Source organism: Allobosea sp. NPDC055332, from assembly GCF_053645455.1.
The window spans coordinates 162,604-217,582 of record NZ_JBSHMO010000005.1 but is presented as its reverse complement, the minus strand read 5'-3'; the positions used below and the strand labels follow the sequence as shown (position 1 = coordinate 217,582).

Here is a 54,979-nt window from a genome sequence, read left to right as displayed (position 1 = left end):
GGGCAGGCTGAAGCCGCCCATGGTGATCATCGATTCGATACGGCTGAGGCATTCGCGCGGCGTATTGGCGTGCAGCGTACCCATCGAACCGTCATGGCCGGTGTTCATTGCCTGGAGCAGGTCGAAAGCCTCTGGTCCGCGCACCTCGCCGACGATGATGCGCTCGGGACGCATGCGCAGGCAGTTCTTGACCAGATCGCGCATCGTCACCGCGCCCGACCCTTCGAGATTGGGCGGTCGGGTTTCGAGGCGCACCACATGCGGCTGCTGCAGCTGCAGCTCGGCCGCGTCCTCGCAGGTGATCACGCGCTCGTCATGCTCGATGTAGTTGGTCAGGCAGTTGAGCAGCGTGGTCTTGCCGGAGCCGGTGCCGCCGGAGATCACGATATTGCAGCGGACCCTGCCGATGATCTTCAGAATCTCGGCGCCAGGCGGCGAGATCGCGCCGAAGCGCACGATCTGATCGAGCGTCAGCTTGTCCTTCTTGAACTTGCGGATGGTGAGGGCCGGCCCGTCGATGGCGAGCGGGGGCGCAATGACGTTGACGCGCGAGCCGTCGGCAAGGCGTGCGTCGCAGATCGGCGAGGCTTCGTCGACGCGGCGCCCGACCTGGCTGACGATGCGCTGGCAGATGTTCATCAGCTGCGCATTGTCGCGGAAGCGGATGCTGGTGAGCTGGATCTTGCCACCGGTCTCGATGAAGGTCCGGCCAGCGCCGTTGACCATGATGTCGGCGATGTCGTCGCGCGCCAGCAGCGGTTCCAGCGGCCCGTAGCCGAGGACGTCGTTACAGATGTCGTCGAGCAGCTCCTCCTGCTCCGAGATCGAGAGCACGACGTTCTTCAGCGAGATGATCTCGTTGATGATGTCGCGGATCTCCTCGCGGGCGGATTCGCCGTCAAGCTTGGCCAGTTGGGAGAGATCGATCGCTTCGATGAGAGCACCGAAGATCATACTCTTCATCTGGTAGTATTCGTCGGATTTCGGCGCCTCGGTCGGAGCCGCCGGCGGCGGCGGACGGCGCGCCTCCACGGCCGCGGGACGAAGCTCCGTCGGGCGCTGCGCCGGAGGCGGCGCTGCGCTCGGCGCGCTCGCCGGGGCCGGGGCGGTCGCCTGTCGCTTGCCGAACATGATCAGGCCTTCCGACGCATCAGCTTGGCGACCAGCGGCTCGAACAGGCTGCGCTTGCCGCGCTTTTGCTCGCCGCGCCCGGTCAGGGCCGTCGCGATCTGGGCGAAAGCCTCGGCCGCTTTGCCGCCGGACTGGATTTCAGCGATCATCTGGCCGTTGTTTGCTGCGGTCCCGAAGAGCTGAGCATCGAAGGGGATGGAGCTCAGGACCTCGATGCCGAGGGCCTTGGCGAACTCGGCGGCCTCGATCTCCGGCCGCTTGGGCAGGCCGACCTGGTTCAGGATCAGACGTGGGATCGAATCGTTCGGGCGCGCCGCCCGCAACAGATCGACCAGGTTCTTGGCGTTGCGCAACGAGGCGAGCTCGGGCGCGGCGACGATCGCCACCTCGTCGGCCCCGATCAGCGCACGCTTCGCCCAGCCAGTCCACAGATGTGGCACGTCGAGTACGATGCAGGGCACGCTACCGCGCAGAAGGTCGAGCAGAAGGTCGAACGCGTCCTCGCCGAGATCGACGGTCCGGTCCAGCATCGCCGGAGCCGCGAGCAGAGCGAGGTTCTCGCTGCAGCGCGACAGGAGCCGATCGAGCATGTTGGCGTCGAGCCGCTCCGGGGCGAACACGGCGTCGGCGATGCCCTGCGGCGGATCCTGGTTGAAATCCAGCCCGGCCGTGCCGAAAGCAATGTCGAGATCGGCGATCACCGTCGAGGCGCCGAGATTGCGCGCGATCGCCCAGGCGACATTGTGCGCAACGGTGGAAGCGCCGACACCGCCCTTTGCACCGACGATCGCCATCGTGCGCCCGAGCGCGCCGGACCCTACCCCGGCGTAGAGCTCGGACAGGGTGCGCAACAGGTCTAGGACACCGAACGGAGCGACCAGATAATCACTGACGCCGCGCCGGATCAGCTCGCGATAGAGCTGGATGTCGTTGACGTGGCCGATAACCACGACCTTGGTACCGGGGTCGCAACTCTCGGCGAGCGCATCGAGATTGGCGATCAGCGACGGCGGCTCGCTGACCGTCTCCAAGACGATCACGTTCGGCGTAGGCGCTCCCCGGAAGACCTCGACCGCCGCGGCAGGCCCCCCCATCTGGATGCGGGCCTGAACCTTGTCCATGCGCCGGTCGGCCGCGACCGCCTGCATGGCGCCAGCCACGTCCTGCGTTTCGCAGAAGGCCTGCAAGGTGATGCGCGGCAGCGGGGCGATGATCTCCTCGCTGCCGACCTCCGCGTCGAATCCGGGTGCGCCCGCCATTACTTGCCTCCGACCGCCGAACTGATCGAGGACTGCTCCTGGCGATATTGTGTCGACGGATCCTTGCCCTCGCGCAGCTTCTTGATCGCCTCCATGCGCTTCTGGGTGTCAAGCCGGCCTTCACTGCGCGCGCGCACCAGGTCGAGTGGGTCGGCGATCTGCGCGGCGAGATTGGCCTGGGTGGCGCAACCGAGATTCCAGTAGGGCTCGTTCGTCGCGTCCGTCTTGTAGCTGGAGACACCAAGATCGGTCGGCCATTGGCCGCAGGAATGCGGCAGCCCGGCCTGGAGCGAGGCATAGGTGAGGCGGATCGGCGAAGCGAGGCCGGGATCGGCGACGCGATAGGTCGAGACCGAGAGCGCCCCCGACGAAACGCCGGCGCGGGCGAGCGAACGACGGATGCCCTCGAGGGTGTCGTGGGCAGCAAGGTCTCGTCCGGTTCCGGTCGGCACCTCCGCGACGAGTCCGCCTTTGCCGCTTCGGCGATAATCCTCGCCGAAGCGGGCGACATCGTCGGCCTGGCGCGGATCGAGACCCCCGCCAACCCGGTTGACGAAGACGTCGAGCGAGCGCGGCGCATCACGCAGCACGATCGGATGGCGCTCGCGGGTATCGGTGGGGATGCCGGAGGTCGAGATGTCGCCCTTGGCGCAGGCGCCCAGCAGAAGGGTGCTGGACAATCCGAGCAGCAACGCCGCGCGGCGCGCGTGGGGCAGGTGCGGCTTCCTGGTCACGATCACGATCGTCATCCTTTTCGCAGCCCTGTCTTCAATCGGCGATGAAGCCGACCCGGCCCTTATAGGCCTGCGGAATCGGTCCACCGCTCGTCGAGCCGTACATCTTGTTCAAGCGCCCCATCAGGATGGTCTGGGCATCGTGCGCCTCGACAAAGCCGTCGTCCGGGCGCTGCAGCCCATTCGGGCCGACCGGCTTCACGATATAGGGGGTGACCGAGATCATCAGCTCGGTCTCCTCGCGCTGGTAGTCGCGCGAGCGGAACAGCGTGCCGATGATCGGAATGTTCATCAGCGCCGGCAAGCCGTTGATTGCCTGGCGTGAGACGCGCTGGATCAGACCAGCAGTGGCCAGCGTGCCGCCCGACGGCAATTCGACAGTGGTGTCCGACTTGCGGACGCGGAAGCCGGGCGCGTTGACGGCCGTGGCCTCGGTCGGGTTGAGGCGCAGCTGGTTCTCGAAATCGAGCTCGGTGACCTCGGTCGCGATCCGCATGGAGATCTTACCCTCGGACATCACGATCGGCGTGAAGTTCAGGGAGACGCCTACCGGCTTGTACTCGATGTTGAGAACGCAGCGGTTCGAGGTGTCGCAGGAATAGCCTTTCGGAATCGGAATCTCGCCGCCGGCCGTGAACTTGGCGCTTTCTCCGGAGATCGCGGTCACTGTCGGCTCGGCCAGCACGCGAGACAGCCCGGCCCGCTCGAGCGCGCGCATGGTCACATTGGTCGAGTTGCCGATGCCCGCGCCGATCGCCGTGGCGGCCAGCTGCTGCGGCTGCAGCGAGAACGGCGTGTCGATCGTCGGCGTGATGCTGAACTTGCCGAGCTTCCACTCGCCGGTCGAGTTGATGCCAAGCTGCTTGATCGCTTTGCGAGCGACCTCGGAGACCGTGACCTTGACCATGACCTGGTCACGGCCGCGGATGGTCAGCGAGTTGATGACCGCGCCCTTGGTCGTCGTCTGGACGAGGCCCTGCGTGCTCGACGAGCCCACAAAGGCATTGGCGATGTCGACGGCCTGCGTCGCCTCGGACGCGTTGGCGACCGTCCCGACCAGCAGGATCGAATCACCGGCCGGTTTGACCTGGATGTCGACGCCCGGCATCGCCGCGCGCAGCGTCTGACGCAGCACATTGAGGTCGCGGCCGACCTCGATCTCCAGCGCCGTGATCTGCCTGCCTTCGGCGTCCATCACGAACATCGACGTCGCGCCATCGGCCATGCCGATGACGAACAGCTTGCGGGCCGACCGCACCACCGCATTCGCCACCTTTGGATTGGCGACGAAGACCTCCTTGGCATCGCGCGGCAGCTCGACGATCAGCGAGCGGCCGATCGACAGATCGAGGCGGCGGGAGACCGCGTGCTCGCTGGCACCGACGTTCAAGACCGGCGCTGCACCTTTGCTTTGCGCCAGTGCCGGAGCTGCGGCGAGCGTCGCGACAAAGGGCAGGACCGCCAGGGACAGTGCCAGGGCACGGCTCATGCGGGGCGACGGCAAACAGGATTTCGGCATCGGGGTCATGGCTTCACTGCCTTGGAGACGACGCCGAAGCGCACGAGGGTGAGGCCACCCTCCGCACTTGGCGGGCTCTTGTCGCCGGCATCCTGGAGGCTGCGTAGCGCCAGCGAGAGGCTGCCGGTCTTCTGGGCCAGCGTCACGGCTTCGGCCTGCCTCGGGTCGAGCTCGAGCGTCGCGGTCTCGCCGACGACGACCTTCTCGCCGTTCTTCTCCTGGATGCTCTGGCCGATCGCCAGCACCCGGACATTGGCGATCAGGGTTTCGCTGACCGGCGGCGAGCCGTCCTTGGAGTTGCTGTCATCCCGAGTCGTGCGGATCACATCGACACGGTCGTTTGGCAGGATGAAGCCGCCGGCAGTGTTCGCACCGCGGTTGTCGGTGGTGATGGCAATGGCACGCTTGCCGGGCGGCAGGACCGCGGAGAGGAAACCCGACTCGGCCTTGAGCAATTTTTCGGGGCGGATCGGCTCGGATCCGAACAATGGCGCGCGGGCGATCTGCCCGACGAACTCGCCCTCGCCGGCCGGCAGGTCCTGGCGCCGGATGACGCCGGTGGGCAGGCTCGCCAGCGGCCAGGCCAGCCACTTCAGATCGCCAGCCGCCAGCTTGTTGCCGAGCGGGATATCGGTCGCCGCCACAAGCACCTCGACCGTCGGCGCCGGCTCATAGGTCGTCACCGACGGCGCCGTGACTTTCGGCGGCCGGCCGATCAGCAAGGCGGCACCGAGACCGGCGACGACCGCTACGGCGAGAATAATGATGCGGGCGGGACTCATGGCGCACGATCCTTGGCCGGCATGCGCCGACCCTCAGCCGGATCGTGGCCCGGGATTCGTCAACTTATGGTTAATCGGAGGTATCTTTTTGTGCGGATCGACCGTTCCGACGCAGGATCGGAGCGCTCAGACACCGACCGCGGCACGCCAGATCGCGGTGTCCGGCAAGATCACGAGAGCGCCCGCGGCGAGCGCGATGCCGTAGGGAATCCCCTTTTCCACACCATGCAGGCGCTGCGCCCACGGCCATGCCTTGGCGAGGGCCGGTAATGGCGCCGACCGCAGCTTCATGATCACGACCGTCAGGACACCGCCCGCAAGCGAGGCGACGAACAGATACGGCAGCAGCTGATCGAAACCGAGCCAGAGGGCGGTCGCCGCCGCCAGTTTCGCATCGCCGCCACCGATCCAGCCGGCGGCGAACAGCCCAAAGCAGAGAACGAGCACCGCCAGCCCGGCTACAACATGCCAGCCCGACGCCGCCCAGCCAAAACCCGCCGCGGCGGCACACAGCCCGAATGTCGCGACCAGCACCAGGCAGAGCCAGTTCGGGATCGTCATGGTGACGAGATCGCTGGCGGCAGCATAGGCCATGGCAGCGGGGAAGACGACAAGGACGGCGATCATCGGCAGCGACATGGCGTTCATCCGGAACGGCGGGCCGGCGAATCATCGGACAAAGCTCTCACCAGAGCCTTACCGCCCGCGACAACAAGTTACGTACGCGACAAGAAAAGAGCGCCCCGGAGTGATCCGGAGCGCTCGCGGCAGCATGTTGGCTGTGCTGCGATCCGCAGATCTTACTGCAGGCCGGCGAGGACCGACGCGAACTTGGCATCGAGCGCCGGGCCGATGGCGCGCCAGGTGCCGATGCAGACCACGGCGATCAGGGCGGCGATCAGACCATACTCGATAGCGGTCGCGCCGGACTCGTCCTTGGCGAAACGCGCAAGCAGATTCTTCATGGCAGCCTCCTCTACTCCACGTTTGACTGCTGCCTCAGCTCTAGATGGCTGCGATCAGCGACGGGCTCGACACTACCGAGCCCGTCTTATCGATCCGTGGAGTGCCCCAACCCAAAGCGATCTTACTGCAGGCCGGCGAGGACCGACGCGAACTTGGCGTTCAGCGCCGGGCCGATGGCGCGCCAGGTGCCGATGCAGACCACGGCGATCAGGGCGGCGATCAGGCCATACTCGATAGCGGTCGCGCCGGACTCGTCCTTGGCGAAGCGCGCAAACAGGTTCTTCATGGTAGTCTCCTTTGCACCACGTTTGACTGCTGCCTTCGCTCTAGATGGCTTCGGTCAGCGACAGGAGGGACACTACAGAGCCCGCCTTGCCGATCGGTTAAAGAGACCGAATAATTCGCCGAATTTTATAGGTCTTCCTTCGATGGTTAACATGCTTTTAGCGAGAAACCTCAGTTAACGACTGGTATAAGACTTCGTAACTTGTAAATCTACTCCACCATCGAAAGCCGCAACGTCAAATATTACGCTGCGTCATTCCGAGCGTGAGATGTGGCCACACCCACTTTTCACGCCACGCGACAGGGCTTCCATGACCAGCGGGCAAGCCCTATCGCACGCGAACATCGTCACATTAGGAATTGGTTCATCATTTTCGGCTTTGCTCGCCCTGTTCGAAACCTTGAGGCGCGGCCATGTCCATTGCGATGCCGGGATGGCGGCTCTCCCAATGCTTCCCGGCGCTCATCGCCGCCGCATTGGCGGGAGCGGGCGGGCTCGGCATGACGACTGGCTCTGCGCAAGCGCAAGCAAGGCTCATCCCCGCGCCGCCCCCGGAACACAGCGATATCGGCGGCGAAGCGAAGGGTGAGGCCGTGACGGTGACGGTCGACCACGCCAAGGTGCTGCGCCTGCCCGAGAAAGCGCAAACGGTGATCGTCGGCAATCCGGCCATCGCCGACGTGACGGTCCAGCGCAACGGCGTGATGATCGTGACCGGCAAGAGCTACGGCGTCACCAACCTGATCGCGCTCGACGCGACCGGTGCCCTGCTGGCGGAATCCTCGGTGCGCGTCGGCGCGGCGAGCGATTCGATCCTGACCGTCCAGCGCGGTCTGGAGCGCGAGAGCTATTCCTGCACGCCGGCCTGCCAACCGAGTGCCCAGCTCGGCGATTCCAAGACCTTCTTCGACAGCACCACCGGCCAGAGCGGCGCCCGTAACGCCGCTGCGACGGGCGCGGAGAGGCGGTAGCTCTCTCCGCGCCGCAGAGCAGTCCGTCAGATCGTCTGGTTGTAGGCGCCGACTTCCGGGTTCTCGCGCAGCACGCCGTCGATCGCCTTGAACATCTCGCGCATGCGCGCTTCCGAGACCGGGCTCTCGCAGACCACGACCAGCTCCGGCTTGTTCGAGGACGCCCGGATCAGGCCCCAGGTGCCGTCCTCGTTGACGACCCGAACGCCATTGACGGTGATGACGTCACGGATGGCCTGCCCGGCGATCTTGTCGCCCGCCGCCTGCATCGCCTGGATTCGCTGAGTGATCTTGTCGCTGACGCCGTACTTGATCTCATCGGCGCATTTGGCCGCCATGGTCGGCGTGCCCCAGGTCTTCGGCACCGCGGCATAGAGCTCGGCCATCGACTTGCCGGGGTTGCGGTCGAGCATGTCGATCACGGCGATGGCGGTGACGACGCCGTCGTCATAGCCGCGGCCGACCGGCGCGTTGAAGAAGAAATGGCCCGACTTCTCGAAGCCGGCGAGGGCATTGAGGTCGCGGACGCGGCGCTTGATGTAGGAGTGGCCAGTCTTCCAGTAGTCGGTCTTGACGCCGAGCTTCTGCAGTTCCGGATCGGTCGAGAACAGGCCGGTCGACTTGACGTCGACGACGAACTGCGCGCCCGGATTGAGCTTGCCGAGGTCACGCGCCAGCATCACGCCGATCTTGTCGGCGAAGATCTCCTCGCCATGATTGTCGACGACGCCGCAGCGGTCGCCATCCCCGTCGAAGCCGAGCGCGACGTCGGCGCCGTGCTGCTTCACGGCATCGGCCATGGCGTGCAGCATCTTCATGTCTTCGGGATTGGGGTTGTAGCGCGGGAAGGTGTGGTCGAGCTCGGCATCCATCGGGATGACCTCGCAGCCGAGCGCCTCCAGGATCTGCGGCGCAAAGGCGCCGGCCGTGCCGTTGCCGCAGGCAGCGATGACCTTGAGCTTGCGCGTGATCTTCGGGCGGTTGGTCAGGTCGGCGATGTAGCGTGCCGGGAAATCGGGCACGAACTGATAGGAGCCGCCACCGGGGAGGTCGAAATCGCCGGCGAGGACGATATCGCGCAGCTGCCCCATCTCGTCGGGGCCGAAGGTGACCGGACGCTGCGCGCCCATCTTGATGCCGGTCCAGCCATTGTCGTTATGCGAGGCGGTGACCATGGCGACGCAGGGCACGTCCAGCTCGAACTGGGCGAAATAGGCCATTGGTGACATGGCGAGGCCGATGTCGTGGACCTTGCAGCCGGCCGCCATCAGGCCGGTAACCAGCGCCATCTTGATCGAGGAGGAATAGCTGCGGAAATCATGGGCGGTGACGATCTCGGGCTTGACGCCCATGCGCCTGATCAGCGTGCCCAGCCCCATGCCGACGGCCTGGACGCCCATCAGGTTGAGCTCTTTCCCGAAGAACCAGCGCGCATCGTATTCGCGGAAGCCGGTCGGCTTCACCATCGGCAGCGATTCGTAGTCGAAGGTGTTCGGGAAGAGCTCGGGCAGGGGCTTCGGAAACATCGGGCCATCCATCTTCGAGGAGCGCCGGCCATGAGGCCGGCGCGGAAACCATGCAGCTGACGCGTGCGGTACGGACAGGCCACAGGCTACATGAATGCAGCCTGAGCATGACAGAGCAAGGACGCAAGGCGGGCATAGCTCATCGGTATGAGCTTGGAAATAAACGGCCCTCTCGTCAGCCGCGCAGGACCATGCGGCCACCCTGAACTTCATAGCCGCGCAGGCGGCGCAGAAAGGAGGTGCCGAGCAGGCTGACCGACAGGGCGCCAGCGGGCAGCACGATCGCTTCGACATCGCGCACCGAGATATCGCCGAGCCGCACTTCGCGCAGCATCGTCCTGGCGCCGCGAACCACGCCGTTGGCGGTGCCGAGTCCGACCGAATAGGCGGCGCGATCCGGCCTGATCCCGAGCGCGCGGGCATCGGCATCAGTCAGAGCGACCAGGCTCGCGCCGGTATCGACCATCATCTTCACCCGATAATTGTCGATCGACGGGTGGACGAGGTAGTGGCCGCGATAATCGGCATGCACGGTCAGGACACGGTCAGCATTGGCAGGCGCCCGCTCGTTCATGCCGGCACTGGCGAGGGCCGGCGCCTTGGTCGTCATCCGATCGAGGGTGCCGGCAGAGCCGAGCGCGAACAGCGCGGCAAGTCCGCCAAAGCCCAAGAACAAGACCGCTGGCCGTGCCATGATCGGCTTCCCTTTCGCACGCTGCCGGCAAGGCTGCAGGCGAAGTTGCTGACCAAGCGTAAATCGGCAGGCAGAAACGGCTGACACGAGCGAGGTTCCAGCCTCTGGAGCGATCCCAGGCTTAACCGTCGGTCAACCGGACCGATCGTGTTCTACAGGAAGCTCTTGCCGGCCAGCGCCTCGATCGCCTCGCGCCGCGGCACGCTCGGCTGGGCGCCCGCGACGGTGCAGGCGAGGGAACCGGCGGCGAGCCCGCGCTGAAGCGCGCCGGAGAAGCCGAAACCGGCCTGCAGCGCCGCGGCGAAAGCCCCGACGAAACTGTCACCGGCCGCGACGGTATCGACCGCCTCGACCGCCGGCGCCTCGAGCCGGCGCCGGACACCGCCATGCCAGCCGACCGCTCCCGCCGCACCCAGCGTGACGATGCAGGCGATGCCGCGCTCGCCATCGATGCGCTGCGCGATCGCATCGGGCCCGGTCTCGGCCCAGCCGAGGGAACCGGCGAGAATCAGCGCCTCGTGCTCGTTGACGATCAAAATGTCGGTCAGCGCCAGCAACTCCGACATCGGCTCCCCCGCCGGCGCGAGATTGAGGATCACGCGGCCGCCGCCGGCACGCACCACTTGCGCGGCGCGCAAGCATTCGTTCTCTGGCACCTCGCGCTGGAGCAGCAGCAGGTCGCCTTCGCCAGGATTCAGAATTTCCACTGCATCGGCCCTGGCCAGCGCATTGGCGCCGGCCGCGACGACGATCTGGTTGCGGCCGGCAGCATCCACGGCGATGAAGGCGGCGCCGGTCGGCGCCTCGACGCGGGCGATATGGGAAAGATCGACACCATCCTCGGCCAGCAGGCCGAGCGCGATCTCGGCGAAGCCGTCGCGGCCGACCGCTCCGACCATTGTCACCTCAGCGCCGGCACGACGGGCCGCCAGCGCCTGGTTGGCGCCCTTGCCGCCGGGATGCAGCGCATATCTCGGGCCGAGTACGGTTTCTCCCGTGCCGGGAAGGCGTTCGACCTGCGTCACCAGATCGACATTGAGCGAGCCGAAGACGGTGATCATGCCTGATTGCCCCGGGCGAGCCGCGTCACGCCGGCGACGAAGGCGTCCTCGGGCGTGGTCAGGCCATGGTCGAGCCCGGCGGCGGCGAGCGCCCGGCCATAGCTGCCAGCCAGCACGCCATCCGCTACGAGATGCAGATTGTCGAGACCGCCGAACAGGGCACGGGCGCCTTCAATCTCCTGCGCCACCAGGAGCGCGGAGAGATAGGGCCCCACCGCACCGCCCTGCATGCGCCCGCCCAGAATCTCGCTGCGGGCGTGGAAGGCCACGTTGAGCAGGCCGCCCGGCCGCTGCGCCGCGGCAAGCCCGCGCCGCATGCCCTCGGCCGCATCGCCATCCTTCGGCTCGCTCGCCAGGCGCGACAGGATCGAATGCTCGCGCAAGAGGCCGTAGATCTCGCCGGTCATGAAGCTGGCGAAGCGGGTAATGCGGCCGCCCTCCACCTGTGCCCATTTCGAATGGGTGCCGGGCAGGCAGGCGATGCCGTCGGTGAGCCCGAGGCCGACGATCAGCGTCTCCTCGCCACGCATGACGTCGAAGGCGCCCTCGTCGCAGGAGAGGCCGGGCAGGATGGTGGCGCGCGTGCTGTCGTCGAGCGTCACGGCAAGGCCGGCGGCCGCGATCTCTTCCGGCGCCGCAGGGCAGGCGACATAGGGCGCCTCGACCCAGCCATTGCGGCTGCCGACCATGCCGGCCAGCAGCACGGCGGCATCAGGATGCGCCTGGCGGAACTCGCCGGCGATCTCGGCGAAGGCGGCTGGGAAGCCACCTGACGGCACCGACTGGATGCCGCGATCGGCGCTGCGCTTGGCCAGCACCGTGCCGTCCTCGCCGATGAGGAAGGCGCGGGCGCGCGTCGTGCCCCAGTCGAGCGCGATCAGGGGTGTGGGCATGGCAGGCTCCGGCAGAATACCTGCCCCGACGTTCGTTCCAGTCGAGGCACGCGAAAGGGCCGGGAATCTCCCTAGCCGGCGCGGTCCGGTCAAGCCCGAAGCAAGGGGTCAGATGTCGAAAAAGACGGTCTCGCCTTCGCCCTGCAGGCGGATATCGAAACGGAAGACGCCGTCCGTGTCGCGCCTGGCGATCAATGTGCCGCGGCGCTCCGCCGGCACCAGCGCCAAAACCGGGTCCTGCGCATTGGCGGCCTCATCGTCGAAATAGACCCGCGTCGCCAGCCGGATCAGCAGGCCGCGGGCGAAGACCGAGACGGTCAGGTGCGGCGCCTGCTTCGTCCCGTTCGGCCCTGGCAAGGCGCCCGGCCGGATCGTCTCGATGAAGAAGGCCCCGTCTGCGGTCGTCTCAGCGCGGCCGAAGCCGGTGAAGCCGGCATTGCCGGCGGCGTGAAATCGCCCCTCGGCATCGGCCTGCCAGGTCTCGATCATCGCATCGCCGACCAACGCACCGTCGCCGTCGAAGACCGTGCCCTCGATACGGATCCGCTCGCCGGCGACGCCCTCGCCGGCGACCTGCTCGGTGGCGAGCTCCGGCCCGCCATAGGCGCGCGGCGTCAGCGCATAGGCGAAGAACGGTCCGATGGTCTGGGACGGGGTGAGACCATCGGGCTTGTCAGTGCTCATGCGGTTCCTCCGTCGGCGTCGCCTCGCGGCCGCGCAACACGATGTCGAACTGATAGCCGAGCGCCCATTCCGGCTCGGTGGTGTCGATGTCGAAGCGCGAGATCAACCGGTTGCGGGCCCGCTCATCGGTGATCGACTGGAAGATCGGGTCAAAACGGAAGAGCGGATCGCCGGGAAAATACATCTGGGTGATCACGCGCGAGAGGAAGCTCGGCCCGAACAGCGAGAAATGGATATGCGCCGGCCGCCAGGCATTGTGATGGTTGCGCCAGGGATAGGCGCCGGGCTTGATCGTGACGAAGCGATAGCGCCCTTCCGCATCGGTGACGGCGCGCCCCGCCCCGGTGAAATTGGGATCGAGCGGGGCCGGATGCTGGTCGCGGACATGGACATAGCGGCCGGCGGCATTGGCCTGCCAGATCTCGATCAGCGTGTTCGGCACCGGCCGGCCATCCTCATCGAGGACGCGGCCGGTGACGATGATGCGCTCGCCGAGCGGTTCGCCGGCATGGCGCCGCGTCAGGTCGCTATCGATGTCCGAGACCGCGATATGGCCGAAGACCGGACCGGTGGTCTCGGACAAGGTGTGCGGCAAGAGGATCAACGGCTGGGACGGCGCCCGCTTCAGGGTGCTGCGATAATCCGGCGAGTTGTTGAGCGGATGGGCTTTCAGCCCGTTGCGCGGGTAGATGAGACTCATGCCGCCACTCCTAGGGTGTTGCAGGTGCAGGCGCGGAGGACGGCGAGCCCCTCCACGGATGGTCCGGGAGTTTCCGCCAGGGCCGTGACGAAGCGCAAGGGTCGCCTGCGTAGAGTGCGCGGCGCGCCGAGCGATCGAAAGCTTCCACCATCCGGAAAGACAGAGCTCGTCACCTTGACGCATTTCCTTCAGTTGTGCGATTATCGCACATAGTTCTGTTTTTCGAACTTTTTATAGAAGCGAACCGTGCAGGGCGCAAGCATCCCAGCCACCACTCCCTCGCCCGACCATATGGCCGCGCTCGAGAAGGGTCTGGCCGTGATCGAGTGCTTCGACGCAGGCCATGACAAGCTCACTATCGCCGAGGTCGCCCGCGCCACCGACCTTTCGCGCGCTGCGGCACGCCGCTGCCTGCTGACGCTGACGCGGACCGGCTATGCCGAGTTCGACGGGAAGTTCTTCCGGTTGACGCCGCGTGTCCTGCGTCTCGGCTACGCCTGGCTGTCTTCGACCGCCCTGCCGCAGCTCGTGCAACCCTTCCTGGAGCGCCTATCGGAGGAGACGGACGAATCCTCCTCCGCCTCGCTGCTCGACGGGCATGAGATCGTCTACATCGCCCGTTCGGCACAGAAGCGGATCATGTCGGTCGGTCTCTCGGTCGGCTCGCGCCTGCCGGCCTTCTGCACCTCCATGGGGCGCGTCCTGCTGGCGGCGCGCGACCCTGGCGATGCGCGGGCGCGCATCGTCGCCGGCGCTCCCCGGGCGCTGACTCCGCAGACAGTGACCGATCCCGAGGCGCTGATGGGCCTTCTCGCCGAGGTCCGCAGCCAAGGCTATGCCATCGTCGACCGGGAGCTCGAACTCGGGCTGATCTCGGTCGCGATGCCGCTGCGCAACAGCCGCGGCGAGACCGTCGCCGCCTTCAACCTCTCGGCCCAGGTCCAGCATGCCGGTCGGGCCGAGATCGAGACGAATTTCCTGCCGCGGATGCGCGCCATGCAGAACCTGCTGCAGCCCCTGATCGCCTGAGGACCACTGGAATGCTCACGCTCTCGTCTGGCCGCTACACGGCCCGCATCGCGCCCGAGGCCGGCGGGATGATCGCTGCGCTGGACTGGCAGGGGCCGGACGGCAAGACGCATCCGCTGCTGCACGCGCCCGCCGGGCTCACACCGCAGACGCAAGCGCCCAACAAGTTCGGCGCCTGGGCGATGCTACCCTTCGCCAACCGTGCCTTCGACAGCCTGGTCGATGACGGCCATACCCGCTTCACCGTGCCGGCCAACGACCCGTCCGGCACGATCCACGGCTTCGGCTGGCAGTCCGCCTGGCAGGTGGAGCAACAGAGCGCCGGTCATACCGTGATGGTACACCGGCGGACCGCTGGACCGGACCCGTATCGCTATCTGGCGAAGCAGGAGATCCGCGTCGACGAGACTGGTATGACCGTCATGCTGTCGCTGACCAACGAGGCCGACCAGGCCCTACCGTTCGGCATGGGCCTGCACCCCTGGTTTCCCTGCGCCGCCGACACGCGCCTCGCCATGACGGCGTCCGGCGCGCTGATCTTCGGCGACAAGTTCCGCGCCACCGGCACACAAGCCTTTGCCGATGGCGGCCCCTATGCCGATGGCCCGGTCTTCGCCACCGGCGTCGAGAGCGCCTGGAGCTTTCTGGGCTGGGACGGCACGGCCCGGATCGAGACGCCCTCGACCGGCCTCGCCATCACGCTGAGCGCGAGCGAGAGCTTACGCTATCCGGTGGCCTGGGCTCCGGCCGGCGCCGACTTCCTCTGCGTCGAGCCGCAGAGCCATGCCGCCGGCGCGCCGAGCGAAAAGATTGTGCGCGAAGCCTCGCCGCTCGCCCGGCTTCAGCCGGGCGAAGCGCTGGAAGGCTGGATGCGGATCGCCGCCGAGGCGATCTAGGTCATTGTTCTAGCGTCAGATTTCTTCGAAAAGCGGATTCCACTTTTCGTCTGATGCTCTATCGCCAGCCCGGTCCCGACATCGGCTGGAAGCCGATCGCGCCGGCAGGCATGGCCGGCCTGAGCAGGATTTGCTCGCGCGCCTCGCCCCAAGCCGGGACCTGACGCTGCTGCTTGGCGGTCAGCACGGCCTTCTGACCCTTGATCTTGGCCTTGGCGATCTTGTGCTTCGAGCCGGTGGAGGCTTTGGCGAAGCGCGAGAGATTGTCGGTCGCGGCGCCGTTCAGCGCGATGCGGGTGCCGCCGGCGCCATGCTTCTTGACCAGCGCGAACAGCTTGGCGGCATTGGCAGGATGCAGGCGGATGCAGCCATGCGAGGCCGGGCGGCCGAGCGCGCCGACGGCAGTGGTGCCGTGGATGGCGTAGCCGCCGCGGAAGAACACGGCATAGGGCATCGCTCCGCCATATTTGCGCGAGTACCAGCTGCGCTCCAGCCGCGTCGGGCGATAGACGCCGTTGGGCGAGCGGAAACCCTTGCGGCCGGACGAGATCGCCCAGTTGTGGATCTCGCCGTCGCTGGTGGTGACGCTCATGCGCTGGGCGGCGATGTCGACACGGACATCGACCTTGGCCTGCGCCGAGGCGAGGCCGGCGAGCGACGCGCATAGAAAGGCCAGAATGCCGAGAAGGCGGGACATGACGCGACTCCTGAACGACGCAACCTGAGGAAAGTGGCTCTTTGGTTGCCGTCGCTCGGGCGCATGCGCCATGCGAAGTCAGCCCCGGCCTTGCCGTAAAGGAATCCCGAGGGACTGATGCTTGTAAAGCTGAAACCGCTCAAATGGTTTCCAATCGGCGCTTTGCGAAAGCCAGGGCTAGATGTCACAAGGGCCACCTTGCCCGGGGGCCTTCCACGATGCCGTCGACCTTGCTGCCCGACGGGCTTTCACCCACGATCGCGCTCCTGCTCGTTGCAGTGAGCTTTCTGACCTCGGCGATCACCGCCGCTTTCGGCATCGGCGGTGGCGTCGCGATGCTGGGTGCCCTCGCCGGCACAGTGCCACCCGGCGTGATCATCGCCGTGCACGGCCTCGTCCAGGTCGGCTCCAATCTCGGACGCACCATCGTCCAGCGTGCGCATGCTCTGTGGCCGTTGGTCGGCCGTTTCGCCGTCGGCTCGCTGGTCGGCGTGATGATCGGCGCATATATCGTCGTCGCCTTGCCCGAACGCATCCTGCTCGGCCTGCTCGGCATCTTCATCCTGGTGATGACCTATGTGCCGAAGCCGCGCATCCCCGGCCTGGCTTCCACCGGGATCGTCATCGGCGGTGGGCTCGCCAGCATCGTCACCATGTTCGTCGGCGCGACAGGCCCTTTCGTCCAAGCCTTGCTGCTGCCACTTGGGTTGGACAAGCGCCAGTTGGTGGCGACGCACGCCGCCTGCCAGACAGTGCAGCACCTGCTCAAGATCGTCGCCTTCACGACGCTGGGCTTCGCCTTCTCCGACTGGCTGCCGCTCATTGCGGCGATGATCGCGTCGGGCTTCCTCGGCACACTCGTGGGCACCAAGCTACTCGAGAGGCTGCCCGAGCGCTGGTTCCTGCTGGCGGTCAAAGCGCTGTTGACCCTGATCGCGCTGGACCTCTTGCGCCGCGCGGCGGGCTATTAATCGAAGAACACGATCCAGGCGAGCAGCGCCGCGATCAGCCAGAGCGCCCAGTTGCCCCAGCGATTGCGCGCCGCTTCCGCCCGGCCGATCGCCTGGATGCTGGCCTCGTCGAGCGAAAAGCCGTGGCGCGAGGAATCCTCGAGCTGACCGAGCACCCGCTCGGCCCGGCCGACCGTCTCCGGCAGGTTGGCGAGGCTGCCGACAAGGGTCCTGACGCTGCGTCCGGCGTCCTCGATGCGCCCGATCGGCCCGAGATTGCGCGTCAGCCAGTCGCGCACCACCGGCTCGGCCGTAGTCCACATGTCGAGATGGGGATCGAGCTTGCGGGCGACGCCCTCGACCACCACCATGGTCTTCTGCAGCATGACGAGCTCGGTGCGCGTCGCCATGTCGAACAGGCCGGTGATCTCGAACAGCAGCGTCAGCACCTTCGCCATTGAGATCTCGTCGGCGCGCTTGTCGTGGATCGGCTCGCCGACAGCACGGATCGCTTGGGCGAAATCGTCGACCGAATGGTGCGGCGGCACATAGCCGGCCTCGAAATGCACCTCGGCGACGCGGCGATAATCGCGGGTGATGAAGCCGAACAGGATCTCGGCAAGGAAGCGCCGCTCCTTGTGGCCAAGCCGGCCCATAATGCCGCCATCGACCGCGACGAGCCGGCCTTCAGCATCGACGAACAGGTTTCCGGGATGCATGTCGGCATGGAAGAAGCCGTCGCGGATCGCGTGCTTCAGGAAGGACTGGATGACGTTGCGGCCGAGCGCCGGCAGATCATGGCCGGCAGCACGCAGCGCCTCGACATCGGAGAGGCGGATGCCGTCGATCCATTCGTCGATCAGGATTTCGCGCGCGGTGAGCTGCCAATCTGGCACCGGCACGCGGAAGTCCTTGTCCTCCCTGGTATTCTCGGCGAATTCGGAGAGGGCTGCAGCCTCCAGGCGCAGGTCCATCTCCATGGCAACAGAGCGCGCCAGCGTCTCGACGATGGCGACGAAGCGCAGGCGCCGCGCTTCGGGCGAGCGGCGCTCGGCGAGCTCGGCGCCAAAGCGCATCGCGGCGAGGTCGCGGTGGAAGCGGTCGCGGATGCCGGGCCTGAGGATCTTGACCGCGACCTCGCTACCGTCTTTGCGGCGGGCGCGGTGGACCTGGGCGATCGAGGCGGCCGCGACCGGCTCGCCGAATTCGTCGAAGATCGCCTCGACCGGCTCGCCATGCGCGGCTTCGATCGCAGCGCGCGCCTGCGCCATCGGGAAAGGCGCCATCCGGTCCTGCAGCGCCGAGAGATCCTCGGCGATCTTCATGCCGACGACATCGGGCCGCGTCGCCAGGAACTGGCCGAATTTGACATAGGACGGGCCGAGCCGCGTCAGGGCCGCGGCGAGGCGGGTGGCCGAGGAGCCAGCGCCGCGCCGCTCGATCAGGCGGCCGAGCGCGATCAGGCCCCGCGCCGCCGGCGGCAGCACGGAAGGGTCGACCAGCGCGAGCGCGCCCTCGCGCGCCAGCACGAAGCCGACCCGTGCCGAGCGGGCGAGATGGGCAAGCGCAGAGATCATGCGGCAGAAGCGTCCGTCACAGCTTCCAGCCAGAATGCAGCGCCACCACCCCGCCGGTCATCGGCGTGAAGCTGGCGCGGCGGAAGCCAGCATCCGCGATCATGTTGGCGAAGATCTGCGGGCGCGGGAACTTGCGGATCGACTCGACGAGATACTGGTAGGGCTCGGCCTCGCCCGTCACCATCCGGCCCATCGGCGGGATGACGTTGAAGGAATAGGCCTCGTAGACCTTGTCGAGCAGCGGCACGTCGACATGGCTGAATTCGAGGCAAAGGAAACGCCCGCCGCGCTTCAGCACGCGATAGGCCTCGGCCAGCGCCTTCTCGATGCGCGGCACGTTCCTTATGCCGAAGGCGATGGTGTAGGCGTCGAAGCTGTTGTCCGACAGCGCCAGCTCCTCGGCATTGCCCTGGACGAAGCGGATGCGCTCATCGTCGGGAAAGCGCTTCTGGGCGCGCTCGCGGCCGACAGCGAGCATCTCGGCATTGATGTCGAGCACAGTGACCTCGGTCTGCGGTCCGCCCTCTTCCAAGACCTTGAAGGCGACGTCGCCGGTGCCGCCGGCAACGTCGAGATAGTGGAAGGCCCGGTCGCGCGGCGGCTTCAGCGCGGTCAGCAGCGCTTCCTTCCAAGCGCGGTGCAGCCCGGCCGACATCAGGTCGTTCATCAGGTCGTAGCGGCCGGCGACCTTGTGGAAGACGTCGTCGACCTTGGCCTGCTTCTCGCCGAGCGGCACGTTCTCGAAGCCGAAATGGGTGGTGTCGGAGGCTGCTGTCACGGTTGGGCCGCTCTTGTGTTCGGGTGAGGCGATGAATAGCGAAAGCATCGGGCCTTGTCGCGGGCCCTCTCGACGCATGCTGAAGAGCCGATGCCATGCCTGAACTTCCCGAGGTCGAAACCGTCCGGCGTGGCTTGGAGCCCGCCATGCTCGGCGAGCGCTTCGCGCGCGTCGAGCAGAACCGCCCCGATCTGCGCTTCCCCCTGCCCGAACGCTTCGCCGAGCGCCTGACCGGCCGGCGTATCGAGGCGCTGTCGCGACGGGCCAAGTACCTGATCGCCGATCTCGACGACGGGCAGGCGCTGGTCATGCATCTCGGCATGAGCGGGCGCTTCATCGTCGAGGCCCCCGGCACGAAGCCGACCGAGCCCGGCGCCTATTACAACGAGATCGGCCGGCACCTCGTGCACGACCATGTCGTCTTCCACCTCGGCTCCGGCGCGCGGGTCACCTATAACGACGTCCGCCGCTTCGGCTTCATGGACCTGCTGCCGCGCACCGGGCTGGAAACATCGAAGCATTTCGCCGGAATGGGCATCGAGCCGCTCGGCAACGAGCTCTCCGGCGAGTTGCTGGCGAAGCTGTTCTCCGGGAAGATCGCGCCCCTCAAGGCAGCGCTGCTCGACCAGCGCCTGATCGCCGGGCTCGGCAATATCTATGTCTGCGAGGCGCTGTTCCGTGCCGGCCTGCATCCGGAGGCCGAGGCCGGCTCGCTGGCGACGCCGACCGGCAAGCCGCGCGAGAAGGCGCACCTGCTGGCGCAAATCATCCGGGACGTGCTGGAGGAGGCGATTACTGCCGGCGGCTCGACCTTGCGCGATTTCGCCCATGCCGACGGCTCGCTCGGCTATTTCCAGCACCGCTTCAAGGTCTATGACCGCGAAAACGAGCCCTGCGTCACCCCCGGCTGCGGCCATCTGGTCAAGCGGCTGGTGCAGTCCGGACGCTCGACCTTCTATTGCGAGAGCTGCCAGAAGCGGGCGTGAGGACCATGACGCCCGACGCTCTTCGCCCGCCCGGCAAGATCATCCTGCTCAACGGCGCCTCCAGCAGCGGCAAATCCTCGCTTGCGCGCGCCGTGCAGGCCCGGATCGAGGAACCGTTCTGGCATATCTCGATCGACCATCTGCGCGATTCCGGCGTGCTGCCGACTGCGCGCATCCGCAGTGGCGAGTTCCAGTGGGCCGCGATGCGCGATGCCTTCTTCGAGGGCTTCGAGCAGTCGCTGCTCGCCTATGTCCGTTGCGGCAACAATCTGATCGTCGAGCACATCATGGAGAGCCGCGACTGGCTGCTGCGACTGGTCAAGCTGCTCGAAGGGCAGGACGTCTTCTTCGTCGGCCTGCATTGCGACCTCGCCGAGCTGGAGCGGCGCGAGGCCGCCCGCGGCGACCGGCGCATCGGCGACGCCCGCCGCGACTTCCATCAGATCCACAGCTATTGCCGCTACGATGCCGAGCTGGATTCCTCCACCCCACTTGAGATCAATTCGGAGAGGCTGATCGCCGCCTGGCGCTCGCGCACGATGCCCTCGGCCTTCCAGAGCCTGCTTGCCGAGGCCGGGCCGGCCGCCTGATCAGGCGTTTTCAATGAACTTGGCGAGGTTCTCCAGCGTCGAGCGCAAGCCGGCATCGTGATCCGCCTTGCCGATGCCAGCCGGGACGTTCTCGCAGAGGATCGTCACCTCGGTGCCGTCGCGCACTGCCTTGAAGCGCCAGGTCATCGTCATCGTGCCGGCGAAGGCCGGATCGTCCGAGACGAAGCCGACCTCCCAGACGATGCGCTCGCCGGGGTCGAGCGCGATGAAGCGGCCCTCGACGATATCGCTGTCGGCACTGGCCTTTCCGGGCGCCCCGGCTGGATCGTCATAGGTCAAGACCATGCGATAACTGCCGCCGGGATGTGGCTCGAAACGCTCGATCTTCGCCCGCATTCCCCTGGGCGGCAGCCATTTGCCGAGTGCGGCAGGATCGGCGAAGGCGTTGTAGACCGCGCCGGGCGAGGCCTTGACGAGGCGCGAGGCCGTATCGGTTCGAGTCTTGCCGGTCATGCGCACCTCCTCTTCGGCCGCCATGCCTGACCAACGCGCGAAGCGGCGCCAAGGGACCAACTGCATCCGCTAGCTTCACGCCACACTCCTGAACGCCGCCGAAAGCGCGGCGAGCGCATCGCGCGGGCGGCCGTCCCTGACCCGCGTGTGAAGCAGGATCGGCAGGCGCGGCAAGTCGGGCAGCCCGAGCCTTTGCCCGACATCGACCGCGCCGAAGGGCAGCATGCGCGGCGCCAGGGCCGCGACCCCGAGCCCGGCGGTGACGGCAGCCACAACCGCGGTAACTCCGCCTCCGACGAAGATTTCCGTCCAGGGCACGCCAGCCGCATCGAGGAGTTGCCCGGCCATCACCCGCACGCCACAGGGTTCGGCCATGGTGGCGACCGGCAGCGGCTCGCCCGGACGATGCTGCCAACTCGGCGCCGCGAACCAGCCGAATTTCTCGTCCGCAAGATGCTCACCATCGCTGCGCCCGACATGCAGGCGCACGATCACCGTGTCGAGCTCGCGCCGATCGAAGCTCTGGAGCAACTCGCTGGATGTGCCGATCCGGATCTCGATCACCAGCTGCGGGTCCTGCGCATTCATCCGCGCAATCAGCGCCGGCAGTTCAGGCCCCGCGACATGATCGCTGATGCCGATGGCCAGGCGCTCCCGGGCCGGGACGAAGGCGGACAGCGCGCGATCGTGCACCTCCAGAAGCTCACGAGCATGATCGAGGAAAGCCACGCCACGTGCCGAAAGCTCGACATGCCGCGGCGTTCTCTCGACGAGCCGGCAATCCAGCCGCTCTTCGAGGCGCTTCAGCTTCAGGCTGACGGCGGCCTGCGTCGTCCGCATCGACTCGGCCGCCCGCGTGAAGCTGCCGAGATCGGCGATGCGGACGAAAGCCTGGACGGAATCGAGGTCGAGGGGCTTCATCATTTTCATTCGTTATTACTGATATCGATTTCAATAGCATATCAAAATCACGATACGCTCTCTACCGTCGAACTTGCTCGAGCGCTTTTCGTGACGCCCGCGCCGACCGTGGGCCTGACAATGGGAGTTTGTGATGACGGTGATGACCAGGGAGTCCGCGGTGCAGGACCGCCCCCAGAGGGCAGCCACGGCCAAGCCAGTGGTCGACCGCTCATCCGTGTTGGAGTTGACCGAGGCGATCGAGAAGTATTTCGACCTCATGTACGACTGCGACACGTCCCGCTTCGAGCAGACATTCGCGCCGACGGCCCAGCTGCACGGCTTTCGCGATGGCAAGATGATGGCGTGGCCGACACAGACCTACCGCGACATCCTCGACAAGCGCCAATCGCCGAAATCGGTCAATGCGGTGCGGCAGGACGAAATCCTGCTCATCGACTTCGCCTCGGCGACCCAGGCGATGACGAAGGTGCGGCTGAGGGTCAACACGATGGGCTTCGTGGATCATCTGACCTGGCACCTCATCGACGGCACCTGGCTGATCACCGCGAAGGGATTCCACGTCGAATCGCAGGACGGCCCGCCGATCTAGCCGCTGCCGTCACGCGCCTGCTGCCGCTCTGCGCAAGGTCGAGGTTCGCCATGCCACTCCTTCACATCTCGCTGCGCGCCGGAAAATCGGAAGCCTATCGACAGGCGCTTCTCGACAATCTCCATCGCGCATTGCGCGAGGCGCTCGACGTGCCCGAGGGCGACCAGTTCATGACGATCAGCGAGCATGATGCCGCGAATTTCCGCTACGGCTCTGCCTTCGGCGTGCTCCGTAGCGAGGATCTCGTCTACATCCGGATCATCATGTTCGCCTCGCGGCCCCCCGAACAGAGGAAGGCGCTGTTCCAGCGGATTGCGGAACTGCTCGGCGAAAGCCCCGGAATTCGCCCGGAGGACGTCTTCATCGTAGTTCTCGACGCGGCGAAGGAGAACTGGTCGGTCGGCCACGGCCTGGCGCAGTTCGCCTGAGATCAGGTTGCCTGCGCCGAGGCTCGCATCGCGCCGTGCGTCCGCGCGCATGGACCACAGCCCGGGTGGCCGCTATTCGTGGCCAGGACACAGCGCATTGGGAGGCCGCCATGGCTTATGAGACCATTCTCGTCGAGGTGAAGGGCAAGGTCGGCATCATCACGCTGAACCGGCCGCAGGCCCTGAACGCGCTGAACGTCCAGCTCATCGCCGACATCAATGCGGCGCTCGACGTGTTCGAACGCGACGACGAGATCGGCTGCATCGTCATGACCGGCTCGGAGAAAGCCTTCGCCGCCGGCGCCGACATCAAGGCAATGCAGGAGCGCAGCTATCCCGGCACCTATCTCGACGACAAGTTCGCCGACTGGGACCGGATCGGCCAGCGCCGCAAGCCGATCATCGCCGCAGTCGCGGGCTTTGCACTCGGCGGCGGCTGCGAGCTTGCGATGATGGCGGACTTCATCATCGCCGCCGACAACGCCAAGTTCGGGCAGCCCGAGATCAACCTCGCCGTCATTCCCGGCGCCGGCGGCACCCAGCGCCTGACCCATGCGATCGGCAAGGCCAAGGCGATGGACCTTTGCCTCACTGGCCGCTTCATGGATGTGAACGAAGCCGAGCGCGCCGGGCTGGTCGCCCGCATCGTTCCGCTCGCCGAGCTGATGACCGAGACGCTGAAGGCGGCCGAGCAGATTGCCTCGAAGTCGCTGCCCTCGCTGTTGTCAGCCAAGGAATCGGTCAATCGCGCCTTCGAGACGACGCTGGCCGAGGGCCTGCGCTTCGAGCGCCGCGTCTTCTCGGCCCTGTTCGGCACGCACGATCAGAAAGAAGGCATGGCTGCCTTCATCGAGAAGCGGAAGCCCGAATTCAAGAACCGCTGAGGCCAGCGCGCCCCGGCGATCAGCGCCACGCATGGCCGGGGCCAATTTCTTTCACTTGAAAGGCCGGCAGCGCTGCTGACACCATGGCTGCTCACTTTAAGAGCATGCAGGATTCGCCATGACCGCCGCAGCCCGCTCCACCGACGGCATCGCACTGCCGAGCTATGCCGATGTCGAAGTCGCAGCGCAGCGCATCGCCGGAGTCGCCCACCGCACGCCGGCCTTGACCTCGCGCACCGCCAATGAGCGCACCGGCGCCAGTCTCGTCTTCAAGGCCGAGAACCTGCAGCGCATGGGCGCCTTCAAGTTCCGCGGCGGCTACAATGCCATCGCGGCGCTGACGCCGGAGCAGCGCAAGGCCGGCGTGCTGACCTATTCCTCCGGCAACCATGCCCAGGCCATCGCCTATGCCAGCAAGCTGCTCGGCGCGCCGGCGACGATCATCATGCCGCTGGATGCACCCGCAGCGAAGGTCGCGGCGACCAAGGGCTATGGCGCCGAGGTCGTGACCTATGACCGCTACACCCAGGACCGGCTCGAGCTCGGCAACCGGCTGGCGGCCGAGCGCGGGCTGACGCTGATCCCGCCCTATGATCACCCGGAGGTCATTGCCGGCCAGGGCACCGCGACGAAGGAGCTGATCGAGGAAGCCGGCGAGCTCGACGTGCTCTTGGTCTGCCTCGGCGGCGGTGGGCTCCTCGCCGGCGCGCTGCTCGCGGCAAAGGCGCTCAACCCCGGCTGCAAGGTCTATGGCGTCGAGCCCGAGGCCGGCAATGACGGCCAGCAGTCCCTGCGCAAGGGCGAGATCGTCAAGATCGACGTGCCCAAGACCATCGCCGACGGCGCCCAGACGCCCTTCCTCGGCAACTACACCTTCCCGATCATCAGCGAGCTCGTCGAGGACATCGTTACCGTGCCGGATGCGGCGCTGGTCGCGGCGATGCGCTTCTTCGCCGAGCGGATGAAGCTCGTGGTCGAGCCTACGGGTTGCCTTGCCGCGGCCGCAGCCTTCACCGGGGTGGTGCCGGTCGAAGGCAAGCGCGTCGGCGTCATTATCAGCGGCGGCAATGTCGACCTCGCCAGCTTCGCGCGCTTCGTCGGCGAAGGCGCATGAGCGACATCGAGACGATTCTCTCGCCTGATGTGCCGGCGCCGGCCGGGCATTACTCGCAGGCGGTCGCCTACAAGGATCTGGTCTTCGTCTCCGGCCAGCTCGCGCCGCGGCCCGACGGCAGCCACACTGCCGGCGAGCCCTTCGCCGTACAGGCGCGGCAGGCGCTCGACAATCTCCTGGCCGTGCTGGCCGCCGCCGGTTGCAGTCCGGCCGATGTGCTTAAGGTCACCGCCTATCTGGTCGGCGCTGCGCATTGGCCGCAGTTCAACGCGATCTATGCCGAGGCCTTCGGGCCGCACAAACCGGCGCGCGCAGTCGTTCCGGTACCGGAACTGCACCATGGCTACCTGATCGAGATCGAGGCCGTGGCGGTCCGTCGCAAGGCAGATTGAAGGCGGCTATGATTCCGGCGTTGACGCCGGGCGCAGCAGGAACTATAGGGTCGGGCCTCGCGGCGGTCTTGCTCCGGCAGGACCGTCGCTCGCATTTTCAACCGAAGGTTCGTGGTCGTGCCAGCCGGCAGATAGCCAGGCGCCTGCCACGATGAGGACGAGGACAGACCATGGCCAACACGACTTCGGCCAAGAAGGCCGCGCGCAAGATCGTGCGGCGCACCGAGGTTAACAAGGCGCGCCGCAGCCGCGTGCGCACCTTCCTGCGCAAGGTCGAGGAGGCGATTGCCTCCGGCGACAAGGCCGCTGCCGCCGCTGCGCTGCAGGCTGCCCAGCCCGAGATCATGCGGGCCGCGCAGAAGGGCGTGGTTCACAAGAACACCGCCTCTCGCAAGGTCTCGCGTCTCGCTCACCGCGTCGGTGCGCTGGCTTCCTGATCGCCGTTCACCAGAGCGGATTTCTGCGCAGTTTTCGACCCGGCCGAAAGGCCGGGTTTTTGTTTGTTCCGCTCTCCCGACAAAGGGGCGCCCGATGCGGCGGCGCAACACCCCCTGTCAACGCCGATTCCGCAATCTTTCCACTGCTTTACCGACTTGACTTCGAGATGAATTTCGGGGTCGAAACCCGTCCCGTTCGGGACTTTTGACCGCACAAAATTCCTCCATATTTTTCATGATCTTAGTGGGCAAAGCAATTCACCTAGAGGAATCACCCTCCCCCGGAAGGGGTAGGCCGCGGCCTTAGAAAAAAAAGATTCGGAGCCGGCACGAGACTCCTCCGGTAAAGAAAAGCTTAACTTCCCCAACTGATTGCGAGGCGCTTTCCGGTAGGTCAAACACCAGCCGGAATACCCCTAAGCCACGAAGCCGGCTGAGGGGGATATTGCCCCCGTTCGAGGCCGCCCTGTAAGGTCTTTTTCATCGCCGGGCGGACAGCAATGTCTGACCGGCTCTCCAGAGAATTTGTTGATCGTTTAGGCTTACAACCAGGCGGGGTTGGAAGAATGCGCTTCTATGTCTTGAAGATTTAAATGTTTTGAAATGAGACGCGGCCGCGACTGATCTTTTAAGTGCGCGCGGCACTACCCTGAAAAGCGTTGGGATGACCTCGCTTCGCGGCGTTTCGCCGACGAGGAGAGCAACGTTTTTCCTAAAACGGAAAATATGGCACAGCCAACCCCGAAACGGGGTGGTCAAGTGCGTGGCACTGAAACGGGGCAACTGGAATGTTCGAGCGGATGGAGACTGGCACCTTGACCGAGGCAACCACCACCACGGTGCTGACGGGACTTGTCCTGAGCGAACCGACGGGTGCTGCCGGGATCAAGGATCGCTGGGATAGGGTCCGTCGCCGTTTGCGTGCCGAGCTCGGCGAGGACGTCTTCTCGAGCTGGTTTGCGCGCGTCGAGATCGGTGCGGTCGTCGAGGGCGTCGCCCATCTCACCGTTCCGACCCGCTTCCTGAAGAGCTGGCTCGAAGCTCACTATGCTGAGCGCCTGCGGGCGCATTGCGTCGCGGAGCTCGATACGCCCAACGGGATTGCCCTGTCGGTGCGCCAGGTGGCGCGCGAAAGCGCCGAGCCTTGCCAGGACATGTCGGCACAGCGGTCACGCCCGGCCCAGGCCCGCGCCTCCGTTCCGGTGGCCGAAATCGCCACCACCTCGGCCGCCCAGCCCAGCGAACGCGATCCCATGGACGCCTGCGGCACGCTGCTCGACCGGCGCATGACCTTCCAGAGCTTCGTCGTCGGCAAATCGAACGCGCTCGCCTTCGCCGCTGCCGAGCGGATCTCGGCTGCTCCGGCCGGCTCGACGCCCTATAACCCGCTCTACCTCCATGCCGGCGTCGGCCTCGGCAAGACGCACCTGATCCAGGCGATCGCCCAGGATGCGCGTCAGCACGGCAAGCGCGTCGCCTATTTCACTGCCGACCGCTTCATGTACGGCTTCGTCGCCGCGCTGAAGTCGCAGACTGCCCTCGCCTTCAAGGAGAAGCTGCGCGGCATCGACCTTCTGATCGTCGACGACGTCCAGTTCATCCAGGGCCGCTCGATCCAGCAGGAGTTCGGCCACACGATCAATGCGCTGATCGACGCCGGCAAGCAGATCGTCGTCGCCGCCGACCGGCTTCCCGCTGATCTGGAGGCACTCGACGAGCGCATCCGCTCGCGCCTCGCCGGCGGTCTCGTCGTCGAGATCGGCGAGCTCGACGAGGCGCTGCGCGTCAAGATCCTCACCACCCGGTTGGACGGACTGAAGGCCGCCCACCCCAGCTTCCACGTCAACCCGGACGTGATCGCCTATGTCGCCAAGGTCGTCGCCACCAATGGCCGCGATCTCGACGGCGCCGCCAACCGCATCCTGGCGCATGCGACGCTGACCGGGGCGAGCGTGACGATGGAAACCGCCGAGGCGGCGATCCGCGACCTCGTCCGGACGCGCGAGCCGCGCCGGGTCAAGATCGAGGACATCCAGAAGCTGGTCGCGACCCGCTACAATGTCAGCCGCGCCGACATCCTGTCGGAGCGTCGCACCGCGGCGGTGGTCAAGCCGCGCCAGATCGCGATGTATCTCGCCAAGGCGCTGACGCCGCGCTCGCTGCCGGAGATCGGCCGCCGCTTCGGCGGGCGCGATCACACCACCGTGCTGCACGCCGTGCGCAAGATCGAGAAGGCGATCGTTGAGGACCGCCTCCTGCATGACGAGGTCGATCTGCTGAAGCGCATGCTGCAGGAGTGAGGCCCCGGCCTCCCTCCCTGCGTTAACTGTGCAGGCGGGCTCGCGCGCCCTTGCGCGCGGGCCGGCCGTCCGGCAATGTCGCGGGCCACCTTTCTGCCTGCCGGCTCGCCGCGGGCGCCAGCATGCCAGAAGACGCCATGAAGGTTACGGTCGAACGCTCCACGCTCCTGAAGTCGCTCGGGCATGTCCATCGTGTCGTCGAACGGCGCAACACGATCCCGATCCTGTCGAACCTGCTGCTGCGCGGCAGCGAGGACGGGCTGAAGCTGAAGGCGACCGATCTCGACATCGAGGTGGTCGAAACCGTGCCGGCCGATATCGTCGAGCCCGGCGCGACCACGGTTCCCGCCCATACCCTCTACGACATCGTCCGCAAGCTGCCCGACGGTTCGCAGGTCTCGCTGGAGACCACCGGCGAGACCGGCCAGATGCTGCTGCGCTCGGGCCGCTCGCGCTTCACCCTGCAGACCCTGCCGGAAAGCGATTTCCCGGACATCACCGCCGGCGAGATGGCACACCGCTTCGTGCTGCCGGCCGGCGAGTTCAAGCGCCTGATCGACAAGACCCAGTTTGCGATCTCGACCGAGGAGACGCGCTACTATCTCAACGGCATCTATCTGCATGCCATCGACGTGGACGGGCGCCCGGTGCTGCGCGCGGTCGCGACCGACGGCCATCGCCTCGCCCGCGTCGACACTGCCGCTCCGCAAGGCTCGCTCGGCATGCCCGGCGTGATCGTACCGCGCAAGGCCGTGGCCGAGATCCAGAAGCTGCTGGAGGATGGCGAGAGCGAGGTCCAGATCGAGCTCTCCGCCACCAAGATCCGCGTCGCCACCGCCGAGGTCGTACTGACCTCCAAGCTGATCGACGGCACCTTCCCCGACTATCAGCGCGTCATTCCGTCCGGGAACGACAAGCTGCTCACCGTCGACAGGGGCGATTTCGCGGCCAGCGTCGACCGCGTCTCGACGATCTCGTCCGAGCGTGGCCGCGCCGTGAAACTCTCCATGGCCGACGGCCGGATGACGCTCTCGGTGACCAATCCAGATTCCGGTTCGGCGACCGAGGAGATCGAGGTCGACTACGACGCCGGCCCGCTCGATATCGGCTTCAATGCGCGCTATCTGATGGACATCGCTGCCCAGCTCGATGGCGACACTGCGCTGCTCAAGCTCGCCGATCCGGGTTCGCCGACGGTGATCCAGGACCGCGAAGGCGCTTCGGCCCTCTATGTGCTGATGCCGATGCGGGTCTGATCCCGGCAGAGCGTCTTGACCGCGGTCGCCCGCCTCACGCTGCAGAATTTCCGCTCCTATCCGGCCCTCGATCTCGTGATCGAGGGCCGGCTCGTTGCGCTATGCGGCGAGAACGGCGCCGGCAAGACCAATCTGCTCGAGGCGCTCTCGCTGTTTGCGCCCGGACGCGGCCTCCGGCGCGCCGACCTCTCCGACATGGTGCGCCAGCCCGGCGATGGCGGCTTTGCCGTCTCGATCGGGCTCGCCGATGACGGGGCGAGGCTCGGCATCGGGCTGGAGGCGCCGGACGCCGAAGGACGGCGGGCGCGAATTGCCCGGATCGACGGCACCCCAGCAGGGTCAGCACTAGCTTTCAGCGACTATGTCAGGCTGGTCTGGCTGACGCCCGATCTCGACGGGCTGTTCCGCGGCGCCGCCGGCGATCGCCGGCGTTTCCTCGACCGGCTGGTGCTGGCGGTCGATCCCGGCCACGGCACGCGCTCGAACGCGCTGGAAAAGGCGCTGCGCTCGCGCAACCGCATCCTCGACGAGAGCCCGCACCAGCAGCGCTGGCTCGACGCGGTCGAACGCGAGATCGCCGAGCTCGGCGTCGCCGTCGCCGCCGCCCGCGCCGAGACGGTGGCGCGGCTTTCCGCCATCATTGCGCAGACAGCGGACGAGGCTTCGCCCTTCCCGCAGGCCGACATCGCCCTGGAAGGCGAGATCGACGCTCTGGTTGCGACCCTGCCGGCTCTCGATGCCGAGGACCGCTATCGCGAGCTGCTGCGGGAGATGCGCCCGCGCGACAAGGCGGCCGGGCGGACGCTCGCCGGGCCGCAGGCTTCCGATCTTGCCGTGCGCCATGCCGCCAAGGACATCCCGGCCGGACAGGGCTCGACCGGCGAGCAGAAGGCCTTGCTGATAGGGCTCGTGCTCGCCCATGCGCGGCTGGTGGCGACGATGAGCGATCTGCCACCGCTCGTCCTGCTCGACGAGGTCGCCGCCCATCTCGATCCGCGCCGGCGGGCGGCGCTCTATGGAACGCTGGCCGAGCTCGGCTGCCAGGTCTGGATGACCGGCGCCGACCCCGCTTTGTTCGGCGATCTTCCTGATGGAGCGCAGCGCTTCCTGGTCACGCCGGGTGAGGTCAGACCCACGCCCTAGCCAAAGCGGGCCACAGCGACGGCTCCCTGAAGTATGAAGGCGGTTAATCATTTCGCGCGACACTCCGGGCGATGCATCCGTCGCAGCCGTCCTTCACGCAGGCTGAAACCGTGATCGCCAGCCGCTTGCTGACGATCCTGGAGCCGCATTTCGACGTCTCCACCCGCAAGCTCTACGCCAAGACCTTCAAGCGCGATCTCGATCAGCTCGACGTCGCTTCCGACGAGCAGGTGAAATACCGCAAGCTGTTCAAGCTCGAGCTCGACGAGCGCTATCGGCTGGCGAAACTGCGCATCGTCGGCCGCGCCAACAACCGCGACATCCTGCTCGCCGACTATCCGCAGTTCTTCCTCGAGGACTTCTCGAACTTCCTCGCCGTCCTAGTCGCGCGCTGGAAGCGGCGCTGGGGACCGGTCGACGAGGCGCTGCGCGTGTTCTGCAAGCTCATGCTCACCGACATCTCGTTTTCGCTAGCCTGCTTCGACGATGCGCTCGAAAGCGACGTCAACGATCGTCTCGGCGCGCTCGAACAGGCCTTTCGCGACGGTATCGGCGAACGCATCTCGGCGATCGAGGCCAGCCTGGGGGATGTCGCCGGCTTCTCTGGCCAGCTCTCGACGCAGGCCGGCGCAACCTTGTCGGCATTGTCCGGCACGCAGGAGCGGCCCGAGCAGGTCGCCGCCTCCGTGGCCGAGATCGTCGCGGCGACGCGGCAATGCGAGCTCGCCAGCGGGCGCATCTCCCAGGAGACAGCGGGGTCGAGCCGCGCCACCCAGGCGGCGAACGCCGAATGCCATGCGATCAGCGACAGCGTCGCGCTGCTGCATCAGGCCAGCGACCGGATCGGCAGCCTGGTCGACCTGATCCGCAGCCTGGCCGCCCAGACCAACCTGCTGGCGCTCAACGCAACCATCGAGGCGGCTCGCGCCGGAGAAGCCGGCAAGGGCTTCGCGGTGGTCGCCGCCGAGGTCAAATCGCTCGCCGCGGCCACCAACAACGCAACGCAAACCATCCGTCACGGCGTCGGCGAGGTCGTCGATGCCGGGCGCGCCATCGGAGAGGCGGTGCGCGGACTCGGCCAGACCATGCAGACGCTGCAGGACAGCGCCGATGTCGTCGCCGAGTCGGTCGCCGGGCAGGCCAGCCATATCCGCTCGATCGCCGAGCGAGCCGAAAGTTCCTCCTCGGGCGTCGACGCCATTGCGCATCATGCCGCGCTGGTCGAAGGCCTCGCGCGCGAAGCGGCTGCGCTCGCCCAGCAGGTCGACGAGCGCGTCCGGGCGACCTCGTCGCAATCACTGGCGCTGGAACAGTCGATCGGCGATTTCTTGGGCGCGATGGCAACGGCGCGCGCCGAGAAGCGCGGACGCATCCGCCAGACTGGCTGATCCCTTCCATCACGCAAGGCGATGGGACACATCCGGTACAGGCTGCTAATCTGACCGCAACAAGCCGCCATGAGGGAGTAGCGCTCGATGGATCTCGCCGGGCTTCTGGTTTTCGCCGGTGTCTATTTCCTCGCCGTCGCCTCGCCGGGGCCGGGCATCGCCGCGATCGTGGCGCGCTCGCTCTCGACCGGGTTCCGGCGGGTGGTGCCCTTCGTGCTCGGCATCGCTGCCGGCGACCTGGTCTGGCTGACCTTCTCGGTCCTCGGCCTGTCCGTGCTGATGCAGAGCTTCCACGGCCTGTTCCTGGTCATCAAATATGCCGGCTGCGCCTATCTGATCTATCTCGCCTGGAAGCTCTGGACCGCCCCGGTGAAGAGCCTGGAGGACCAGCCGCCGATGAGTGGCGAAGGCCTGCGCCTGTTTTTCGGCGGCCTCGCGCTAACGCTCGGCAATCCCAAGGTGATGGTGTTCTTCGTCTCGATCCTGCCGCTGGTCGTCGACCTCAACGCGATCACGCCGCTGGCCTTCGCCGAGATCGTCGTCCTGACCACGCTGATCATCAACACCACCCTGCTCGGCTACGCTTTCCTGGCCGACCGGGCGCGGCGGCTGGTGTCGAGCCCGAAGACCATGCGCCGGATCAACCGCGTCACCGGCGGCGTGATGGCCGGCGCAGCAGCAGCGATCGCGACGCGCGGCTGAAATGGCGGACGAAACAACGATACTGCGCGCCATACGCCGCGAGGACTGGTCCGAGACCTCCGGCGAATGGCATGGCGAGGTGCAGGGCTTCGGCGGCGAGGTCTCGCTGATCTTTGTCCGGGCCGAGCCGGGCAAGGGACCGAGACTGCACAGCCATCCCTATCCCGAGACCTTCATCGTGCGCGCCGGGCGGGCGCTCTACACGATCGGCGACCGGGAGATCGAGGCTGGCCCCGGCGAGATTCTGGTCGTGCCGGCCGGCGTGCCGCACAAATTCCGCAGTCTCGGGCCGGAGACGCTGGAATCGATCGACATCCACGCCAGCGAGCGCTTCATCACCGACTGGCTGGAATAGAGCTCAGCGCCCGCCGGCAGCCGCGATCAACCTGGCGACCTCGCTCTGGCCGCGCTTGCGGGCATGCTGGAGCGGGCTGACGCCATCCTTATCGGCGAGGTTGGGGTCGGCGCCGGCATCGAGCACGAGCCTAGCCACCTCAAGATGGCGCGGACCACCATCGCCGAGGATCACGATCTCCAGAAGGCAGGTCCAGCCGAGATTGTTGACGTGATTCACGTCGATGCCGCTGGTCAAAAGCAGCTTGGCTGTCTCGACATGAGCACGCTCGCAGGCCGGGATCAGGGCATTGCCGCCATAGCGATTGCGGATCGTCAGATCAGGCTTGTGCGGCAGCATCGCCGCGACGATCTCGGTGCGACCGCTGGCGCCGGCCAGCAGCCAGGGCGTGTCCTGGTTCGCCGCCTGGGCGTTGGGGCTGGCGCCTGCGGCGAGCAGCGCCTTGGCTACGGCGACATGGTTGCCGGCGACAGCAAGCAGGAGCGGCGTCTGGCGCTGGCCATCGCGCTGTTCGAGATCTGCCTTGGCAGCGATCAGGCGGTTCACCCCTGCAAGATCGCCACGGCCTGCCGCTTCGAGCAGACCGGTTTGCGCCTCGCTTGCACCACCCATCAGCAGCACTCCAGCCAGGATCGCGGCGGCGAGCCGCCTCATCGCCCGCTGTCGAGCAGGCGCCCGACCACCTTGGCGGTATAGTCGACCATCGGCACGATCCGGGCATAGTTCAGCCGCGTCGGGCCGATGATACCGACGACGCCGACGATGCGCTGGCCGCCATCGCGGAAGGGCGCGGCGATGATCGAGGAGCCCGACATCGAGAACAGGTTGTTCTCCGAGCCGATGAAGATGCGCACGCCGTCGCCGGCCTCGGCGCGCGAGAGCAGATCGATCAGCTCGGTCTGCGTTTCCAGATCGGCGAAGAGCAGGCGGATGCGCTCGAGATCCTCCTGCGCCTTCAGATCCTCAAGCAGATTGGCCTGGCCACGCACGATGAGATGCCGGTCGCTGGAGGGGCCGGAACTCGTGGCGATGCCGGTCTCGACCAGCCTTGCGGTCAGCTCGTCGAGTTCGCGTTCCATCAGGGTGCGGCTGTCGGCGATCTCGCGGCGAAGCTCGTCCAGCGTCTTGCCGACGATACGGGCATTGAGGAAATTGCCGGCTTCGACCAGCGCCGACGCCGGCAGCCCCGCCGGCAGCGCCAGGATGCGGTTCTCGACGGTGCCGTCATCGGCGACGAGCACGGCGAGCGCGCGGCCGGCATCGAGCCGCACGAACTCGATATGGCGCAGGCGGGCATTGGCCTTGGTAGTGACGACGACGCCGGCGCCGCGCGACAGGCCAGACAGCAGAGCCGAAGCCTCCGTCAGCGTCTGGTCGAGCGAGCGGTTACTGGCGGCGGCCCGGATCTGCGCCTCGATGCGGGAACGCTCATCGGAGGTGAGATTGCCGACCTCCATCATGCCGTCGACGAAGAAGCGCAGGCCGCGCTCGGTCGGCAGGCGCCCGGCCGAGGTGTGCGGGGCATAGATCAGCCCGGCCGTCTCCAGATCGGTCATGACATTGCGCACCGTCGCCGGCGACAGCGCGATCGGCAACAGGCGGGCGATGTTGCGCGAGCCGACCGGCTCGCCGGTCGTGAGATAACCGTCGACGATCTGGCGAAAGATCTCGCGCGAGCGCTGGTCGATCTCGACCAGGCCGCCGGGCGACTCCGGACGGGTATGGGCGCTCATCGCCTGGTGAACAGCCTCGTGACCATGCCCTATTGTCCCCGGCGCGGCCGGCCGGATCAAGCCCTTGTGCGCCATCGCCTTGCCGCTGTCGTGCTAAGCGCCTACAAGCCGCGGACTTCAGAAGACAGGATGACATGATGAGACCCTCGAAGCGCGCAGCCGACGAGATGCGCAAGGTCACGCTGGAACGCGGCGTGGTGCGCTATGCCGAGGGCTCGTGCATGGTGACCTTCGGCGAGACCAAGGTGCTCTGCGCCGCGACCGTCGAGGAAAAGGGGCCGCCCTGGCTGCGCGGCACCGGCAAGGGCTGGGTCACCGCCGAATATTCGATGCTGCCGCGCGCCACCCATGAGCGTACCCGCCGCGAGGTCACCTCCGGCAAGCCCTCGGGCCGGACGCAGGAGATCCAGCGCCTGGTCGGGCGCTCGCTCCGTGCCGTGGTCGACCTGACCGCGATCGGCGAGCGCCAGATCGTCGTCGATTGCGACGTGCTGCAGGCCGATGGCGGCACCCGCACCGCCTCGATCACCGGCGCCTGGGTCGCGCTGCACGACGCGCTGAAATGGATGGAAGGCCGCGGGATGCTGAAAGGCGCCAACCCGCTCAAGGATCATGTCGCGGCGATCTCCTGCGGCATCGTCGCCGGCAACCCGGTGATCGATCTCGACTATGTCGAGGATTCCGGCGCGCAGACTGACGCCAATTTCGTCATCACCGGTGCGGGTGGCCTCGTCGAGGTGCAGGGCACTGCCGAGGGCGCTCCCTTCAGTGAGGACGAGCTGCTGGCGCTGCTGAAGCTCGCCAAGGGTGGCGTGAACAAGCTCGTCGCCTTGCAGAAGGCTGCGGTGGCCTGACGCCATGAGCGAAACCCGCCTCCTCACCGGCAAGGTCGTGATCGCGACCCACAACCCGGGCAAATTGCGCGAGATGCGCGAGCTGATGGCGCCCTATGGTGTCGAGCTCGTCTCGGCAGGCGAACTTAACCTGCCCGAGCCGGTCGAGGATGGCCACATGTTCGCCGAGAACGCCGCGATCAAGGCGGTCGCAGCGGCCAAGGCCTCCGGCCTGCCGGCACTCGCCGACGATTCCGGCGTCTGCATCGACGCGCTCGACGGCGCCCCCGGCCTGTTCTCGGCCAACTGGGCCGGGCCAGGCAAGGATTTCGCCCCGGCGCTGGCTAGGGTCCAGATGGAGCTCGGCAAGCGCGGTGCGACCACGCCCGAGCAGCGCAAGGCGCATTTCGTCTCGGCGCTGGTGATCGCCTGGCCGGACAGCCATCAGGAACTGTTCGAAGGCCGCGTCTTCGGCACGATCGTCGATGCCCCGCGCGGCACCTCAGGCTTCGGCTACGACCCTGTCTTCCAGCCGGCTGGCCATGCCAAGACCTTCGGCGAGATGACGGCGGAGGAGAAGCACGGCATCCCGCAGGACGGCTCACCCGGCCTGTCGCACCGGGCCCGCGCCTTCCATGTGCTCGCCGCCGCCTGCCTGAGGAAGCCCGTTTGACACCCTCAGCCGCCTTGGCTGGGCGGCCCGGCGTGCCGGCGCATCCGACCGCGGATGCCGGCTTCGCCGTCTATGTGCATTGGCCCTTCTGCCTGGCCAAATGCCCCTATTGCGACTTCAACTCCCATGTCCGGCATCAGCCGCCGGACCAGGCACGCTACATCGCCGCCTTCCGCCGAGAGATCGCCCAGCGCGCCTCACTCGCGCCGGGGCGTACGGTCTCCTCGATCTTCTTCGGCGGCGGCACGCCTTCGCTGATGGAGGGCGCGACTGTCGGCGCGATCCTCGATGCGATCGGCGAGCACTGGACCGTCGCACCCGACTGCGAGATCTCGCTGGAGGCCAACCCGACCAGCGTCGAGGCCGGGCGCTTCCGCGATTTCCGCGCGGCCGGCGTCAACCGCGTCTCGCTCGGCGTGCAGGCGCTGAACGATGCCGATCTCAAGGCGCTCGGCCGGATGCATTCGGCGCAGGAGGCGCTCGATGCGGTCGCGATCGCGCGGCGCTATTTCGAGCGCTATTCCTTCGATCTGATCTATGCCCGCTCGCCACTGCAGACGCCGGCGCTGTGGCAGGCCGAGCTCGAGCTGGCGATCAGCCATGCCGCCGAGCACCTGTCGCTCTATCAGCTCACCATCGAGTCCGGCACGGCCTTCGAGCAGCTCTACAAGGCTGGCAAGCTCGCCATCCCCGATCCTGATGCGGGCGCAGCGCTCTACGAGCTGACGCAGGAAATCACAGCCAAGCACGGCCTGCCGGTCTATGAGATCTCGAACCATGCCCGGCCGGGCGCGGAATGCCGGCACAATCTGGTCTACTGGCATTATGGCGAATATGCCGGCATCGGGCCGGGCGCCCATGGCCGGCTGGTGACCGCAGATGGCCGCTACGCGCAATCGACCGAGAAGCGGCCGGAGACCTGGTTGGAGCGGATCGAGGCCGGCAGCGACGCCCTGATCGAGAATGAGAAGCTCTCTGCTGAGTCGCAGGGCGACGAATACCTGCTGATGGGTCTGAGACTCGTCGAAGGGATCGATCTTGACGTCTTCGAGGGGCTCGCCGGCCGCAAGCTCAACGGCAACCGCATCGGCAGCCTGATCGCCGAGGGCTTCCTCGTCCGCAAGCCGAATGGTCGCCTTGCCGCGACGCCCGAAGGCGCCCTCCTGCTCGACGCGCTCGTCGCCGACCTCGCGGCCTAAGGACGGATCGCGGCACCGTCCGCCGGACTCGGTATCATTAAACCGATTTAAGTCGGTGAGAAGTCCTGTTGGGACAGGGTTCGTCATGACCGGGCGGGCGCCTTCCGCCACGTCACCGCCGCAATCGGCGCTCCCGATGGCCGGGTAAGAACGGCTTAAGTTCAACCTAGGGAGGTCAGCGATGCAGCAAAGCACAATCGATGAATCACGTCCCGCATTGTCACGCCGCCGCCTGTTGCAGGCCGCAGGGGCCGGGGCGCTCATAGCCGCCGCCGATACGGCCCTGGCACAGGCCCCTGCTGCCCGGCCCGGACCACCGAGCACGGTGACCAGCCCGCCGCGCGATTTCAGCCGCGGCGGCGCGCCGACCACCTATTTCTGGGACCCGGACGTCATTGCCGTCGATCCCGCCTTCGAGGGGCTGGCCCAGCCCAATGCCGCGATCCAGCGGCTGTGGACCGGCGCCCTCTGGGCGGAAGGCCCGGCCTGGAACGCACAGGGGCGCTATCTCGTCTGGAGCGACATCCCGAACAACCGGCAGATGCGCTGGCTCGAGGATGATGGCCGCGTCAGCGTCTTCCGCACGCCGTCGGGCAACAGCAACGGCAATAGTTTCGACTTCCAGGGCCGGCAGCTCTCCTGCGAGCATCTCAACCGCCGCGTCGTGCGCTACGAGCTCGATGGCTCGGTGACGATCCTCGCCGACAAGTTCGACGGCAAGCGACTGAACTCGCCGAACGACGTCGTCCAGCATCCCGATGGCAGCTACTGGTTCACCGATCCACCCTATGGCGGCCAACTCTATGAAGGCGCGCCCGATGCGGCCGGCGGGCCGAGCAACACCAGCGGCAAGATCAATCCCCGGCTCGGCCAGCCGCCCGAGATCGGCTCCTACAAGCGCGAACTGCCGACGAACTGCTACCGCATCGATCCGAGCGGCCGGGTCGACCTCGTCGTCACCGAACAGCAGGTGCCCGATCCGAACGGCCTGTGTTTCTCGCCGGACTTCAAGAAGCTCTACATCGCCTCGACCGGCAAGGGCCCGGGCGATACCGGCCCCGGCGGCAAGGGCGACATCCATGTCTTCGATGTCGGCGCCGACAACAAGCTCTCCAACGGCAAGCTGTTCTCGGACTGCATGGTCGACGGGGTGAAATGCGGGCCAGACGGCTTGCGCTGCGACGTGCAGGGCAATCTCTGGGCCTCCAGCAATGCCGGTCGCGCCGTCGGCTACAATGGCGTGCTCTGCTTCAACCCGGAGGGCAAGCTGATCGGCCGCATCCGGCTGCCGGAGGTCTGCGGCAATGTCTGCTTCGGTGGGCCCAAGCGCAACCGGCTGTTCATGGCGGCGAGCCAGTCGATCTATGCGGTCTATCTCGGCACGCAAGGCGCCGGGCCGGGCTAAGAAGCGCCCGGCTCAGGCCCGTCCTGCTCGGGCTCAGGCCGATCCTGCTCTGCGGGATCGGCCTTCGCTTCCGGCTCCTGCCCCGCATAGAGCTTGGGCAGATAGGTCTCGTACCACGCCTTCAGCTCGGCGAGCGCCGGCTGTTCGAGGTTGCGGCGGAGATAAGCCTCGATCCGCGGCAGGTGCTTGAGATAGCCCGGCTTGCCGTCGCGCCGGTCGAGCCGGGCGAAAATGCCGGCGATCTTGGTGTTGCGCTGCGCGCCGAGGATGGCATAGGCGCGGGCGAAGCCTGGCAGGTCGAAGCCCGGATCGGTGCCGCGACGCGCGCCGGCATAGGCCGCGAGCAGGCGCAGTTCCAGCGCCGCCGGCACGTCGACCCGGGCATCTTGGCCAAGTGCGACGAGATCATAGCCGGGGTGCCCGAGCACCGCGTCCTGGAAATCGATCAGACCGAGCCTGGCATGGCCGACGCGATCCGGCAGCCAGAGCAGGTTCGGCGAGTGATAGTCGCGCAATGTCCAGGTCGCGGGCGTCTCGAAGAGCTCGTCGAAGAGCTTGTCCCAGATGCGGCTGAACTCGGCCCGCGTCACAGCCGGCAAGCTGACGCCGGCGATATGCGGGGCATACCAGTCGAGCACCAGCTCTGTCTCGATCGCGAGCGCCTCGCGGTCATAGTCCGGCAGGACATGGTCGCGCCCTTCCGCCACCGGCAGGATCGTCGGCAAAGCGTGCCGGTGCAGTTCGGCGAGCAGGCGGGCCGCGGCCTCGTAGCGCTCCGGAATGGGGCCGTCCGCATCCACGACCGGCTCGGCGCCGAGATCCTCGGTGATCAGGAGGCCGGTGACGAGGTCCTGCGCCAGGATCTCTGGCGCGGAAAGGCCGAGCGAGCGCAAACCCTTGTCCATGGCGACGAAGGCATCGACGGTTTCCGCGAGATGGGCGATCGCGCTGTAGGGCTTGCCCTGGCGGATCGCCGGCCCGTCCGCGCGCGGCGGCGAGATCATCAGGATCGCGGTTTCGCCCGAGGGCCTGATCAGGCGCTCATAGGCGCGGCTCGAGGCGTCGCCGAGCATGAACTCGCGCCTGGCCTCGCTCCAGCCGGCCTCGTCGATCAGCCGGCGCGCCCCGATCGCGAGCGCCAATCGCTGGCGCCAGAGCACGCCCCCGGAGAGCGTCGCGATCCGGCCCTGCTCGGGATTGTCGGGGTCGACCTCGAGCACGATGTCGAGCCGCCGACCCGCCGGCAGGCGCGTGCCGGCCCGATCCGGCCATTCGACGATGGTAACGGCGAGATCGAGATCCTCGATCAGGCCGATATCGTCGAGCTCGTCGGAGTTGCGGACACGGTAGAGATCGGCATGGAGCAGGAGCCCGCGCGGGCTGTCATAGCTCTGCACCAGGGTGAAGGTCGGGCTCGGCGCCTCCAGCGCCGGGTCGTCGGCGAGGCGGCGCAGCATGGCGCGCGCCAGCAGCGACTTGCCGGCGCCGAGATGGCCGGAGAGCGCGACGATGTCGCCGGTCTTCAGGATATCGGCAATGTCCTCGGCCAGCCGTACCGTTGCGGTCTCGCTCGGCAGGATGACGACATGGGTGCCCGCCCGCGCGGCTTCGTCACTCATTCAGCGGCGTCCGAGATGCGCATGCCCTCGGGCGGAAAGACGGCCGTGACGCGCGTTCCCTGGCCCAGCGCCGAATCGAGCTCGACGCGGCCGCCATGCAGTTCGACGATCGAGCGGACCATCGACAGGCCGAGCCCGACGCCGCGATGGCGCGACCCCAGCGAATGACTCTCGAAGCGGTCGAACACCTTCTCCTTGACCTCGTCCGGGATGCCGCGGCCCTCGTCGGCGACAGTGATGCGGATCTCGCCGCCAAAGCGGCCGGCGCTGACACGGATGGTCTGGCCAGGCTGCGAGAAGCCGATCGCGTTGGAAAGCAGGTTGAACAGGATCTGGCGCAGGCGCTTGGGATCGGCGCGCAGCGGCCCGGTCTGGGGGGCGATGTCGACCTGCAGCTTGAGCTTGCTGTCGGCGAGGCGGTCCTGCAGCCCGGTCGCGGCCTGGGCGATGGTCTTGGCGACATCGACCTCCTCGAGATCGAGGGCGAGAGCGCCATTGTCGATCGAGGCGAGGTCGAGAATGTCGTTGATGATGGCGAGCAGCGCCCCGGAGGAGCGCACGATATGGCCGGCATAGTCGCGCTGCTTGTCGTTCAGCGCGCCGACCGTCTCCTCGCCGAGCAATTGCGCGAAGCCGATGATGTTGGTCAGCGGCGAGCGCAGTTCGTAGGAGACGTGGTGGACGAATTCCTCGCGCAGCCGCGAGACACGCTCCAGGGCATCGTTGCGCTCGGTCAGCGCCCGCTCGACGTTCACGCCGGCAGTGACGTCGGCGAAGGTGATCAGCGTCGCGCCGTCGGGCAGCGGTGCGGCGGTGCAGTCGAGCACCATGCCGTCGCGGCGCTCCATATGGCAGCGATAGTCCTCGCGCGCATCGCGCACGCCGGCGACGGCGCTGCGGATCTCGGTCCAGACGGCATCATCCGGGAAGAGCGGCCGGCTCAGGGTCACGACCTCGTCGATATGCGGCGACGCAGCGGCGCGCTCGGGCGAGAGCTTCCAGAGTTGGGCGAAGGCCGGATTGGAGAGCTTGAGGCGGCCATCCGAGCCGAACACGGCGACGCCTTCGCGCAGTGAGTCGAGCGTCTCGCGCTGGGTGCGCGAGAGCGCGTTGAAGCGCGATTCCAGGGTGAAGCGCTCGGTCTCGTCATCGAAGAGATAGGTGACGCCGCCCTGCGGGTTCGGGCTGGCGACGACATGGACGGTGCGCCCGTCAGGCAGATACCACCAGTCCTCGCTGGCGCGCGTCGCGGTGTAGGCGGCGTGGACCTGGGCTTTCCAGGTCCGGTAGTCGCCGAGCTCGGGCAGGCGGCGTTCGGTCCGCAGGCGATCGAGGATCTCGCCATCGCTCGGGCTCGAATCGAGGAAGCCAGGATCGAGCGACCAGAGCACCTCATAGCCGCTGTTGCGATAGACCAGGCGCTGGGAGGCGTCGAAAACGGCGACGCCGGTCTTCAGCCGGTCGAGAGTGCGCACATGCGCGTCCATCTGGCGCTGCAGATCGGCGCGGACCGCTTCGAGCTCGCTCATATCGGTGGCGATGCCGGCATAGCCCGAGGGCGTCGGCGTCTCCAGGACGTCGACGATGCGGCGCTGGCCGGCCATGACGACGGGCGCGCGCAGCTGGAAGACGCGGCCGTCCTTGCGGGCCTTGGCGGCAGCCTCGCGCTCGCTGCGGTCGAAGAGGTCGAGCCCGGCCGTGACCGCCTGCTGACCATCGGAAGCCTCGACGGCGCGGGCATAGGCGGCGTTGACCCAGGTCAAGCGGCCATCGGTAGCGCGGGTCCAGACCGGCTGTGACAGGCCGGCGAGCAATGTCGTGAGCGCGGCATGGTCGCTGGCGAGCTTGCTCAGCTCGTCTTCCAGCGCCAGCGCCCGGGCACGTTCGCCGTCGACCTCGCGCAGGCGAATCACGGCGCGGCCGGCAACCGGCCGCCCTTCTGCATCGACATAGCGGCCGGCCTTGGCCTTGAAGGTGAAGGCGAAGGCCTCGCCGTGCTCCTTGAGGGCCTCGGTCGCGAGTTCGAGCCGCTTCGCTTCGGCTGGCGGCGCCCAGCTGCCATAGGCCAGCGCCGGGGCGGAGCCGCCAATGCCGAGGAAGCCGCTGTCGCCCTCGACCATCGGGCTCGCCTTCGGCCCGTCCCAGCTCAGCACAACCTGCCGGTCGGCCGCCAGAAGAGCACCCAGCCGGTCCTGATGGCCGCGTGTCGCCTCGAGCCCGGCAGCGAGCTCGCCTTCCCGCCTTGTCCAGCGCGAGCGCTCGCGGACATAGAGGATCGAGGTCGTGGTGGCGAAGACGACGAGGCCGACGAAGATCAGGGACAGACCGCCGGTGCTGAGCCAGTCGGCCCGCATGGGAAGCAGCGCCTCGGCCTGGGCGAGAGCGGGAGCCGGCGCGGCGCCGGCAAGCCCAGGCAGGAGGAAGCGGACCGCTCCGTTCATCTCCCATCCGGCCTGCTTTGCCCGTCTCATTCTCGCGTCCATCCTGTCCCAAGCCAGCCTATGGCCGTGATCGGCAGGGTGTCGCCAACACGACAGCCGGCCATGGTTCCCCTGAAGGACCCACACCCGCAACCCCCGCAAAGCCACCGCTGCACGAAACCGGACGCCGCATGCGAAGCCTGCCGGCAGCCCGAATCAGTGCCACTGTAATCACCGCAGGACTCCGGCAGGAAGTGCTTAATCGACAGTAAAGGCCGAATGGCGACGGCCGGGCGCGGCGCCAAACGGAGTGGGGCCACAAGTTGATACCGGGCAGGCGTGAGCATCTATTAGTAGTAGCTGAAGCGGTGCCTCCCGAATGCAAAAAGAGCCCGGCACGAGGCCGGGCTCCTTGAGAGCGGGCGTGAGATCCGGAAGGATGGGGTCCGGATGACGCGATGCGGTTTCACCCGGCTCCGGCCGGGCAGAACCTGGATCAGTAGCGGTAGAGCTCCGGCTTGAACGGGCCGGTCTGCGCCACGCCGATATACTTCGCCTGGGCGTCGTTGAGCTTGGTCAGCTTGGCGCCGACCTTGGCGAGGTGGAGCGCCGCGACCTTCTCGTCGAGATGCTTGGGCAGGGTGTAGACCTTGTTCTCGTACTTGCTGTGGTGGTTCCAGAGCTCGACCTGGGCCAGCGTCTGGTTCGAGAACGAGCAGGACATCACGAAGGAGGGATGGCCGGTGGCGTTGCCGAGGTTCACCAGGCGGCCTTCCGAGAGCAGGATGATGCGCTTGCCGTCGGGGAACTCGATCTCGTCGACCTGCGGCTTGACGTTGTCCCACTTGAAGTTCTTGAGGCCGGCGACCTGAATCTCGGAGTCGAAGTGGCCGATGTTGCAGACGATGGCGCGGTGCTTCATCGCGCGCATGTGGTCGACGGTGATGACGTCGAGATTGCCGGTCGCGGTCACGAAGATGTCGGCGCGCGGGGCGGCGTCCTCCATGGTGACGACCTCGTAGCCCTCCATCGCCGCCTGCAGGGCGCAGATCGGATCGATCTCGGTGACGAGCACGCGGCAGCCAGCCTGGCGCAGCGAGGCGGCCGAGCCCTTGCCGACGTCGCCATAGCCGGCGACGACCGCGACCTTGCCCGACATCATCACGTCGGTGCCGCGGCGGATCGCGTCGACCAGCGACTCGCGGCAGCCATAGAGGTTGTCGAACTTCGACTTGGTGACGCTGTCGTTGACGTTGATCGCCGGGAACGGCAGGCGGCTCGCCTTGGCGAGCTCGTAGAGGCGATGCACGCCGGTGGTGGTCTCCTCGGAGACGCCCTTGATCGCGGCGCGGGTCTTGGTGAACCAGCCCGGATTGGCCTTCAGCTCACGCTTGATCAGCGCGAAGAAGATGGTCTCTTCCTCATTGCCCGGCTTGTCGAGGAAGGCGGCGTTGCCGGCCTCGGCCTCGGCGCCGAGGATGATCAGCATGGTCAGGTCGCCGCCATCGTCGAGGATCATGTTCGGGGTGCCGCCATCGCCCCAGGTCGCGGTGCGCAGCACGTACTCCCAGTACTCTTCCAGCGTCTCGCCCTTGATGGCGAAGACCGGGGTGCCAGTGGCGGCGATCGCCGCGGCTGCGTGGTCCTGGGTCGAGAAGATGTTGCAGGACGACCAGCGGACGTCGGCGCCGAGCTCCTTCAGGGTCTCGATCAGCACCGCGGTCTGGATGGTCATGTGCAGGCAGCCGGCGATGCGGGCGCCCTTGAGCGGGGCCTTGCCGGCGTGCTCGGCGCGGATCGCCATGAGGCCCGGCATCTCGTCCTGGGCCATGTTGATTTCCTTGCGGCCGTAGTCCGCGAGGCTGATGTCCTTGACGACGTAATCCTGCTTCGACACGGGGGCGCTCCAATCGATCGTGCTTTGAATGACGGCGCGCTCTCTAGCAGGGCCTCCGGGAGAAGGCAATCAAAGATATAAAGATGTCTTTATGTGCCCACCATATGTGACCTATGGCGACCGGCGCCAGCACCGCTCACGTATGGTGCACAGGGACATCCGCCCTCTGAACAGCAGCACGAAAAAGCAGGCCAGCATGGCCGCGGAGCCGACGGCTTTACGAAAGCCATCGCTGCGACGACAGAATCCCACCCGTTGAGCGTCTACTCGCCTTCGCCGAACCGGTCGGCGACCAACGCGCCGAGCGCCTGCAGCGCTTCCTTCGCCTCCGCGCCCTTGGCGACGACGGTGATGGTCGAGCCGATGCCGGCACCCAGCGTCAGGATACCCATGATCGAGGTCGCGCCGACCGTCTCGCCGCAGCGCGACACGGTGATGTCGGCATCGAACTGGCTGGCGCATTGCACGAATTTCGCCGTGGCGCGGGCGTGCAGGCCCTTCTTGTTGATGATCTGGAACTCGCCATAGACGGCGCCTGCCGGGATCTCGACCTCTGTGCAGTCGCAATCCTCGTCGCGGATCTCTTCGTCACGCATGCCTTGCACGCCGGACCTCATTTGCCCGCGAGCACGCGGCTGGCCACCGTGATGTATTTCCGGCCTGCATCCTGCGCGCTGCTAACGGCTTCGTCGAGGGTCTTCTCCTCGCGCACGCTGGCGAGCTTGATCAGCATCGGCAGATTGACGCCGGCGACGACGTCGATCCGGCCCGGTTCCATCACCGAGATGGCGAGATTGGAGGGCGTGCCGCCGAACATGTCGGTCAGGACGATGACGCCGCTGCCATTCTCGACCTGCTCCACCGCCGCGATGATGTCGCGTCGGCGGCCCTCCATATCGTCATCGGGCGCGATGGCGATAGTCGCGAGGTTGGCTTGAGGGCCGACGACATGTTCGAGCGCGGCGCGGAATTCCGTCGCCAGGTGCCCATGCGTGACAAGCACGAGTCCGATCATTCAGTACCACCGGAGAGCGCCCATCGGCGCCCGGACAAGGTCGCGGTTTATGCGGCAGGTGCGAAAGATAGGCAAGGCTTGTCTCGAACTCCTCGAAACCAATTCACCCCGGACCGGCGAAGAGCGCAAGCGCTGCGAGCACCAGACGTTCGTCGCCCGCCCTCGGAAACACGGATAATCGCGGCAGCGCGATCCCGGCGATGGTCTCGACCAGCGCCTCCGGCTCCGGCATGCGTTTGGGTTCTGCACCACAATCGACGACAAGTCGGATCACTGCGGTTGCAAGATGCGGTTCCGGCGTCAGTCCGAGCCCGCGCCGCTCGACCAGACCCTCGATCGGCGGCACTGGCGAAGCCAGGAGGCGGCCGGCCCGGACGGCGACTTCGGTCCGATCATCGGCGATCAACCTGGCGAAGCGGCCCTGGAGCTGTGCCAGGCCGACCAATGCCAGCGCCAGGCTCGACTTGCCGGCGCCCGATGGACCGCGGATCAGGATTCCGGCCTCGCCGATCACGACGGCACTGGCATGCAGGCGCAGCGGGGGCGGAGTGCTCATGCCGGCTGCACCGCTGCCGGCAGGCGCACGATGAAGCGGGCGCCGAGCCGCGTGTCCTCGCCTTCCGACTGCTCGGAGGCGTAGCGGTTCTCGGCCCGGATCGTGCCGCGATGGGCCTCGACGATCTGGCGCGAGATCGACAGGCCGAGCCCGGAATTCTGGCCGAAGCCGCTTTCCGGCCGGTCGGTGTAGAAGCGCTCGAAGATCCGCTCCAGCGCATGCGGCGGAATGCCGGGGCCGTCATCCTCGATGGTGATCAGCACGTCGCCGGCGACGCGCGCGAGCTTGACCCTGACCGGCTTGTCGGCCGGCGAGAAGGAACGGGCATTCTCGATCAGGTTGACGAAGACCTGGCCGAGGCGGGAATCGTGGCCAAGCACGCGGAAGGGATCGGCGCCCGGGCGCTGGCCGCGCCGGTCGACCACGAGCTCGACGACAGGCTGGCCCTCGCGGCGGATCTGGTTCTGGACCGAGACCACCGCCTCGACGAGCTGAGCGACGTCGAGCGGAGCAGCATCGTCACGGGCGAGCTCGGCATCGAGGCGCGAGGCGTCGGAGATATCGGTGATCAGCCGATCCAGCCGTTTCACATCATGGCGGATGACCGCGAGCAGGCGACCGCGCGACTCCTCGCTCTTGGCCAGCGGCAAGGTCTCGACGGCGCTACGCAGCGAGGTCAGCGGGTTCTTCAATTCATGCGCGACGTCGGCGGCGAAGCGCTCGATCGCCTCCATGCGACTGTAGAGCGCCTGGGTCATCTCGCGGAACGAGCCGGAAAGGTGGCCGATCTCGTCATGGCGGCTGGAGAAATCCGGAATCTCCTCGCGCGCCTTGACGCCGCGGCGCACGCGCTGGGCCGCGTCGGCAAGCTTGCGGATCGGCTCGGCGATGGTGCCGGCGAGCAGCACCGACAGGATGATCATTACGCCGGCAGCGACGGCGAAGACCTGGAAGATGGCGTAGCGCTCGGAGGCGATGACGGCGTCGATGTCGCCGCCCTGCGTCGAGAGCAGCAGCGCGCCGCGCACGGCCCGGAAGCGCTGCACCGGCACCGCCACCGAGACGATGGTCTCGCCGCGGGTGTTGACCCGCACCACGCTCGCCGGCGAGCCGGCGAGCGCGCGGGCGACCTCGGTATAGGACTTGCCGTTGGCGTTGGCGAAATCGTCATAGGCCGGCACGTCGGCGCGGCCGAGCCGGTTGCGGAACATGTTCCAGGTGCGCTCGAGCAGCGGCGGCTCGTCGCTCTCGCCGATGCGCGGCAAGTCGAGCCGCAGGATGTCGCCGCGCGAATAGAGATTGCGCGAATCCAGCGTCAGCATCCCGTCCTTGTCGTAGATGCGGGCGCGCGTCTTGGTCGGCGTCACCAGCCGGCGCAGCAGCGGGGCGACCTTCTCCGGGTTGATCGAGAAATCGAGCGGATCCTCGGCGATCGCGCCGCTCTCGCCCGCCTGCATCTGCAGGAGCTTGTCAGGATCGATCGCGATCGTGTCGGTTTCGACCGTGGCCGAGGCGGCAATGGCGCCGGCGATGATCTCGCCCTGTGTCAGCAGGCTCTGCACCCGCGCTTCGATCAGGCCCTCGCGGAACTGGTTGAGGTAGAGGAAGCCGACGAGGAGCGCGACGAGGCCCGCGAGGTTGAGGACGACGATGCGCCGGGTCAGGCTGGAGGCGGCCCGCCCGGAGACGGCGCGCAGCATGCGGCGGCCGAACAGGGCGGCGCGACGACGCAGCGTCAGCCCCGGCCGCGGCCCACTGGCGCGGGCCCCCTCCTGTTCGATCGTAGCCATGAGCGGCTCATACCCTGTCCCGGCGCTCACGCAAATGCCGTAACGAGCCGCGCCGGGGACGCTCCTCAGGTCTCCTTGAAGCGGTAGCCGACGCCGTAGAGCGTCTCGATCATGTCGAACTCGACATCGACCTGGTTGAACTTCTTGCGCAGGCGCTTGATGTGGCTGTCGATGGTGCGGTCGTCGACATAGACCTCGTCGTCATAAGCGGCGTCCATCAGCGCGTTGCGGCTCTTGACCACGCCTGGCCGCTGCGCCAGCGACTGCAGGATCAGGAACTCGGTGACGGTCAGCGTCACGGGCTCGCCCTTCCAGGTGCAGGTGTGGCGCTCCGGATCCATCCGCAGCAGGCCGCGCTCCAGCGCCTTGGCGTCCTCGGTGCGGACGGTCGCGGTCGCGTCGCGCGCGCCGGCCCGGCGCAGGATCGCCTTGACCCGCTCGACCAGCAGGCGCTGGGAGAAGGGTTTGCGGATAAAGTCGTCGGCGCCCATCTTCAGGCCGAAGAGCTCGTCGATCTCCTCGTCCTTCGACGTCAGGAAGATCACCGGCAGATCCGACTTCTGGCGCAGGCGGCGCAGCAGCTCCATCCCGTCCATGCGCGGCATCTTGATGTCGAAGATGGCGAGGTCGGGTGGATTCTGCTTCAGCCCATCCAAAGCCGAGGCGCCATCCGTATAGGTCTGGATGCGATAGCCCTCGGCTTCCAGTGCGATCGAAACCGAGGTCAGGATGTTGCGGTCGTCGTCGACCAGCGCAATGGTTGGCATAAGCTTTTCCGGCTCTTTGTTTCTTGGCGTTGCAATCAACAGGGTCCACTCTCGCGCGAGAACGGCCAAAGCATGGCTGCAATCTAGCCAAGCCAAGGCGGTTTCGCTACGTCTCGTGCTCGAAAACCCGTGAGGCGGCGAAAAGTGCCATGGCGAGCGATCCGATCAGGCCGACCGATGCCAGCGCACGCGGGCTCGCGCGCGGGTTGCTGCGCAGCGCGCGCTCCGGCTCTCTGGCGACGCTGACGCCGGAGGGGCACCCCTTCGCCAGCCTGACCAGCCTCGCGACTGATATCGACGGGACCCCGCTGATCCTGGTCTCCTCGCTGTCGGGACACACCGGCAACCTCGTCGCCGATCCGCGCTGCTCGCTGCTGATCGCACCCGGCGGCAAGGGCGACCCGCTCGCCCACGCGAGGATCACGCTGCTGGCCACCGCCGAAAAGGTCGAGCGCGAGACGGATTTCGGCCAGCGGGTGCGCCGACGCTTCCTGGCGCGCCAGCCGAAAGCGTCCCTTTACGTTGATTTTCCCGATTTTTCCTTCTTCGCGCTGAAGCTCCAGCGCGCCAGCCTGAACGGAGGCTTCGGCCGGGCCTATGAGCTCGAGGCTGGCGACGTGCTCAGCGACTGCTCGCAATCCGGGCTGCTGATCGATGCGGAGGAAGGCGCCGTCGCTCATATGAACGAGGACCACGCCGAGGCGATCCAGCTTTACGCGACAAGGCTGCTCGGCGGCGAAGACGGGAGCTGGCGCCTCTCGGGCGTCGATCCCGACGGCGCCGACCTGATGCTCGGCGACAAGGCGCTGCGCCTGCCTTTCGACGAGCCGGTGACCACGCCGGATGCCCTGCGCAAGGCCCTCATCGCCCTCGCCGGCAGGGCACGCGAGGCGGCCTGAACGCGGCGATTCACCACAGCCGAATTTTCAAACGATTTAAATCCGCCACGGCCATTGGCGAACTATCCTCATGACTTGAGCCGGCGTTCTCATCCGCCTAAAGAGCCCTCCACTGCACCGGCCCATCGGGCCCATAGTGGGGTCCACCCCGCTCCAATCACGGCGCCGGCTTCATCAGGCGGCGGCTTCTCGGCAGGAGGAATTGCCAGTGGAGACCATCGGTCACGTCAACCCGGCCAACGGCGCCGACAGCTTCGGCTTCCGTGGGCTCAAGGCGGTCTACTGGAATTTCGAGGCGGCGCGCCTCTATGAGGAATCCCTGCGGCGCGGCGAATCCCAACTCGCCCGCGGCGGCGCGCTCTGCGCCGACACAGGCAGCCATACCGGCCGCTCGCCCAAGGACAAGTTCGTCGTCAAGGACGCGCTGACCGAGAAGACGGTCTGGTGGGAGAACAACGGCGCGATCTCCTCGGAGCAGTTCGAGACCCTGCTCGGCGACTTCATCAAGCATGCCGAAGGCAAGGAGCTGTTCGCGCAGGACCTCTATGGCGGCGCCGATCCGGCCCACCGCGTCAAGGCGCGGGTCTTCACCGAATTCGCCTGGCACTCGCTGTTCATCCGCAACCTGCTGATCCGGCCCGAGGCCGGCGAGATCGCGGGTTACGTTCCTGAGCTGACGATCGTCGACCTGCCGAGCTTCAAGGCCGATCCGAAACGTCATGGCTGCCGCAGCGAGACCGTGATCGCGATCGACTTCTCCCGCAAGATCGTGCTGATCGGCGGCACCGCCTATGCCGGCGAGATGAAGAAATCGGTCTTCACCTATCTGAACTACACGCTGCCGGCCAAGGGCGTGGTGCCGATGCACTGCTCGGCCAATGTCGGCTCCAAGGACGATCCGGCGATCTTCTTCGGCCTCTCCGGCACCGGCAAGACCACGCTCTCGGCCGATCCCGACCGCACCCTGATCGGCGACGACGAGCATGGCTGGTCGAAGGAGGGCATCTTCAATTTCGAGGGCGGCTGCTACGCCAAGACGATCCGGCTCTCGGCCGAGGCCGAGCCGCAGATCTTCGCGGCCTCGCAGCGTTTCGGCACGGTGCTCGAGAACATCGTGATGGATGAGATCTCGCGCGACGTCGATTTCGACAACGAGACCAAGACCGAGAATACCCGCTCGGCCTATCCGCTCGACTTCATCCCGAACGCCTCGCGCTCGGGCCGCGCCGGCACGCCGAAGAACATCGTGATGCTGACTGCCGACGCCTTCGGCGTGATGCCGCCGATCGCCAAGCTGACCCCGGCCGAGGCGATGTATCACTTCCTCTCCGGCTACACCGCCAAGGTCGCCGGCACCGAGCGCGGGCTCGTCGGCGTACAGCCGGAATTCTCGACCTGCTTCGGCTCGCCCTTCCTGCCGCGCCACCCGTCGGAATACGCCAATCTGCTGCGCGACTTCATCGCCAAGCACCATGTCGATTGCTGGCTGGTGAACACCGGCTGGACCGGCGGCGGCTACGGCACCGGCCGGCGCATGCCGATCCGCGTCACCCGGCGCCTGCTGACGGCAGCACTCGACGGCTCGCTCAATCGCGCCGATTTCCGCCGGGATCCTTATTTCGGGTTCGCCGTTCCCACTTCGGTGCCCGGCGTCGAGCCGCACATCCTCTATCCCGTCAAGACCTGGCAGGACAAAGCCGCCTTCGCCGAAACCGCGAAGAAGCTCATCGGCATGTTCGCGGAGAATTTCGCGAAGTTCGAGCCGCATGTCGACGACGCCGTGAAGGCGGCCGCGCCGACGAGTTCGCTCGCCGCTTGAGCGAAAGGCACGTCTGCATGCTATGAGAGGCGGCGATGAGCCGCCTCTTTTTCGTTCTGCTGCAGATTCTGCTGACGCTTGCACTCCTCGGCGCCGCCGCCTGGGGCGTCGGGCTCCTGATCTTCCGCCTGCCCGGCGCGATCGGAATCGCTGCCGCGATCGGCTTTGGCCTCGCCGCCCTCGCCGGCGCCGTCGGGATCTGGAGCGGCGCGCCGCGCCTGCCGCTCGCCTTCGCCGTGCTCTTCGTCAGCCTGCTCGGCTGGTGGGGCAGTCTGAAGCCCTCGCATGAGCGGGCCTGGATCCCCGAACTTGCGCGCCTGCCGCAGATGAACGTGGCAGACGGGCGCCTCACCGTGACCAATCTGCGCCACTTCACCTGGCGCACCGAGGGTGACTACGACCAGCGCTGGGAAACCCGCAGCTACGACCTGTCGCGCATCCAGGGCGCCGATCTCTTCCTGTCCTACTGGTCGGGCGAGGCGATCGCGCATCTCCTGATCAGCTTCCCCTTCGAGAACAGCGACCCGCTGACGATCTCGATCGAGGTCCGGCGCGAGAAGGGCGAGGAATGGTCGGCGCTGGCCGGCTTCTTCCGCAGCTACGAGATGGCCTATGTCGTAGCCGACGAACGCGATCTGATCGGCCTGAGGACCCAGGCGCGCGGAGAGGACACCCGCCTGTTCCGGCTCAACGCCTCGCCCGCACAAGCGCGCGACTTGCTGTTGGCCTATGCCGAGGACATCAACCGGCTGGCGCAAACGCCGCGCTGGTACAATACGCTGACGACCAACTGCACCACCGTCGTCTATCACCTCGTCGGCCAGGTCGCACCTGGCTGGAAGTTCTCGCTGCCGCTCGATCCGCGCGTGCTGCTCTCGGGCTATCTTCCCGGCTATCTCCGCGACATCGGCTCGGTGCGCCAGGATCTGCCGCTCGACGAACTCGTGAAGCGGAGCCATATCGGCGAGAAGGCGCGCGGCCTCAAGCCTGATAGCCCGGACTTCTCGCGCGTCATCCGAGAAGGCGTGCCGGCCGCGCGGAACTGAGGGCCTATTTTCAGCACACGATCGGCCGATGCTCGCGGAACGCGGCGGCGAGCGTACGCAGGGCAGCGCGCGATCTGGCGTCGGTGAGGGTCGAAACCATGACGATCTCCGAAGTGGGGAGGTCGGGCAGGCCGAAACGATAGCTGACCTCGACGGTCCCTGCCGGCGCGAGCCGGCAGGAGAAGGCCGAAACGGCAAGGCCGGCGGCGACGGCCGCATCGACCGCGATCGAGCCGCCACCGATGAAAACCTCGACCCAGGGGATGCCGGCGGCGTCCAGTGCCTTGGTGGCGATGTCGCGTACGCCGCAGGATGACGAGAGCATGGCGAGCCGCAGCGGCTCGCCCTGGCGATGCTCGAAACTCGGGGCCGCGAACCAGCCGAACGACTCCGGTGCAAGAACCTCGGCCGGCCGGCGATCATCGTCGCGACGAACGATCGCGGCATCGAGCTCGCCCTTGTCGAAAGCTTCGAGCAAGGGCCGGGAATGACCGAGCTGCACCTCGATCATCAGGCCGGGATCGTGCGCGTTGAGGCGCGCCAGCAGCGTCGGCACCTCCGGCCCGAAGACATGGGCGGCAATGCCGAGACAGAAGCGGCGGCGTGCATTGCAGAGCGCCGAGAGCGCGCGGTCATGCGCAGCGAGGAAGGCGCGGGCTTCGTCGAGGAACATCGCACCCTGCGCGGACAGACGCACGAGTCGCGGCGTCCGTTCGATCAGGCGGTGGCCGAGCCGCTCCTCCAGCCGCTTCAGCCTGAGGCTCACGGCAGCCTGATGGCTGCCCAGTGCCGTCGCGGCGCGGGTGAAACTGCGCTGCTCGGCAATCGCGACGAAAGCGCGGACGGCATCGACGTCGAGGGTCATGGCATCGACCATATCAGATCATCATCACTGAAATAGCAATTCATTCGGTTCTGTAATTGCGATGCAGCAGTTAGCTTGCCCGCAACTCGACGAAGGGCCGCGTGCGCGCCCGCCGACAGGAAAGATCCGACATCATGGACGTCACCCAAGCGCTGCCGGCGTCGCGTTCGCACGGCATGCCGGCCCTCATTGCCGCCTGCCTGACGGCACTAATGTTCGGCCTCGAGATCTCCAGCGTGCCGGCGATCCTGCCGACGCTCGAAAAAGCGCTGCCGGCCAGTTTCAAGGAGATGCAGTGGATCATGAACGCCTACACCATCGCGGTGACGGGCGTGCTGATGGCCGCGGGGACGCTGGCGGACCGCTATGGCCGCAAGCGGGTCTTCCTGATCGCAATCATGGCCTTTGCCATCGCTTCGCTGGCCTGCGGCCTGGCGCCCAACGCAACGGTACTCATCGTCGCCCGCATATTTCAGGGCCTGAGTGGCGGGGCAGGTCTCATCTGCAGTGTCGCCATCCTGTCGCAGCAGTTCCGCGAACCGGCCGAACGGGCGATGGCCTTCAGCGTCTGGGGGGTCGTCTTCGGCATCGGCCTCGGCTTCGGGCCGATCATCGGCAGTGCCATCGTCGTGCTTTCGGGTTGGCAGTGGGTCTTCCTCGTCCATGCGCCGGTCGCTGTCGCGACGGCGCTTCTGGCACTGGCTTCGATCCGGGAATCACGTGACCCTGACGCGGAGCGCCTCGATATCGGCGGCATCGCAACCTTGTCGCTGTCGGTATTCTGTCTGGCCTATTTCATCACGCAGGGCCCCGATCTCGGCTTCACCAGTCCGCAGGCCCTGACCATCCTCGCGATCGCGGCGGCGAGCTTCATCGCCTTCCTCCTCGTCGAACGGGCGGTCAGCCGCCCGATGATCGATGTCTCGGTCTTCCGGATCCGCGCCTTCTCCGGCGCCATCATCGGCGCGGCCGCGATGAATGTCAGCTATTGGCCATTCATGATCTACCTGCCGATCTGGTTCGAGGCCGGGCTCGGCTATGATGGCCTCACTGCGGGGCTGGTGCTGCTCGCCTATACGCTGCCCACTTTGGTCGTGCCGCCGCTGGCCGAGCAGCTGGCCCGGCGCTACCGGGCCGGCATCGTCATCCCGGCCGGACTCTTCACCATCGGCCTCGGCTTCATCGCGATGAAGCTCGGTACCTCCGTCGCCTCGCCGAGCTGGCTGACCATGCTGCCGGGCTGCCTGCTCTCCGGCATCGGTATCGGCCTCGCCAACACACCGGTCACCAACACGTCGACAGCCTCCGTACCGGCCGAGCGCGCCGGCATGGCCTCGGGCATCGATCT

Annotated in this window: 56 protein-coding genes (2 of these 56 running past the window's edge); 26 read left to right on the top strand and 30 right to left on the bottom strand. The window is 66.9% G+C overall.

Features of this window, described 5'->3' with window-relative positions; genetic code table 11:
* From ACWIGM_RS26525 to ACWIGM_RS26490, 8 genes are all read right to left on the bottom strand, one after another.
* A protein-coding gene (locus tag ACWIGM_RS26525) for a CpaF family protein (protein ID WP_454028974.1) crosses the window boundary here: on the bottom strand, nt 1-1,131 show its 5' portion. It extends 312 nt beyond the left edge of the window; 1,131 of the gene's 1,443 nt are visible here — the first part of the coding sequence; it begins with the start codon at nt 1,129-1,131; the stop codon falls past the left edge of the window.
* Nucleotides 1,132-1,133: 2 nt separating this feature from the next.
* Nucleotides 1,134-2,390 carry an AAA family ATPase gene (locus ACWIGM_RS26520; RefSeq protein WP_454028973.1) on the bottom strand — a complete coding sequence of 419 codons (1,257 nt, stop codon included), beginning with the start codon at nt 2,388-2,390 and terminating at the stop codon, nt 1,134-1,136.
* Nucleotides 2,390-3,130 carry a CpaD family pilus assembly protein gene (locus ACWIGM_RS26515; protein WP_454028972.1) on the bottom strand — a complete coding sequence of 247 codons (741 nt, stop codon included), beginning with the start codon at nt 3,128-3,130 and terminating at the stop codon, nt 2,390-2,392. The genes ACWIGM_RS26520 and ACWIGM_RS26515 overlap by 1 nt, the downstream gene beginning before the upstream one ends.
* A gap of 28 nt (nt 3,131-3,158) precedes the next feature.
* Nucleotides 3,159-4,613: a type II and III secretion system protein family protein gene (locus ACWIGM_RS26510; RefSeq protein ID WP_454028971.1), complete on the bottom strand. Its 1,455-nt coding sequence runs from the start codon at nt 4,611-4,613 to the stop codon at nt 3,159-3,161.
* A gap of 35 nt (nt 4,614-4,648) precedes the next feature.
* The gene (gene cpaB, locus ACWIGM_RS26505; protein ID WP_454028970.1) at nt 4,649-5,425 is read right to left on the bottom strand and encodes a Flp pilus assembly protein CpaB; all 777 of its coding nucleotides are present in this window, start codon (nt 5,423-5,425) and stop codon (nt 4,649-4,651) included.
* Nucleotides 5,426-5,551: 126 nt separating this feature from the next.
* Nucleotides 5,552-6,064: an A24 family peptidase gene (locus tag ACWIGM_RS26500; RefSeq protein ID WP_454028969.1), complete on the bottom strand. Its 513-nt coding sequence runs from the start codon at nt 6,062-6,064 to the stop codon at nt 5,552-5,554.
* Between the two features lie 161 nt (nt 6,065-6,225).
* Nucleotides 6,226-6,390, bottom strand: coding sequence for a Flp family type IVb pilin (locus tag ACWIGM_RS26495; RefSeq protein WP_454028968.1), 165 nt, complete (start codon nt 6,388-6,390; stop codon nt 6,226-6,228).
* 122 nt (nt 6,391-6,512) lie between these two features.
* On the bottom strand, nt 6,513-6,677 hold the full coding sequence (locus ACWIGM_RS26490) for a Flp family type IVb pilin (protein ID WP_454028967.1): 165 nt from the start codon (nt 6,675-6,677) through the stop codon (nt 6,513-6,515).
* A 413-nt stretch (nt 6,678-7,090) separates the two neighbouring features.
* Between ACWIGM_RS26490 and ACWIGM_RS26485 the strand changes: the two genes are divergently transcribed.
* Nucleotides 7,091-7,648, top strand: coding sequence for a pilus assembly protein N-terminal domain-containing protein (locus tag ACWIGM_RS26485; RefSeq protein ID WP_454028966.1), 558 nt, complete (start codon nt 7,091-7,093; stop codon nt 7,646-7,648).
* 26 nt (nt 7,649-7,674) lie between these two features.
* Here ACWIGM_RS26485 and ACWIGM_RS26480 read toward each other — a convergent pair whose 3' ends face one another.
* The 6 genes from ACWIGM_RS26480 to pcaH form a co-directional block, all read right to left on the bottom strand.
* On the bottom strand, nt 7,675-9,174 hold the full coding sequence (locus ACWIGM_RS26480) for a phosphomannomutase/phosphoglucomutase (RefSeq protein WP_454028965.1): 1,500 nt from the start codon (nt 9,172-9,174) through the stop codon (nt 7,675-7,677).
* Between the two features lie 175 nt (nt 9,175-9,349).
* Nucleotides 9,350-9,868, bottom strand: coding sequence for a retropepsin-like aspartic protease family protein (locus ACWIGM_RS26475; RefSeq protein ID WP_454028964.1), 519 nt, complete (start codon nt 9,866-9,868; stop codon nt 9,350-9,352).
* A gap of 152 nt (nt 9,869-10,020) precedes the next feature.
* Nucleotides 10,021-10,929: a ribokinase gene (locus tag ACWIGM_RS26470; RefSeq protein ID WP_454028963.1), complete on the bottom strand. Its 909-nt coding sequence runs from the start codon at nt 10,927-10,929 to the stop codon at nt 10,021-10,023.
* Complete coding sequence (locus ACWIGM_RS26465) at nt 10,926-11,822, bottom strand: 2-dehydro-3-deoxygalactonokinase (RefSeq protein WP_454028962.1); 897 nt, start codon at nt 11,820-11,822, stop codon at nt 10,926-10,928. Before ACWIGM_RS26465 ends, ACWIGM_RS26470 begins: the two co-directional genes overlap by 4 nt.
* A gap of 108 nt (nt 11,823-11,930) precedes the next feature.
* On the bottom strand, nt 11,931-12,506 hold the full coding sequence (gene pcaG / locus ACWIGM_RS26460; RefSeq protein ID WP_454028961.1) for a protocatechuate 3,4-dioxygenase subunit alpha: 576 nt from the start codon (nt 12,504-12,506) through the stop codon (nt 11,931-11,933).
* Entirely contained in the window at nt 12,496-13,206 is a 711-nt protein-coding gene (gene pcaH, locus ACWIGM_RS26455) for a protocatechuate 3,4-dioxygenase subunit beta (protein ID WP_454028960.1), read from the bottom strand. Before pcaH ends, pcaG begins: the two co-directional genes overlap by 11 nt.
* Nucleotides 13,207-13,497: 291 nt before the next feature.
* On the opposite strand from pcaH, the gene ACWIGM_RS26450 reads away from it, so the two are divergent.
* Together ACWIGM_RS26450 and ACWIGM_RS26445 are read left to right on the top strand one after the other, a co-directional pair.
* Nucleotides 13,498-14,235 (top strand): IclR family transcriptional regulator domain-containing protein, encoded by a 738-nt coding sequence (locus ACWIGM_RS26450; RefSeq protein WP_454029406.1) that lies wholly within the window; start codon nt 13,498-13,500, stop codon nt 14,233-14,235.
* An 11-nt stretch (nt 14,236-14,246) separates the two neighbouring features.
* On the top strand, nt 14,247-15,131 hold the full coding sequence (locus ACWIGM_RS26445; RefSeq protein ID WP_454028959.1) for an aldose epimerase family protein: 885 nt from the start codon (nt 14,247-14,249) through the stop codon (nt 15,129-15,131).
* Nucleotides 15,132-15,189: 58 nt separating this feature from the next.
* Here ACWIGM_RS26445 and ACWIGM_RS26440 read toward each other — a convergent pair whose 3' ends face one another.
* Nucleotides 15,190-15,828 carry a L,D-transpeptidase gene (locus tag ACWIGM_RS26440; RefSeq protein WP_454028958.1) on the bottom strand — a complete coding sequence of 213 codons (639 nt, stop codon included), beginning with the start codon at nt 15,826-15,828 and terminating at the stop codon, nt 15,190-15,192.
* 218 nt (nt 15,829-16,046) lie between these two features.
* On the opposite strand from ACWIGM_RS26440, the gene ACWIGM_RS26435 reads away from it, so the two are divergent.
* Nucleotides 16,047-16,799, top strand: a complete 753-nt coding sequence (locus ACWIGM_RS26435; RefSeq protein ID WP_454028957.1) for a sulfite exporter TauE/SafE family protein — start codon at nt 16,047-16,049, stop codon at nt 16,797-16,799.
* Here ACWIGM_RS26435 and ubiB read toward each other — a convergent pair.
* Both ubiB and ubiE read right to left on the bottom strand, forming a co-directional pair.
* Complete coding sequence (ubiB, locus tag ACWIGM_RS26430; RefSeq protein WP_454028956.1) at nt 16,796-18,355, bottom strand: 2-polyprenylphenol 6-hydroxylase; 1,560 nt, start codon at nt 18,353-18,355, stop codon at nt 16,796-16,798. The genes ACWIGM_RS26435 and ubiB overlap by 4 nt on opposite strands.
* Before the next feature lie 16 nt (nt 18,356-18,371).
* Nucleotides 18,372-19,133 (bottom strand): bifunctional demethylmenaquinone methyltransferase/2-methoxy-6-polyprenyl-1,4-benzoquinol methylase UbiE, encoded by a 762-nt coding sequence (gene ubiE, locus ACWIGM_RS26425; protein WP_454028955.1) that lies wholly within the window; start codon nt 19,131-19,133, stop codon nt 18,372-18,374.
* A 95-nt stretch (nt 19,134-19,228) separates the two neighbouring features.
* Here ubiE and mutM point away from each other — a divergent pair, with 95 nt between their 5' ends.
* On the top strand, nt 19,229-20,119 hold the full coding sequence (gene mutM / locus ACWIGM_RS26420) for a bifunctional DNA-formamidopyrimidine glycosylase/DNA-(apurinic or apyrimidinic site) lyase (protein WP_454028954.1): 891 nt from the start codon (nt 19,229-19,231) through the stop codon (nt 20,117-20,119).
* 5 nt (nt 20,120-20,124) lie between these two features.
* Nucleotides 20,125-20,709, top strand: a complete 585-nt coding sequence (locus ACWIGM_RS26415) for a chloramphenicol phosphotransferase CPT family protein (RefSeq protein WP_454028953.1) — start codon at nt 20,125-20,127, stop codon at nt 20,707-20,709.
* On the opposite strand, the gene ACWIGM_RS26410 is transcribed toward ACWIGM_RS26415, so the two are convergent.
* Together ACWIGM_RS26410 and ACWIGM_RS26405 are read right to left on the bottom strand one after the other, a co-directional pair.
* Nucleotides 20,710-21,183, bottom strand: a complete 474-nt coding sequence (locus tag ACWIGM_RS26410) for an SRPBCC family protein (RefSeq protein WP_454028952.1) — start codon at nt 21,181-21,183, stop codon at nt 20,710-20,712.
* Nucleotides 21,184-21,258: 75 nt separating this feature from the next.
* Nucleotides 21,259-22,104 carry a LysR family transcriptional regulator gene (locus ACWIGM_RS26405; protein WP_454028951.1) on the bottom strand — a complete coding sequence of 282 codons (846 nt, stop codon included), beginning with the start codon at nt 22,102-22,104 and terminating at the stop codon, nt 21,259-21,261.
* A 133-nt stretch (nt 22,105-22,237) separates the two neighbouring features.
* On the opposite strand from ACWIGM_RS26405, the gene ACWIGM_RS26400 reads away from it, so the two are divergent.
* The 12 genes from ACWIGM_RS26400 (at nt 22,238) to ACWIGM_RS26345 (ending at nt 33,095) form a co-directional block, all read left to right on the top strand.
* Nucleotides 22,238-22,696, top strand: a complete 459-nt coding sequence (locus tag ACWIGM_RS26400; RefSeq protein WP_454028950.1) for a nuclear transport factor 2 family protein — start codon at nt 22,238-22,240, stop codon at nt 22,694-22,696.
* 50 nt (nt 22,697-22,746) lie between these two features.
* Nucleotides 22,747-23,124 carry a tautomerase family protein gene (locus tag ACWIGM_RS26395; RefSeq protein WP_454028949.1) on the top strand — a complete coding sequence of 126 codons (378 nt, stop codon included), beginning with the start codon at nt 22,747-22,749 and terminating at the stop codon, nt 23,122-23,124.
* Between the two features lie 110 nt (nt 23,125-23,234).
* Entirely contained in the window at nt 23,235-24,008 is a 774-nt protein-coding gene (locus tag ACWIGM_RS26390; RefSeq protein WP_454028948.1) for an enoyl-CoA hydratase, read from the top strand.
* Nucleotides 24,009-24,126: 118 nt separating this feature from the next.
* Nucleotides 24,127-25,122: a threo-3-hydroxy-L-aspartate ammonia-lyase gene (locus ACWIGM_RS26385; protein ID WP_454028947.1), complete on the top strand. Its 996-nt coding sequence runs from the start codon at nt 24,127-24,129 to the stop codon at nt 25,120-25,122.
* Entirely contained in the window at nt 25,119-25,514 is a 396-nt protein-coding gene (locus ACWIGM_RS26380; RefSeq protein ID WP_454028946.1) for a RidA family protein, read from the top strand. Before ACWIGM_RS26385 ends, ACWIGM_RS26380 begins: the two co-directional genes overlap by 4 nt.
* Nucleotides 25,515-25,684: 170 nt before the next feature.
* Nucleotides 25,685-25,951 carry a 30S ribosomal protein S20 gene (gene rpsT, locus ACWIGM_RS26375; protein ID WP_454028945.1) on the top strand — a complete coding sequence of 89 codons (267 nt, stop codon included), beginning with the start codon at nt 25,685-25,687 and terminating at the stop codon, nt 25,949-25,951.
* A 788-nt stretch (nt 25,952-26,739) separates the two neighbouring features.
* Complete coding sequence (gene dnaA, locus ACWIGM_RS26370; protein WP_454028944.1) at nt 26,740-28,251, top strand: chromosomal replication initiator protein DnaA; 1,512 nt, start codon at nt 26,740-26,742, stop codon at nt 28,249-28,251.
* 137 nt (nt 28,252-28,388) lie between these two features.
* A complete protein-coding gene (dnaN, locus tag ACWIGM_RS26365) occupies nt 28,389-29,507 on the top strand; it encodes a DNA polymerase III subunit beta (RefSeq protein WP_137883112.1) in 1,119 nt (372 codons plus the stop codon).
* A 15-nt stretch (nt 29,508-29,522) separates the two neighbouring features.
* A complete protein-coding gene (gene recF, locus ACWIGM_RS26360) occupies nt 29,523-30,650 on the top strand; it encodes a DNA replication/repair protein RecF (protein ID WP_454028943.1) in 1,128 nt (375 codons plus the stop codon).
* Between the two features lie 71 nt (nt 30,651-30,721).
* The gene (locus ACWIGM_RS26355; RefSeq protein WP_454028942.1) at nt 30,722-32,038 is read left to right on the top strand and encodes a methyl-accepting chemotaxis protein; all 1,317 of its coding nucleotides are present in this window, start codon (nt 30,722-30,724) and stop codon (nt 32,036-32,038) included.
* Nucleotides 32,039-32,125: 87 nt separating this feature from the next.
* On the top strand, nt 32,126-32,740 hold the full coding sequence (locus tag ACWIGM_RS26350; RefSeq protein ID WP_454028941.1) for a LysE family translocator: 615 nt from the start codon (nt 32,126-32,128) through the stop codon (nt 32,738-32,740).
* Between the two features lies 1 nt (nt 32,741).
* Entirely contained in the window at nt 32,742-33,095 is a 354-nt protein-coding gene (locus ACWIGM_RS26345) for a cupin domain-containing protein (RefSeq protein ID WP_454028940.1), read from the top strand.
* A gap of 3 nt (nt 33,096-33,098) precedes the next feature.
* Here ACWIGM_RS26345 and ACWIGM_RS26340 read toward each other — a convergent pair whose 3' ends face one another.
* Together ACWIGM_RS26340 and hrcA are read right to left on the bottom strand one after the other, a co-directional pair.
* Nucleotides 33,099-33,749 carry an ankyrin repeat domain-containing protein gene (locus ACWIGM_RS26340; protein ID WP_454028939.1) on the bottom strand — a complete coding sequence of 217 codons (651 nt, stop codon included), beginning with the start codon at nt 33,747-33,749 and terminating at the stop codon, nt 33,099-33,101.
* The gene (hrcA, locus tag ACWIGM_RS26335) at nt 33,746-34,828 is read right to left on the bottom strand and encodes a heat-inducible transcriptional repressor HrcA (RefSeq protein ID WP_454028938.1); all 1,083 of its coding nucleotides are present in this window, start codon (nt 34,826-34,828) and stop codon (nt 33,746-33,748) included. Before hrcA ends, ACWIGM_RS26340 begins: the two co-directional genes overlap by 4 nt.
* A gap of 137 nt (nt 34,829-34,965) precedes the next feature.
* Between hrcA and rph the strand changes: the two genes are divergently transcribed.
* The 4 genes from rph (at nt 34,966) to ACWIGM_RS26315 (ending at nt 38,938) form a co-directional block, all read left to right on the top strand.
* On the top strand, nt 34,966-35,682 hold the full coding sequence (gene rph / locus ACWIGM_RS26330; protein WP_454028937.1) for a ribonuclease PH: 717 nt from the start codon (nt 34,966-34,968) through the stop codon (nt 35,680-35,682).
* A 4-nt stretch (nt 35,683-35,686) separates the two neighbouring features.
* Nucleotides 35,687-36,334 (top strand): RdgB/HAM1 family non-canonical purine NTP pyrophosphatase, encoded by a 648-nt coding sequence (gene rdgB, locus ACWIGM_RS26325; protein WP_454028936.1) that lies wholly within the window; start codon nt 35,687-35,689, stop codon nt 36,332-36,334.
* Nucleotides 36,331-37,533, top strand: coding sequence for a radical SAM family heme chaperone HemW (hemW, locus tag ACWIGM_RS26320; RefSeq protein ID WP_454028935.1), 1,203 nt, complete (start codon nt 36,331-36,333; stop codon nt 37,531-37,533). The genes rdgB and hemW overlap by 4 nt, the downstream gene beginning before the upstream one ends.
* Before the next feature lie 181 nt (nt 37,534-37,714).
* Nucleotides 37,715-38,938 carry an SMP-30/gluconolactonase/LRE family protein gene (locus ACWIGM_RS26315; RefSeq protein WP_454028934.1) on the top strand — a complete coding sequence of 408 codons (1,224 nt, stop codon included), beginning with the start codon at nt 37,715-37,717 and terminating at the stop codon, nt 38,936-38,938.
* Here the strand turns inward: ACWIGM_RS26315 and tsaE are convergent.
* The 8 genes from tsaE to ACWIGM_RS26275 form a co-directional block, all read right to left on the bottom strand.
* Entirely contained in the window at nt 38,935-40,557 is a 1,623-nt protein-coding gene (tsaE, locus tag ACWIGM_RS26310; protein WP_454028933.1) for a tRNA (adenosine(37)-N6)-threonylcarbamoyltransferase complex ATPase subunit type 1 TsaE, read from the bottom strand. The two genes, ACWIGM_RS26315 and tsaE, sit on opposite strands and share 4 nt — an antisense overlap.
* Nucleotides 40,554-42,998: a sensor histidine kinase gene (locus ACWIGM_RS26305; protein WP_454028932.1), complete on the bottom strand. Its 2,445-nt coding sequence runs from the start codon at nt 42,996-42,998 to the stop codon at nt 40,554-40,556. The genes tsaE and ACWIGM_RS26305 overlap by 4 nt, the downstream gene beginning before the upstream one ends.
* Nucleotides 42,999-43,473: 475 nt before the next feature.
* Nucleotides 43,474-44,874, bottom strand: a complete 1,401-nt coding sequence (ahcY, locus tag ACWIGM_RS26300; RefSeq protein WP_454028931.1) for an adenosylhomocysteinase — start codon at nt 44,872-44,874, stop codon at nt 43,474-43,476.
* 263 nt (nt 44,875-45,137) lie between these two features.
* Nucleotides 45,138-45,470 (bottom strand): HPr family phosphocarrier protein, encoded by a 333-nt coding sequence (locus ACWIGM_RS26295; RefSeq protein WP_454028930.1) that lies wholly within the window; start codon nt 45,468-45,470, stop codon nt 45,138-45,140.
* Nucleotides 45,471-45,487: 17 nt separating this feature from the next.
* Entirely contained in the window at nt 45,488-45,889 is a 402-nt protein-coding gene (locus tag ACWIGM_RS26290) for a PTS sugar transporter subunit IIA (protein ID WP_454028929.1), read from the bottom strand.
* Nucleotides 45,890-45,992: 103 nt separating this feature from the next.
* Nucleotides 45,993-46,445, bottom strand: a complete 453-nt coding sequence (locus ACWIGM_RS26285) for an HPr kinase/phosphorylase (RefSeq protein WP_454028928.1) — start codon at nt 46,443-46,445, stop codon at nt 45,993-45,995.
* Entirely contained in the window at nt 46,442-48,235 is a 1,794-nt protein-coding gene (locus ACWIGM_RS26280) for a stimulus-sensing domain-containing protein (protein WP_454028927.1), read from the bottom strand. The genes ACWIGM_RS26285 and ACWIGM_RS26280 overlap by 4 nt, the downstream gene beginning before the upstream one ends.
* A 65-nt stretch (nt 48,236-48,300) precedes the next feature.
* The gene (locus tag ACWIGM_RS26275; protein ID WP_454028926.1) at nt 48,301-49,002 is read right to left on the bottom strand and encodes a response regulator transcription factor; all 702 of its coding nucleotides are present in this window, start codon (nt 49,000-49,002) and stop codon (nt 48,301-48,303) included.
* A 149-nt stretch (nt 49,003-49,151) separates the two neighbouring features.
* Between ACWIGM_RS26275 and ACWIGM_RS26270 the strand changes: the two genes are divergently transcribed.
* The 3 genes from ACWIGM_RS26270 to ACWIGM_RS26260 all read left to right on the top strand — a co-directional run bounded on the left by ACWIGM_RS26270 (nt 49,152) and on the right by ACWIGM_RS26260 (nt 52,766).
* Complete coding sequence (locus tag ACWIGM_RS26270; protein WP_454028925.1) at nt 49,152-49,901, top strand: HugZ family pyridoxamine 5'-phosphate oxidase; 750 nt, start codon at nt 49,152-49,154, stop codon at nt 49,899-49,901.
* Nucleotides 49,902-50,109: 208 nt separating this feature from the next.
* On the top strand, nt 50,110-51,720 hold the full coding sequence (locus ACWIGM_RS26265; RefSeq protein WP_454028924.1) for a phosphoenolpyruvate carboxykinase: 1,611 nt from the start codon (nt 50,110-50,112) through the stop codon (nt 51,718-51,720).
* 35 nt (nt 51,721-51,755) lie between these two features.
* On the top strand, nt 51,756-52,766 hold the full coding sequence (locus ACWIGM_RS26260; RefSeq protein ID WP_454028923.1) for an Lnb N-terminal periplasmic domain-containing protein: 1,011 nt from the start codon (nt 51,756-51,758) through the stop codon (nt 52,764-52,766).
* Nucleotides 52,767-52,776: 10 nt separating this feature from the next.
* Here the strand turns inward: ACWIGM_RS26260 and ACWIGM_RS26255 are convergent, their stop codons facing one another.
* The gene (locus ACWIGM_RS26255; protein ID WP_454028922.1) at nt 52,777-53,643 is read right to left on the bottom strand and encodes a LysR family transcriptional regulator; all 867 of its coding nucleotides are present in this window, start codon (nt 53,641-53,643) and stop codon (nt 52,777-52,779) included.
* A 122-nt stretch (nt 53,644-53,765) separates the two neighbouring features.
* Here ACWIGM_RS26255 and ACWIGM_RS26250 point away from each other — a divergent pair, with 122 nt between their 5' ends.
* Nucleotides 53,766-54,979 carry the 5' portion of an MFS transporter gene (locus ACWIGM_RS26250; RefSeq protein ID WP_454028921.1) on the top strand. It continues 328 nt past the right edge of the window, so 1,214 of the gene's 1,542 nt are visible here — the first part of the coding sequence; it begins with the start codon at nt 53,766-53,768; its stop codon lies beyond the right edge, outside the window.

Bases quoted from the DNA above. Each gene is read 5' to 3' on its own strand.
- ACWIGM_RS26290 (WP_454028929.1), bottom strand. From the start codon at position 45,889: ATGATCGGACTCGTGCTTGTCACGCATGGGCACCTGGCGACGGAATTC.
- ACWIGM_RS26270 (WP_454028925.1), top strand. From the start codon at position 49,152: ATGGCGAGCGATCCGATCAGGCCGACCGATGCCAGCGCACGCGGGCTC.
- ACWIGM_RS26520 (WP_454028973.1), bottom strand. From the start codon at position 2,390: ATGGCGGGCGCACCCGGATTCGACGCGGAGGTCGGCAGCGAGGAGATC.
- ACWIGM_RS26255 (WP_454028922.1), bottom strand. From the start codon at position 53,643: ATGGTCGATGCCATGACCCTCGACGTCGATGCCGTCCGCGCTTTCGTC.
- ACWIGM_RS26510 (WP_454028971.1), bottom strand. From the start codon at position 4,613: ATGAGCCGTGCCCTGGCACTGTCCCTGGCGGTCCTGCCCTTTGTCGCG.
- ACWIGM_RS26340 (WP_454028939.1), bottom strand. From the start codon at position 33,749: ATGAGGCGGCTCGCCGCCGCGATCCTGGCTGGAGTGCTGCTGATGGGT.
- hrcA (WP_454028938.1), bottom strand. From the start codon at position 34,828: ATGAGCGCCCATACCCGTCCGGAGTCGCCCGGCGGCCTGGTCGAGATC.
- ACWIGM_RS26380 (WP_454028946.1), top strand. From the start codon at position 25,119: ATGAGCGACATCGAGACGATTCTCTCGCCTGATGTGCCGGCGCCGGCC.
- mutM (WP_454028954.1), top strand. From the start codon at position 19,229: ATGCCTGAACTTCCCGAGGTCGAAACCGTCCGGCGTGGCTTGGAGCCC.
- ACWIGM_RS26410 (WP_454028952.1), bottom strand. From the start codon at position 21,183: ATGACCGGCAAGACTCGAACCGATACGGCCTCGCGCCTCGTCAAGGCC.
- ACWIGM_RS26355 (WP_454028942.1), top strand. From the start codon at position 30,722: ATGCATCCGTCGCAGCCGTCCTTCACGCAGGCTGAAACCGTGATCGCC.
- ACWIGM_RS26470 (WP_454028963.1), bottom strand. From the start codon at position 10,929: ATGATCACCGTCTTCGGCTCGCTCAATGTCGATCTGGTGACGCAGGTC.
- ACWIGM_RS26260 (WP_454028923.1), top strand. From the start codon at position 51,756: ATGAGCCGCCTCTTTTTCGTTCTGCTGCAGATTCTGCTGACGCTTGCA.
- ACWIGM_RS26475 (WP_454028964.1), bottom strand. From the start codon at position 9,868: ATGGCACGGCCAGCGGTCTTGTTCTTGGGCTTTGGCGGACTTGCCGCG.
- dnaA (WP_454028944.1), top strand. From the start codon at position 26,740: ATGTTCGAGCGGATGGAGACTGGCACCTTGACCGAGGCAACCACCACC.
- ACWIGM_RS26485 (WP_454028966.1), top strand. From the start codon at position 7,091: ATGTCCATTGCGATGCCGGGATGGCGGCTCTCCCAATGCTTCCCGGCG.
- ACWIGM_RS26345 (WP_454028940.1), top strand. From the start codon at position 32,742: ATGGCGGACGAAACAACGATACTGCGCGCCATACGCCGCGAGGACTGG.
- tsaE (WP_454028933.1), bottom strand. From the start codon at position 40,557: ATGAGTGACGAAGCCGCGCGGGCGGGCACCCATGTCGTCATCCTGCCG.
- ACWIGM_RS26405 (WP_454028951.1), bottom strand. From the start codon at position 22,104: ATGAAGCCCCTCGACCTCGATTCCGTCCAGGCTTTCGTCCGCATCGCC.
- ACWIGM_RS26285 (WP_454028928.1), bottom strand. From the start codon at position 46,445: ATGAGCACTCCGCCCCCGCTGCGCCTGCATGCCAGTGCCGTCGTGATC.
- dnaN (WP_137883112.1), top strand. From the start codon at position 28,389: ATGAAGGTTACGGTCGAACGCTCCACGCTCCTGAAGTCGCTCGGGCAT.
- ubiB (WP_454028956.1), bottom strand. From the start codon at position 18,355: ATGATCTCTGCGCTTGCCCATCTCGCCCGCTCGGCACGGGTCGGCTTC.
- ACWIGM_RS26390 (WP_454028948.1), top strand. From the start codon at position 23,235: ATGGCTTATGAGACCATTCTCGTCGAGGTGAAGGGCAAGGTCGGCATC.
- ACWIGM_RS26500 (WP_454028969.1), bottom strand. From the start codon at position 6,064: ATGTCGCTGCCGATGATCGCCGTCCTTGTCGTCTTCCCCGCTGCCATG.
- ACWIGM_RS26480 (WP_454028965.1), bottom strand. From the start codon at position 9,174: ATGTTTCCGAAGCCCCTGCCCGAGCTCTTCCCGAACACCTTCGACTAC.
- ACWIGM_RS26450 (WP_454029406.1), top strand. From the start codon at position 13,498: ATGGCCGCGCTCGAGAAGGGTCTGGCCGTGATCGAGTGCTTCGACGCA.
- ACWIGM_RS26350 (WP_454028941.1), top strand. From the start codon at position 32,126: ATGGATCTCGCCGGGCTTCTGGTTTTCGCCGGTGTCTATTTCCTCGCC.
- rpsT (WP_454028945.1), top strand. From the start codon at position 25,685: ATGGCCAACACGACTTCGGCCAAGAAGGCCGCGCGCAAGATCGTGCGG.
- ACWIGM_RS26495 (WP_454028968.1), bottom strand. From the start codon at position 6,390: ATGAAGAATCTGCTTGCGCGTTTCGCCAAGGACGAGTCCGGCGCGACC.
- cpaB (WP_454028970.1), bottom strand. From the start codon at position 5,425: ATGAGTCCCGCCCGCATCATTATTCTCGCCGTAGCGGTCGTCGCCGGT.
- ACWIGM_RS26305 (WP_454028932.1), bottom strand. From the start codon at position 42,998: ATGAACGGAGCGGTCCGCTTCCTCCTGCCTGGGCTTGCCGGCGCCGCG.
- pcaG (WP_454028961.1), bottom strand. From the start codon at position 12,506: ATGAGCACTGACAAGCCCGATGGTCTCACCCCGTCCCAGACCATCGGA.
- ACWIGM_RS26385 (WP_454028947.1), top strand. From the start codon at position 24,127: ATGACCGCCGCAGCCCGCTCCACCGACGGCATCGCACTGCCGAGCTAT.
- ACWIGM_RS26295 (WP_454028930.1), bottom strand. From the start codon at position 45,470: ATGCGTGACGAAGAGATCCGCGACGAGGATTGCGACTGCACAGAGGTC.
- rdgB (WP_454028936.1), top strand. From the start codon at position 35,687: ATGAGCGAAACCCGCCTCCTCACCGGCAAGGTCGTGATCGCGACCCAC.
- pcaH (WP_454028960.1), bottom strand. From the start codon at position 13,206: ATGAGTCTCATCTACCCGCGCAACGGGCTGAAAGCCCATCCGCTCAAC.
- ACWIGM_RS26440 (WP_454028958.1), bottom strand. From the start codon at position 15,828: ATGTCCCGCCTTCTCGGCATTCTGGCCTTTCTATGCGCGTCGCTCGCC.
- ACWIGM_RS26445 (WP_454028959.1), top strand. From the start codon at position 14,247: ATGCTCACGCTCTCGTCTGGCCGCTACACGGCCCGCATCGCGCCCGAG.
- ACWIGM_RS26400 (WP_454028950.1), top strand. From the start codon at position 22,238: ATGACGGTGATGACCAGGGAGTCCGCGGTGCAGGACCGCCCCCAGAGG.
- ACWIGM_RS26490 (WP_454028967.1), bottom strand. From the start codon at position 6,677: ATGAAGAACCTGTTTGCGCGCTTCGCCAAGGACGAGTCCGGCGCGACC.
- ACWIGM_RS26415 (WP_454028953.1), top strand. From the start codon at position 20,125: ATGACGCCCGACGCTCTTCGCCCGCCCGGCAAGATCATCCTGCTCAAC.
- ACWIGM_RS26465 (WP_454028962.1), bottom strand. From the start codon at position 11,822: ATGCCCACACCCCTGATCGCGCTCGACTGGGGCACGACGCGCGCCCGC.
- ACWIGM_RS26395 (WP_454028949.1), top strand. From the start codon at position 22,747: ATGCCACTCCTTCACATCTCGCTGCGCGCCGGAAAATCGGAAGCCTAT.
- ACWIGM_RS26275 (WP_454028926.1), bottom strand. From the start codon at position 49,002: ATGCCAACCATTGCGCTGGTCGACGACGACCGCAACATCCTGACCTCG.
- ACWIGM_RS26435 (WP_454028957.1), top strand. From the start codon at position 16,047: ATGCCGTCGACCTTGCTGCCCGACGGGCTTTCACCCACGATCGCGCTC.
- ACWIGM_RS26280 (WP_454028927.1), bottom strand. From the start codon at position 48,235: ATGGCTACGATCGAACAGGAGGGGGCCCGCGCCAGTGGGCCGCGGCCG.
- rph (WP_454028937.1), top strand. From the start codon at position 34,966: ATGAGACCCTCGAAGCGCGCAGCCGACGAGATGCGCAAGGTCACGCTG.
- ACWIGM_RS26315 (WP_454028934.1), top strand. From the start codon at position 37,715: ATGCAGCAAAGCACAATCGATGAATCACGTCCCGCATTGTCACGCCGC.